Here is a 51105-nt window from a genome sequence, read left to right on the forward strand (position 1 = left end):
ATGTAGTAATAATATTTAAATATGAAAGGGGTATTTTGTTTTTTTGTGAATGGTTGATTAAGTTAGATTAGGTTGATTGAGTTGGTTATGTTGAGCTGGTTAAATTGATTAGGGAATGTATGCAGGAGACGCGATGCTTCGCGTCTTTCTGCACGAAGTTGTCTGAACCGGGATTAAACGGATTTTTGGATTTATCAGATTTTGCTTTTACCAGGAAAAATATTTAAAATCGCCGGCAATCGCTAAAATCCTCTAATCTGTTTAATCCCGGTTCAGAAAATAATGGCGTTCCCGCTGATAGAAGCGGGCCGGGCTATCCGCTCAAACTGCACAGGCCTTAGCCACGTGGGCGGTATCCGTTTCTATCCCTAACGCAAATAAATTTCATCTTGATTCCTGGCTCTTGATTCTTGGTTCTAACTCCTGACATAACTCAATCAGCACCCCATTTGCACTCTTCGGGTGCACAAAACACACCAGCTTATTATCAGCCCCTAATTTGGGCTCATCGTTCAACAATACAAATCCTTCGCCTTTAAGCCGTTCCATCTCAGCTTTTATATCATCAACCTCAAAAGCAATGTGGTGGATCCCTTCTCCTTTTTTGGCAATAAACTTAGCAATCGGGCTATCCGGGTTTGATGCCTCCAATAACTCAATTTTATTGGGGCCTGCACTTAAAAAAGCTGTTTTAACGCCTTCAGAAAGCACATCTTCTATTTTATAGATAGTAGTATTCAGCAGTTTTCCATAGATCTTTCCTGCGCTTTGGAGGCTGTTAACAGCTATGCCAATATGCTCAATCTTATTCATGTCCAAATATTGTAAATTAATGCTGCTTTAAGTAGTTTAAGCCTTGTTTTGAATGATTTTAAATAAACTTTATCTATCTTTGTATTGTTAATAATATTCGCTTATGAATCTTCCGATATACTTAGACAATAACGCTACAACTCCCATGGATCCACGGGTACTGGAAGCGATGTTGCCGTATTTTAATGAAAAATTTGGTAATGCTGCAAGCCGTAACCATCCATTTGGATGGGTAGCCGAAGAAGGTGTTGATTATGCACGCGAGCAGGTGGCCAAGTTAATTGGTGCCAGCGATAAGGAAATTATCTTTACATCAGGTGCTACAGAATCAGATAACCTTGCTATTAAGGGCGTGTTTGAGATGTATAAAGAAAAAGGTAACCACATAATAACTACAGTTACCGAGCATAAAGCTGTTCTTGATGCCTGCAAACACGTTGAAAAACTTGGCGGAAAAGTTACTTACCTGCCGGTTAAGGAAGATGGTCTGCTTGACCTTGAAGTGCTTGAAAAAGCCATGACCAGTGATACTATTTTAGTATCAGTAATGTATGGTAATAACGAAATAGGTGTTATACAACCAATTAAAGAAATTGCTGCAATTGCCCATAAATATGGTGCATTGTTTATGACAGATGCTGTACAGGCCGTTGGTAAGATCCCGGTTGATGTTAACAGGGATGGAATTGATCTTTTAGCACTTACTGCTCATAAAATATATGGTCCTAAGGGCGTTGGTGCATTGTATGTACGCCGCAAAGGCCCAAGAGTTAAAGTTACCGCTCAAATGGACGGTGGCGGCCATGAGCGCGGAATGCGTTCAGGCACATTAAATGTACCGGGCATTGTTGGCCTTGGTAAAGCTTGTGAATTGTGCGGTTTGGAAATGGAAAGCGAAGCAAAACGTTTATCAGCTTTACGCGATAAATTACAGGCTTCGTTAACTGTACTGGAAGAAAGTTATGTAAACGGCAACGTTGAACATCGCTTACCGCATGTAGCCAATATCTCATTTAAATATGTTGAAGGCGAAGGCTTAATGATGGCTATGAAGGACCTGGCTGTATCATCAGGTTCAGCTTGTACATCGGCTTCGCTGGAACCATCATACGTGTTGAAAAGCTTAGGTTTATCAGATGACCTGGCGCATTCGTCTATCCGTTTTGGTTTAGGCCGGTTTACTACTGAAGAGGAAGTAGATTATGCAATTGAAGTAACCAAAAAATCGGTCACCCATCTTCGCGAGCTTTCTCCGCTATGGGAAATGTTTAAAGAAGGTATTGACCTTAACTCAATTGAGTGGGCAGAACATTAATTGATGTGCAAATATGCGGATGTGCGAATGTGCGGATGCAAAAAATATAAAATAACGAATTGGCATTAAAATCACTAATTCAATAAATCACTAATTCAATAATTAAAGTAAAATGGCTTATTCAGATAAAGTAATCGATCACTATACCAACCCCCGCAATGTGGGCACTTTGGATAAAAGTAACCACAAAGTAGGCACAGGTTTGGTGGGCGCCCCTGAATGCGGCGACGTTATGCGCCTGCAGATCCAGGTTGATGACAATAACATGATAACTGATGCTAAATTTAAAACATTTGGATGCGGCTCAGCTATTGCATCATCGTCATTAGCTACAGAATGGCTTAAAGGCAAAAGCATTGATGATGCCATGAAGATTGACAACATGGATATTGTTGAAGAATTGGCGCTTCCACCGGTGAAAATTCACTGCTCGGTATTGGCAGAGGATGCAATAAAAGCGGCGATTAATGATTACCGTGTAAAAAATGGCATGGCGGCAATTGAAAGCCAAAAAGTACATCACTAAGAACAGAAGCAAGACAATAAGAGTCGGGATCCAAGACTAATTTTTCTTGATTCTTGCTTTCTTGATTCTTGAATCTAATTAAAACAATGATAACAATAACTGATAAAGCAAAAAGTAAAATAGATAACCTCATGACTGACTCGGGGCTTGATGCTTCGTATTTTCTGCGGGTATCTGTTCAGGGAGGTGGATGCTCAGGCTTATCATACAACCTTGATTTTGATAACGAAATAAAAAAAGGGGACCAGTTTTTTGAAGATCGCGGCATCCGCATAGCTTTGGATATGAAATCGTTCCTTTACCTTGCCGGCACAGAGCTTGATTTTTCGGACGGATTAAATGGCAAGGGCTTTAACTTCCACAACCCTAATGCAAGCCGGACTTGCGGCTGCGGGGAAAGTTTTTCGGTGTAACCCTGATATTTCTATAAAACAAAGAAGGCGCCAATTGGCGCCTTCTTTGTTTTATTACCTTCTCTTCCCCGTTGGCTGTGTCCCCACAGCCAATCACAGGACATTTATAGTACATCCATATAATGTGTTAACCAGTCGAAACGATTATCGCCCTGTTCATAAAAAGAACAGGAAGAAAAATAATAATCATTAGGGTCAATTACCAAATTCCAATGAGGCTGTAATGGGTTATAATGTGTATAGCTCAATTTCTGCTCCAATATTTTTCTATCGTACATTATAACCGGCAATGCATTCTTCCGCCAAAACTGATGATCACGACTATTACGATCAACTTTAAATTTATTTAATAATGGACTGTCTATCGTTCTAAGCTCTTTTAGAAATTCATGCCCGGTAAATTTCATAAAGCTTGCATGAGGCATTTCTTTGCCATTTTTAGCTTTACATTCCCATAGTACATGAATATGGTTTGGCATTATGACAAAGCCATAAACTATCAACTTCTCTCTTTTAACAAGATGAATAAGGCTGTCTAATACAATTTGCTTAAACCGATCTGTTTCTAAAAGAGGGATCCAGTCAAGAATTGCAACTGTATAAAAGTAGACGGTGTTTAATTCCATATATGAAGATAATAGTTTTCAGATATTTCTTCAAACCAATATATTTTCTGCCTTAGCTCCCCCCTCCCGTTGGCTGTGTCCTCACAGCCAACCACCAGGACATTCACATCATATCCATCATCATATCCATATAGTATATTAACAAGTTTACGTTTACCCGCTGGCACATTTCTATCTGTTGAATAAATCAAACTAATACATTTTCGATTAGCATGGTGATTGGCTGTGAGGACACAGCCAACGGGGAAGAGAAAACTAAAAGACCCGATAAATTGGGTCTTTTAGTGGTTTAAAACATCCCATTTCCATGCGCCATTACCTCTGGCACCTCCTGCTCCACGCTCCAGTGTTCAGTAATTTTATTTACATCAACTCTGAATATGTGTATTTGTGCAAAGGTTTTACCCGAAGTAATACATTCACAATGCGCAACAACGAAATTGCCTTCGCCGATAATCCTGTGAACTTTGATCGTACTATCCATTTTGCTTAGCAATCTGTTTGCAGTATTATGTTCTGCATAGTCGGCTGCTAAATAATTGTTAGCGGCATCTCCTTTTTCAAACACATTCTTGAAAAAATCGCTGATCAAGCTTTTACTCATATTTGCATCAGCAGTTTCATCAATTACAGTTGTTCCATTGGTCATGGTAACCCTATCTTCATCCTCATCTGTTAAAGTTTGTCCTGCATCCCAATGTTCAGCTATTTTGCCATCTGCCAGCCTGAACAGGTCAATTACAGCCACTCTTTGTCCCATAAATTTAATATCGAGGTGGGCTGCCACTAAATCGCCATCAGCTATCACCCTCATTACGGGTGATGGCCCTTGTTCCGCAGGTTTAGGTAGTGTTTTAAGAAAGGCTAACATTTCTAACAAGCCTTCCTTTCCATCTTTAACTATGGGACTATGCTGGATATAGTTCTCGCTTACATAGCTATCAACCAATGAAAGGTCAAGATCACGGATTATCTTGCGGTAACATTCTAATACTATTGTTTTATTGGATTTCTGTTCCATAAATTTTTATTCTGATAACAGAGCCATAGCAATAAACTGGCTATGACTCTATATAAATTATTAAGTGATTTTAATTAAAATTGAATTGTGGCTATTGAAAAAAATAGCAATGTAAAGCCTTGTGCTGGTTAATAAACCAGCGTTTACATAACCTGTTTAGCAGGCCGGATTCTTGGCAATCCTTATTTGATATGTAGTGAAAGCAATTATGTTGTAAATGTAAAAAATAATCGGTGTAATCACTCCAAATAAAATCAGTGCATCAATTAATAAAAATAAATTAGCTTTGTTTATATTATAAAACCCCTTTTAATTGAATGAACACGGCATCTGAACGATCAACTATTCCCAGTCTTATCCGCAACATTGTAAAAAACATTCATCCAGATACGCAAACCTTCATGACTCACAAAGTTGGTGATGTATGGGTTGAGATAAGTTACAGGCAGGCATTAGAGAAAATAGATGCCATTTCGGCCTGGTTACTTAATATCGGCATTAAAAAAGGCGACCGCTTAGCTTTAATAATTGAAAACGGTCCGGATTATATTTATTACGACCAGGCACTGCAGCAAATTGGGGCAATAAATACATCAATATACCCTACTCTTTCAGAAACAGAAATTGAATATATTTTAAATGATTCCGGCGCCAAAACTCTTTTGGTGGGCAATCCTTTTTTGTTACGTAAAATTGTTAAAATTGCCAATAATTGCCCGGCATTGATCAGGATAATTCCGGCATTTGATGATTTTGAAAAATCAATAGCAAAGTTAAGCCTTAATGCAGGTGTCGTAAGCTTTAAACAGGTAATTGACGAAGGTTTAAAAATGGACGACCAATATACTTCGGCCATAAACGGCGCACGTGAAGCTATTTTGCCATCTGATGTATCCTGTTTAATTTATACCTCGGGCACAACCGGCATACCTAAAGGGGTTATGCTTACGCATTTTAACCTTACCGAAAATGCAAGGAACAGCCTGATCCAGATTCCAATTATTGAGACTTCGGATATTTTCCTGTCCTTTTTGCCATTATCACATGTATTTGAGCGTACTGCTACCTATCATATTTGCCTTTATACTGGCAGCCGTATGGCCTTTGCACAAAGCCTTGATCTGCTTGCAAAAAACATGGCTGAAGTTAGACCAACTATAATGAATTGTGTCCCCCGGCTTTTAGAGCGCATTCATGACAAAGCCATGAAAAATGGCACAAGTGCAGGTGCCGTTAAATCAAAAATATTTTTGTGGGCGCTTAAAATTGGCAGGGAAGTACGCCTTGCAAATGAAGCCGGTAAAGACCCAGGATTTATACTTAGCCAGCAGCACAAAATTGCTGATAAACTGGTATTCAGTAAAATAAAAGAAAAAACGGGAGGACGTTTAAAAATTATGCTCTCTGGCGGGGGTGCGTTGCCTAAAAACATAGGCGAGTTTTTCGGCGACCTGGGAATAAAAGTACTGGAAGGCTTCGGGCTAACTGAAACATCGCCCGTAATGTCTGTTACCGAAACCCACCGGATAATTTATGGTACCGTTGGCCGCATAATTCCGGGAATTGAGGTTGCCATACAAAATGTGGATACCAAACAGATTTATACCATACAAACACATGATACTTTTAAAGAGAATTTCCAGTCGGAAGAGGGCGAGATAATTGTGCGTGGGCATTGTGTTATGAAAGGCTATTGGAACAAACCGGAAGAGACCGCCTCGGTAATTGATCCTGACGGATGGTTCCATACCGGAGATATTGGGCGTTATTTCAGAGGAAATCTGCAGATAACAGACAGGCTGAAAAATATGCTGGTAAATGCTTATGGTAAAAATATATACCCAACCCCGGTTGAAAATACCTATTTAAAGAGCCCAAAGATTGAACAGCTATTTTTAATTGGTGACAAGAGAGAATCCATAACTGCTATTATAGTACCCTCAAAGGAAATTTTGCAGGAAACATTTAATTTAAGCCATGAGTTTTTTGAAAAGCCGGATGTATTTATTGACGACAAAGAGATTATCGATTGGATTGGCCAGGATGTAAAAAAATATTCAAACGAGCTTGCTAAATTTGAGCGGATAAAAAACTTTAAGGTAAAACGTAACCCTTTCAGCATTGAGGATGGCGAAATAACACCTACCATGAAAGCCAAGCGCAAAGTGATTGAAAAGAAATACGCAAAAGCTATTGATGAAATGTATACATGGGAAACCGAAGCGGATTGATTTGAAAATTTGATGATGTGGGTTGATTTGAAGATGCGTTGATTTGAGAATTTGAAGATTTAAAAATCAACTTCATTTCATATTGCACAAACAGGTTCATTTTCAAATCTTAAAATTTCCAAATTTTCAAATCAATCAACATTTTCAAATCAAAACAAGTGTTTAAAGAACTGCTAACCATCAGCGAATATCCAAACCTTTCGCTGTTATCAAAATCTACCTTTGTTGAAAAAACAGGCAGATTATTGAAAATCTACGGGTTGGTTTTTCTTGTTATAATATTAGTTGTACCGTTAATTTTAGCAACAGATCAGTTTGTTACACACGTGCTTCATTTTAAAGCTATTAACCAGGTACAAAAAAATGAGATGAGTCATTTTTTTCATAAACTGGGCTATTGGAAAGCTGCACTTTATATCTGCCTCGTAGGTCCGTTGCTGGAAGAAATAGTATTCAGGTTGCCCTTATCATTAAAAAAAAAACATATTGCCATAGCATTTGCTGCTGCTGCTGCGTTTTTATTTGCCGGATTCTTATTCCGCAATATTACCAGTCAGTTAATAAATTTTGGCATCAGGCTTTCAATATCAGCTGCCATTTACTTTATCTGCATATTCCTGGTACCAAATAACCTTTCAATTATTGATCACCGTTTTCGTAAACAACTAATAATTTTATCAATGTGCCTGTTTGGGTTAATGCACATCGGCAATTACTCCCCTATCCAATGGCCATTGATCTTGCTCTATCCCATATACATAATCCCGCAACTTTGCATGGGTTGGGGTATTACGTATCTCCGCTTTAAAAATGGTTTTTGGTGGGGATTTGCCCTGCACTGTATTATCAACTCAGTTTCTGTACTCCTTTCAGCAGGGCGGGTTTAAGGCTAGTGTCGTATCAATCATGAATTGACGCTTAGACTTGAGTCGAAAGTCCTGAGTTCTAAGTCAGAAAAAGACAAAATTTGACTTAATACTGCTCCTATTTTGGCTTACCTGCTTTAATGAATATTTTGGGATGTTTGTTTCTGTTAGTTGATTCATTTGCTACAAAAATTCAAGTATATCCTTAATTGCAATCACGCTGTTAAACCTTTCATGTTCAATGGTATGTTCAATTTGCTCATGGGCCCAGGTAATATGGTAAGGAACATGTACAGCATAGCCACCAGCCTTCAGTACAGGTAATATATCGCTTTTTAAGGAGTTGCCTACCATCATTAATTCATCCGGCTGGATATCAAGGTGCCTGATCAGCTTAAGGTAATTAGCATCATCCTTTTCAGACATGATTTCGATATGATGGAAATAATGGCTCAGGTTTGATTTTTTTAGCTTCCGTTCCTGGTCAAGCAAATCGCCTTTTGTGGCAACAACCAGGCGGTATTTACTTTTTAATGTTTCCAGCACATCCTCAACCCCATCCAGCAGTTCAATTGGCTGATTAAGCATTTGCTTTCCCAACTCTAATATCGCCCCAACTACTTCTGTACTTATGGTTTTATTTGAGATCCTTAAAGCAGTTTCAATCATCGAAAGCACAAACCCCTTTATGCCGTAGCCATATAAAATAAGGTTTTCAATCTCTGTTTTCAGTAACTCCCGCTCTAACTCGCGCTGTGACGAATATCCGCCCAGTAAATTGTAAAACTGCTCTTCTGTTTGCCGGTAATAGGGTTCATTTACCCATAAGGTATCATCGGCATCAAATGCAATTACTTTTAATTTCATATTCAAAGATATATGCTCCGGTTGAAGATTTGTCAACTTTTAAAAAGTTGACAAATCTAAGCTGTACTTTTATCGCTTAAAAATGAAAAAAATAAATGGTAGTCAACCCAAAGACGAGACAGAGCGGATAATGACTAACCCGTATCTCGCTAAAAAATTAATTCAAAGCAGAAAAGATGGGGAGCAAGGAAAAGGGATAAAGATTTCGATTGAAGAGTTGGCTAAATATTTCAAAATTTGATATTAATCTTAAATCTCCTGTCTCAAATCTCACATCTCTTACCCACCCTCTCCAAAAAAACGCTATTTTTGCACCTTTATTAAAAATATGAGTACTGCCCTATCCGAACAGGAAATTTTACGCCGCGAATCATTACAGCAATTACGCGCATTAGGTATTAATCCGTATCCCGCCGAAGAATATAAAGTAACTGCCTTTGCGCAGGATATTACCGACAATTTTAATCGTTTCCCAGATCATTATAAAAAGGTTACCCTGGCCGGCCGCATTATGACGCGCCGCATTATGGGGAATGCTTCATTTGCAGAGCTGCAGGATTCAACAGGCCGGATGCAGATCTATCTAAAACGCGACGATATTTGCCCCGGTGAGGACAAAACTTTATATAATACTGTATTTAAGAAACTACTGGATATTGGCGATTATATCGGCATAAAAGGCTTTGTATTTTTAACTCAAACAGGAGAGATCTCTGTACACGTACAGGAATTGATGCTATTATCGAAAGCATTAAAACCATTACCGGTTGTAAAGCGTGATGAAGAAGGGAATATACATGATGCTTTTACTGATCCTGAATTACGTTACCGCCAGCGCTATGTTGACCTTACCGTTAACCCGGAGTACAAGCAAATTTTTATAAAGCGCTCAAAAGTGATCAGCAGCATGCGCGAGTACTTTAACAAGAAGGGCTGGATGGAAGTGGAAACCCCAATATTACAGCCTGTGCATGGTGGTGCAGCGGCACGTCCGTTTAGCACACACCACAACACGCTTGATATGCCTTTATTTTTGCGCATAGCTAATGAGCTGTATTTAAAACGACTTATTGTAGCCGGTTTTGATGGGGTTTATGAGTTTGGGAAGATGTTCCGTAATGAGGGAATGGACCGCACCCACAACCCGGAATTTACCAGCATGGAAATTTACGTGGCCTATAAAGACTATAACTGGATGATGGCCATGGTTGAAGAGTGTTTGGAAATTGTTGCCCGCACTGTGAATGGTATCCCTGTAGTACAGGTAGGCGCCAATGAGATAAATTTTGCAGGGCCGTACGAAAAACTATCCATGTACGATTCCATTCTGAAATATACCGGCATTGATGTTTCAGCTATGGATGAAGCTGCATTACGTGAAACCTGTAGAGACCTCGGTATTGAAGTTAACCCTTCAATGGGTAAAGGCAAGCTGATTGATGAGATCTTTAGCGCTAAAGTTGAAGCTAACCTCATTCAGCCAACTTATATTACCGACTACCCTATTGAGATGACGCCGCTTGCCAAAAAGCACCGTACAAAAGAGGGACTGGTTGAGCGTTTTGAGTTGTTTGTAAACGGCAAAGAAATTGCCAATGCATATTCTGAGTTAAATGACGCCATTGACCAGCGTGAACGCCTGGAAGAGCAGCTGATATTAGCCGGCCGTGGTGATGATGAGGCAATGGCTATGGATGATGACTTTTTACGCGCATTGGAATACGGTATGCCGCCAACATCAGGACTGGGAATTGGTATTGACCGTTTGGTTATGCTGATGACCAATCAAAGCGCTATACAAGAAGTATTATTCTTTCCGCAGATGCGCCCGGAGAAAAAGGCAAAAACGGTTACGGCAGATGATTTTTTACATATTGGCGTACCTGCCGAATGGGTACCTGTATTAAACAAAATGGGCATTAATACGCTTGAGGATTTAAAAGCTGCCAACCCAAACAAAGTGTTTAATGATTTGGGCGGAATGCGTAAAAAGTTAAAGCTCGATATCACCCTGCCTTCAAAAGAACTGGTAATGGCCTGGTTTGCGTAATATCCTTCAAATTAAAGAGATCGATAATTAACTCCGTGATCTTCGTGCCTTCTTTGCGCCCTCTGCGGTAATTTTTAACCACGGAGCACGCAGAGGATTTACAGAGTAACACGGAGTTTTTTTATTGTAATACTTTCCTATTCAAATTTATGCCCAAAGGTTACGCCATCCCAGGTATCTGACCTAAACGGGCTTACCGGTAATCCCTGGATACTGAAAAGATTGGCATCAATTGGCGAGTTAGTCCAGCCATAACGAACTGCAACCGGGTTGGGGACCGCACTACATGATACCTTTACTTTATTTTTATCGGTTATTACAGCCTGCGCATAATAAAATTTATGGTCTGCCCCCGCCAGCTCAAATCCTTTCACATAATTATATATGTCTTTTGCCATCAATCCACTTTCCGCATTTTTAAAGTTTATCATGGCATAGCCATTTGTAAAATCGGCAGCGGTAAATAGCGGACTTTCAAAAAAGCCCGGTAAATGGTAAACATTAGTTAATGCCGATGCTGCCAGCCTGTAACCAACATCTGCCTTATCTTTTGGATGAATATTAAATGCATCCCCGATATCGGTAGTAACGGCAAGGCCGGTATTAGGTAATTGCAGCGCCATGTTTTGGGCTTCCCTCAACTCGGCCCAGCTACTGCCAAAATTACTGCTCTGCGAAGCTCCAAATGACGATAGCTGTACAAATAAGAACGGGAGCTGCTGTTTCCATTTGTTACGCCAGTCGGTGATCAGCAATGGAAAAACAGAACGGTATTGATATGCCCTATCTGCATTTGATTCACCCTGGTACCAGATCACTCCTGCAATTGCAAAAGGGATAAGCGGATTTACCATTCCATTATAAAGCGTAAACGCATTGTTATTGGGCAAAAAGTCGAAATGATACGGCTTGCTCAAATCGGGCATTACGCGCCAGTTGCCATCGGCTAAATTAACGGTAGTATCGGCAAAACGAACATTTAAATCATTCACGCCGCTGCCATTAAGCCCTATTCCAAACCAGGAAGGATCTTTTTGCGCTGATTGTAAATTAATCACTAAGCTATTCATTCCTCCCTTCCATGTTCCGGCAGGTACGGTAAATTGAGACCCGGTTGTTGAAGTGCTCCTGTTAATGAGTTTACCATTAACATAAACAGCCAGATCCGCATCTGTTACTCCCAGCGAAATTATCGACCCCATTGAAGAATAAGAACTATCAAGGCTAATAGTACGCTGCATAAACCCTTGTCCGCGATAGGAATAAAGTTTTCCCATCCACTCCCAGGAACCCGGCGCATTGCCGTGCTGCCAGTTTTCAAAAAAATAGGCTGGCTTAGCGGCAAGTTCCTCCGAAGTATAATTTACAACAGGCTTGTTATGATAAGCCCATGATTTTAATAATTTGTCTGTTCGCTGGCTCAGTTGTTCATTGTTTTGGGGTAGTGTTGGCACGATAGCATTTAATTCGGGTGAGCCTGACATTGCTTCCCTGCTTATCCAGTCTTCTGCCTCAGTTCCTCCCCAGCTACTGTTTATTATCCCCACGGTAACATGTAAATTTTGAGCCAGTTGTTTGGCATAAAAATAACCTACTGCCGTAAAATCGCCTATGGTATTGGCCGCTGCAATTGTCCATTGGCCACCACTGGCAAGATCTTTTTCGGGGGTCAGGCTTATTTTGCTTGGAACATGAAACTGGCGGACTGCAATTTTTGCAGCAATCTTTTGCTCTGTCTTGTATCCATAAGCATTTTTCAGCTGAAACTCCATGTTTGATTGCCCTGAGCAAAGCCACACCTCGCCAAGCATAATATCTGAGTAGGTAATGGATTCTTTCCCGGAAGAAATTTTCATAACATAGGGGCCGCCTTCCTGCATTGGATGAAGAGTGGCTTTCCAGTTACCCTGCTCATCAGCCTTAACTGTTAAGAGTTGCTTATTAAAGCTAACTGATATTTTGGCTTTTTTTGCGCTTTGGCCCCACACCGGTATATCATGGTTTCTTTGCAATACCATATGGTCGCCAAATAATTTTGATGTTGTTAGCTGCGCGTGAGTTACAGAGACAGTAAAAAAAACTGAAAGAATGATGAATAAAAATTTCATAATTGGTTGATTCAGGAAAGGGACTTTGTTTTACAATTGATGGTAAATATAAAGAATTAACAAACCTGAATTTTGATGCATGCGTAACAATCTATTTGCCTAGTTGATAACAATTTGTTAACCAAATGATAAAATGAACAGTACTTTAGTGTATTTATAGATGCTTAATATTGTAAATAACACATACTAATATAGTTATGACAAATTCAATTCTGGAAATAACCGAAAAAGAATACCTGATAAAATTGAATAGAAGCAATTTTAATTTATCTTTTATCAGAAGCTTATTAAAAATGGTTGAAGTGGCTAATCCTTCGGAAGAAAGTTCATTTATCGCCGACAGGTACGTATCACCCAATCAGCACCACTCATCTGAGCCTGATTATTACAGCTCAATTGAAGAGAAATAAAAACGTCCCGATAATTCGGGACGTTTTTTAAATTATCTTAATACTGGCGATATCCGCCTCTTACTACCTGTTTATCCATCTGTGCCATCTGGCTTTTCATCATCTTTATCTGGTCGGTAAGTAATTTATTCTTATCCTCTTTTGAAGCTTCCTGCAAATACATCTGCGCTTCGCGTTTGTTGCGCTTTGCCATGGCAATCCCGGCAAGACTTAGCTTTGCCAATGCAATGTTATGCGACATTTTCATACCTAACGTAAGCGACTTCTTGAAATATTTTTCTGATTTCAAAGGTGATTTGCGCGACTCGACCAGGCCGATTAATAAATTATAATACCCCCATTGGCTTTTATTTAACTGCTTTTCGTAATCAGTTATTTTTAATAACCATTCTTCGGCCTTCTCTGATTTTTCTTTACGTAAAAACCATTGTGAGATGATCATGTTTTCATTAAAAAAGTAGCTTAACAACACAATACCACCTAAAAACAACACCAATATGCCCCAGCCCCAAAAACCAAAGGCACAAAGAGCAACGGCAGCACCTAAAACTACACAGGCAATAATTAACCTTACTATATTTGACATCTTTTTGTAAACTAAAAATTAGTATGCAAATATCCGTTTATTTGTACGCTAAATCAACATCTATATAAATATTTATGGCAGTAGAATTAGAGCCCTTGTGGCTGAAAGTTTTGGGTGATGAATTTGATAAGCCGTATATGGCAGATCTGAGGAAATTCCTGAAAGAAGAAAAGGAAGCAGGGCACAAAATATTCCCTAAAAACGGCGATATATTTAACGCATTTAACAAAACGCCGTTTGATAAACTGGAGGTAGTTATACTTGGCCAGGATCCTTATCATGGCGAAAGCCAGGCGCATGGTTTGTCATTTTCGGTACAAAAGGGCATCACTATACCTCCATCATTAAGAAACATCTACAAAGAGCTGGCGACGGATATCCCGGGTTTTACTATTCCAAACCATGGCGACCTTACAGAATGGACAACTCAGGGCGTACTATTACTAAATGCAAGCCTTACCGTTAGAGCGGGTACACCGGGCTCGCACCAAAAACGTGGCTGGGAAACGTTTACCGATACCGTAATAAAAAGGATCTCCGAAGAAAAAGAAGGAATTGTGTTTATCCTTTGGGGAAGCTTTGCACAGGCCAAAGCCGAACTGATTGATCAGAAAAAACATCACATCATTAAATCACCTCACCCGTCGCCATTTTCAGCAGACCGGGGCTTTTTTGGCTCAAAGCCATTTTCAAGAACTAATGAAATACTTATAAAAGAAGGTAAGAAGCCGATTGATTGGCAGATACACTAATTTGAAGATGTGTTGATTTGAAGATTTGAACATTACAGGAGAATAAATTCATCTTCAAATTGACACATCGTCAAATCTTCAAATCGAATTAATACTCCAGCGGCACTATCGGTTCTTTCTTACTGGTTGACATGATCATCATGGTTTGGAAAGTTTTAACCACGGTGATGCGGCTTATTTTTTCCATGATCAATTGTTCATATGATTTAATGTCACGTACATATACTTTCAATAAAAAATCACACTGCCCGGTTACGTGGTGGCACTCTGTAATTTCTTTGATGGTTTGGATCTCATCCAAAAATGTTTGGATAGTGTTTTTTTGATGAAAATCAAGAGAGATCTGGATAAAGGTTTTTATCCCAAGGCCAAGTTTTTCTTCATCAACCAAAGCATGGTAGCTCTTTATATATTCTGCATTTTCCAGCTTCCGCACCCGTTCTAAAGTTGGTGCGGGCGAAAGCCCTATTTCATTTGACAGTTGAAGGTTGGTTATCCTTCCATTTTCTTGTAATATCTTTAATATTTGCAGGTCTATTTTATCTAATTCAGCAGCCATAGTAATGCAAATATATACTTTTACTTAATCTACAAAATAAAATTTTTTAAAAAACGCCTTTAACCGAAATAAATTCTTTTTCTACAAATATTTAGGTTTGTCTAAATTTTTAATTAGATTTGTATAAATGAATACTTTAGCCGAAGAAAACTACTTAAAGTCAATCTATCACCTGTCACTTAATGCCGAAAGTGTAAGCACTAACCAGCTTGCAGCACTATTAAATACAAAGGCATCGTCGGTAACAGACATGCTGAAAAAGCTGGCTGATAAAGAGCTTATCAATTATACCCCATACCAGGGCGTTACGCTTATGGCCGCGGGCGAAAAAATTGCTGTAAATATTATCCGCAAGCACAGGCTATGGGAATTTTTTTTGGTTGAGAAATTGAATTTTAAATGGGACGAGGTACATGAGATGGCTGAAGAGATGGAACATATCTCTTCAAACGAACTGATTGACCGCCTCGATAAATTTATGAACTTCCCGAAATATGATCCTCATGGGGATCCGATACCTGACTCCAATGGTAAATTTAAAATACATGATCTGAAGCCCGTTTCAGCAATTGAACTTAATGGAAGCGGGATAATTTGCGGAGTGCGTGACCACTCTGCCGCTTTTTTACAATACCTGGAAAAGCATGGCCTTACTATAGGAAAAAAAATAATGGTTGAAGACATTATTGAGTTCGACCGATCAATGGTATTGCAGATGGAAAACAAAACCGTACAGATAAGCCGCGAGGTAGCTAATAATTTATTGATCACCTTATGAGTAACAAAAACGACCGTTCATTAGCTAATGTTCATAGTTCAATAAACACCGAAAGTAAAACCGGATGGAAAAGAGTTTTAGCTTTTTTGGGTCCGGCTTACCTGGTTAGCGTAGGTTATATGGATCCGGGCAACTGGGCGACAGATATTGCCGGCGGCAGCGCATTTGGGTACAGGCTGATATGGGTTTTGTTTGCGTCAAACCTAATAGCATTGTTGCTGCAATCACTCAGTGCGCGATTGGGAATTGTGCGCGGGCTTGACCTGGCACAAGCTTCAAAAAATGCCTACCCCCGTTTTGTAAATTTCTGTCTTTACATATTGGCCCAGATAGCAATTATAGCCTGCGACCTGGCCGAGATCATCGGTATGGCCATCGGCTTACAGCTATTGTTTCACCTGCCGCTGTTATGGGGCATATCGCTTACTATTACCGATACAGTATTGATGCTGTTCCTGATGAATAAAGGCATGCGCAAGCTTGAAGCTTTCATTATGTCGATGATATTTATTATCGGCTTATCATTTTTAATTGAGATGTTTATTGTCGGGCCCAATGTTGTCAGTGTAGCCAAAGGGTTTATTCCGGGTAATTTATCGGGCAGCGCATTATATATTGCCATAGGTATAATCGGAGCAACGGTAATGCCGCATAATTTATATCTGCATTCATCATTAGTGCAAACCAGGCAAATAACCCGTACAGATGAGGGTATCAAAGCCTCTATTAAGTTCAATCTGTTTGATACGGTTATTGCACTAAACCTGGCATTTTTTGTTAATGCTGCCATATTGATATTAGCGGCGGCGGCATTTTACAAAAACGGCTACTTCCAGGTTGCTGAAATTCAGGATGCTTATAAATTGCTGGAACATATTTTTGGTGCTACAGCCCCTACCCTTTTTGCAATAGCTTTAATAGCATCGGGCCAAAGCTCAACTATAACCGGCACACTTGCCGGGCAAATAATTATGGAGGGGCACATTAACCTGCGTATTGAACCATGGCTGCGGCGATTACTAACCCGTGTGCTGGCCATTGTACCTGCTGTTTTCACTATTATTTACTTTGGTGAAAGTGGTTTGGGCAGCCTTATCATACTAAGCCAGGTTGTATTGAGCCTGCAGTTAGGTTTTGCGGTAATCCCCCTTATCCATTTTACATCAAACAAAAAGAGAATGGGTAAATTTGCCATCAGTTTAAAAGTTAAAATATTGGCCTGGACAAGTGCTATTGTAATTGTAAGCTTAAATGCAAAATTGGTGTATCAGCAAATTGGCGACTGGATAACACAATACCCTTCGGCTACTGTATGGGTTTACGGGCTGGCAACACCCCTGATAGTTGGCGTTGGACTATTACTGGTATATGTATTTTTAAGGCCGATATTTTTTAAACACAGAGATATGCCTGCACAAGTACCCCATGGCCTAGCCACTACAATTGAAGACTTGAAACCGGTTGTTTACAACCATATAGGTATAACTATTGATTTTTCAAAAAACGACGCAGATTGTATCCGAAACGCTATAATGCAGGGCGGCAAACATGCAGCTTATACATTAATACATGTTGTTGAAACCGCAGGCGCACGTTACTACGGTACTGAAGTAATGGACCACGAAACACAAAGCGACGTTGATAACCTTAACACTTATGTTAATACGCTTGTAAAACATGGTTATAAGGCAAGAGCCCAAATTGGTTACGGAAGCGCTGCAAGCTCAATAGCTAAAATTGTAAACAGCGAGGATATCGATTTTATAGTAATGGGATCGCATGGACATAAGGCATTAAAAGATCTGATTTTTGGAACAACTGTAAATTCCGTGCGCCACAAGGTGAACGTACCTGTGCTGGTGGTTAAGCCACAAAAATAATTTGCATATTTGCAGCAAAAGAGGCAGTGATGAACCAGGATATTTATATAAAGAACAAAAAAGCTTATTTTGAGTACCACATACTTGATAAATACATTGCAGGCATAAAGTTACTGGGTACTGAAATAAAATCTATCCGCGATGGTAAAGCCAATATTAATGATGCGTTTTGCACTTTTATAAATGATCAGCTTTATGTACGGAACCTGCATATAGCTGAGTATAGTTTTGGCTCATTTTATAACCACGAAGCCAAACGCGACCGCGTTTTACTGCTCACCAAAAAAGAATTAAAAAAATTGCAAACCCGCGGCGAGGAAAAAGGATTAACTATTGTACCTCTTGCATTATTCATCAGCGAACGCGGCTTTGCCAAATTGGAAATTGGCCTTGCCCAGGGCAAAAAGACCTTTGATAAACGCGAAACCCTAAAAGAGCGTGATACAAAGGTTGAGATGGATAGAGCGATGAAAAGATAATTTTGATTTCGGATTTCGGATGTTCGATTTCGGAATTGTTTTTTTAGAAAAATTTATTTAAACCATTGTTTATCCTGCGTTTAAATCCTTTTAAATTAAATCCGAAATCGAACATCCGAAATCCGAAATTCCTTCTACCACGCTTTATCTCCAACCAACGGCACAAATCTAAAAGTATCCAGCACAATCTTTTCATAGTCATGCTCGGCAACTTTAATTATGGTAACCATTTTTTGCAATCGCTCGTCACCTACGGGGATCACCAGGATGCCTCCAATATTCAGCTGTTTTAATAACACATCCGGAACTGTTGGCGCACCGGCAGTAACTATTATTTTATCGTAAGGCGCATGTTTGGCTAAGCCTATTGAGCCATCTCCAACAAAAAAATTAGCTTTGTAACCAATATGCGGTAAAACCAGGCGGGCAAGGTTATACAATTTCTCCTGCCGTTCAATAGTATAAACTTTTGCGCCGAGTTCAAGCAAGATACATGTTTGGTATCCGCTGCCGGTACCTATCTCAAGCACCTTGTCGCCTTTATTAATATGGAGCAATTGGGTTTGGTAGGCTACCGTATAAGGCTGAGATATAGTTTGCCCTTCGCCTATTGGAAAGGCTATATCTTTATAGGCCTGGTTCCAGAAGGTTTCATCAAAAAAATAATGGCGCTTTACTTTGCCTATTGCGGCTAAAACCCGTTCGTCATCAATTCCTTTTTTCTTTAATTCTTCAACCAGTAACTTGCGCGCACCTTTTTCGCGGTAATTGTCGATATACTTATAGGCCATTGTAAGTACAAATCTAATACGAATTTGACTCGATTTATTGATTTAACAGATTTATAGGAGAAAGGATTTATAATTGATTAATTTTCAGATTGATTTTCTTTACACAATTGGGCTCTCACCCGGTTTAACTAAATAAAATCCTTAAATCGTGTTACATGTGGGTTTATGAAAAACCGGAAAATTACAGGAGTTGGCCACAAAGCACATTTTGTTTGCTTTCTGATGTAAGGCGTTAGCTTCATCAATCATTGATTCATCGCTAACAATAACCCTGGGATATAAAGTTACCTCTTTAAAATGCCCCCCGCCGTCTGAGGTTTCTATCATAATACCTTTTGCCTCATCAGTATATTCAATTACAACAATGCCCACTACCGAGCATAAATGAAGATACCATAACATGTGGCATGAGGAAAGCGATGCTACCAACAACTCTTCGGGGTTATACCTTATATTACTACCACGAAATGAGGGGTCGGATGAAGCGGGAATTGTTGGTTTTCCATCTACAGTTATTGTGTGACTTCTTTCATATGACCGATAGTCACTTGTTCCGTTGCCCAGGTTTCCTGTCCAGGCAATGTTTGTTTTGTAATGATGCTCGCTCATAAATCAGTGATTTTTTAACAAAGTTATCACTACTAAATTGAAAAAAATCAATATGGATCAACATCAGGCTGCACTATGCTCCCTTTGCTCAGCTTAGTGGTTTGAAACTGCGTAATTATATCCCTGATGATAGCTTTTACTTTATTAATGGAGATGCCGTCCTTTTCAAATTTCAACATTATAGTTTTAATATAATAGTTCCTGATCCGGCTAACCAGCGGAAATTCAGGCCCAATTACCCTGTCATCGAACTGTTTACGTAGCTCATTGGCAAGGTAAATGGATTGATTATGCACAATTTCGGGATCTTTGTGCTTAATATCCAGGTTAATGATGCGGTAAAATGGTGGATATTTAAAACTCTTACGCTCCTCCATCTCCGTAAAATACAGATCGGTATAATTATTTTCAATAACCTGTTTTATAACGCGGTGCCCAGGGTCATAAGTTTGGATCACCACCTTCCCCTGCTTGCCCCTGCGCCCTGCCCTGCCACTAACCTGGGCCAGCATCTGGTAGCTGCGCTCATTGGCACGGTAATCAGGATACTTCAGCAGGCTGTCCGCATTGATAATCCCTATAACCGTAACATCTGCAAAATCCAATCCTTTGGCAACCATTTGCGTGCCTACCAGTATATCAATTTTCTTCTCTTCAAGATTATTTAATATGGTTTGCAATGAATTGCGCGAACGGGTAGTATCCAGGTCCATACGGGCCATCCGGGCATCCGGTAAAATCATCGCTAGTTCATCTTCAACTTTTTCTGTCCCAAAGCCTTTGTATTCAAGGTGGGTTGATCCGCAAGCAGGACAAATCTGCGGGGCATCTTCTTTATACCCGCAGTAGTGGCAATGCAGCTTACCACTGCTTTTATGATAGGTTAAGCTAACATCACAATTAATACATTTGGGCGTATAGGCACATATCTTACACATCAGCAGCGGTGCATATCCGCGCCTGTTCTGAAACAAAATAACCTGTTCCTTATTTTCAAGAGCCTTATTAATATCCCCCATCAACACACTTGTAAAGTGCGATTGCATGGTTTTTCGCCTGGTTTCTTCTGCTATGCTAACCACCTCTATTTCAGGAAGCTTTACGCCGCCATATCTTTCGGTAAGCTCTGCAAAGCCATATTTATGGATCCGGGCATTGTAATAGCTTTCAAATGATGGTGTCGCTGAGCCTAACAACACCTTACCCTTGTGCATATTAGCTAAAAAAATAGCGGCATCGCGGGCATTATAGCGTGGTGCAGGGTCAAATTGCTTGTACGAAGTTTCGTGCTCTTCATCCACAATAATCAAACCCAGATCATTAAACGGCAAAAAAACAGCTGACCGTGCCCCCAGCAAAACCTTATATTCATTACTGATAACTTTTTGCCAAACCTCAACCCGCTCATTATCATTAAACCGGGAATGATAAATCCCTATGCTCGCCCCAAAATATACGCGCAGGCGCTCAATAATATGTGTGGTGAGTGCAATCTCAGGCAGCAGATACAGAACCTGCCTGCCTGAGCTGATCATCTCTTCAATCAGCCTAATATAGATCTGTGTTTTGCCGGATGATGTAACCCCATGCAAAAGCACCACATCCGTTTGCTTAAACTGCTCTTTAACTTCTCCGAGTACCGCATTTTGCTGTTCACTTAATTCAAAGTTGCTGTAAAGCTCTTCTTCTTCAAAAAACAAACGGCTTACATTTTTTTCCTCAATAACAAATACTTCCTTTTCTTCAAGCGATTTAATGCTTGCCACACCTGCTCCGCTTTCTTCAATCAGTTCATTTTTTGAAATACTTTTTTGATGGCGTGAAAGCTTTATATAGGCCAATACAGCATCTGCCTGTTTAGGGGCACGTTTTTCAAGAATGCCAAAAAGCTCCCTTAAATTATCCGGGTTTTGATAAATAGGATTCAGCGTTATAAAACTCCGGGTACGGGGTTTATAACGTTCGCTAACCTCCTCTGATATATGAATTACATTTTTTTCGAATAATGATTTTAAAATAGGCATAACCGTTTTTTGCCCCAACAGCTTCACAATATCGCTAACGGTTAGTTCGGGCTGAATATCAAGCGCTTCAACAATTAAAAATTCTTTGTCGTGCAGCAATGTGCGGTCAACCTCATAATCTTTGTTAAGCATTATCCGTGTTTCACTGGCCAGTTTTAATGCTGATGGCAATGCGGCATTCATCACCTCGCCCAAAGTACACATATAATATTCCGACATCCATTGCCAAAACTTTAACTGTTCGGCGGTAACTACAGGTCGGTCATCCAATAGTTCTATAATATATTTTGCCTGGTATTTTTCAGGCGCCAGTTTGCCTATTGATGCAATAATTGCGGTGTAAAGCTTGCTTTTGCCAAACTGCACTACTGCTCTCTTGCCCACCATTACAGCGTCGTTCATTTCATAAGGAACGCGGTAGGTATAATTTTTTGCAATTGCCAAAGGCAAAATCACTTCAACAAAAAGTGTTTCGCGGTCGGTATACTGTGCTTCGGCAAACTCTAACATTAAATTATTTATTTTTGGTAGCAGCAATACCCATAGTTATCCATCCACAAATAAACAGAAATCCGCCAAGCGGGGTTACAGGGCCAATTATCCGGATCCACGCCCATCCAAGTAGTTCGAGGGTTGCAAGCAGGTATAATGAACCGCAAAAGAATACTATCCCAATGGTAAAAAGATAATAGCAAGTGTTAACAAGTGTAGTTTGGTACCTGCTCAGGTGTGATAAAGCCAGTAAGGCAAATACATGGTAAAACTGGTACTGTACTGCGGTATTCCATACCTGCATATCTTTCACAGATAAACGTGTTTGCAAGCCATGTGCAGCAAAAGCACCTGCAATAACAGCAAGCGCACCTAAAATAGAAGCGGTAATAAATATTTTCTTCTTCATGAGTTATAAAGATGAGTTATAAGCGGCAAAGTTAAGATTTATTGAGATAGGTTGATTGGGTTGGATTAAGTTGACAGGGTTAAAAATCACTTACATGTTGCATTAGTTAAAGCAGAAAGCAGCCTGGTTGATATTAATATTTTAAACAATTATAATTTAAAAAACCGACCATGGCAACCTAATCAACGCAATCAACCTAATCTAACTTAATCAACTTAAAAACCTACATTTGCACAGCAGTCAGCAATGAAAAAGCAAATAATTATTACCCTAATTTTATTAGCAGTTACAGCGTTTGTAACGGTTGTTTATTTTAAAAACTTAAACCCGCCGGGAACACGTACCAACCAGGTAATGGATTCAATCCCTGGTAATGCATCGTTGATATTTGAATTTAATAATGATAAAGGTTTTTATGATATTTTTAAAGATAACAAACTATTTGCAGCAGTTATTGGAAAACAGAAACTGGGCCTGTTAGATACCCTAAGGCAGCAGCTACTTCAAAATCCGATATTAAGCAAATACTTTACCGGTCAAAATATATTCATTTCCTTACATCCTTCAAAAACAGATGGCATTGATCTGCTGCTCTCCATGTCGCCGGCCAATGGGTTTGAACCTGATTTGTTTGACCAGTTAAGTAAAAAAACAAACAGCGGGCTCTTGGTAACCCCTATCCGTACTGCGGGAAGATCTGGATATAACATTTATATAAGTGCACTAAAAAAACGTTTTTATATAATAAATAAAGGGAACAATGTTTTTTCAGGCAGTTTTTCAAAAGAACTGATAGATCAAAGTATATCTCATAAAAACAAGGCTGATAAAGAACCCTTTGTTTTACTTTCCGAGCAGCAAAGCAATAATTCACTGGCTAACCTTTATGTAAATTACACTGAGCTTTCTCCCTTATTTGAGCAACTGTTTAAAAATAAAAATACTGATATTTTTAAAAACTTTAAACTGTTGCCTGCGCTGGCAACATTAAGCCTGAATTACCGCAGTGATGCTATTATGTTTAACGGATCTACAACGGTGCAAAACAGTGGCCCGTTAAGCTATTTAAACCTATTTACAGGCCAGCAACCGGTTATTAATCATCTGAAAGATATTTTTCCTTCAACAACTGCATACAGTACCAATTTCTCTGTTTCAAATCCTTTGAAATTTGGCACAAACCTAACTGACTGGCAGAATAAAACAGGGCTTTCAGCCGAAAGAGATCAACTATACAGCAAGGTAAAAGCTGAAGCTGCAGTGAAAATAAAAACTGAGTTCAATAGTTTACTTGGCAATGAGTTTGCTATTGTAACAACCCGTTTTTTTGAAAAATTCGCGATAATATCTGTAAAAGACGGATCAAAGCTCAAATTAATTATAACGGCTATAAGTACTATGAACGATGAAAACATAGGGCAATTAAGTTATGATAAGTTACCGTTTTTTTTACTGGGCGATGCTTTCAGTATTTTCAGAAAACCGTATTTTATAATAATTGACAATTATTTAATACTTGCTAATAGCAATGCTGAATTAGCAAGCTATTACGATACCTATATAAACCGTAAGTTTTTAAACAAAAACGAACAATATAACCAGTTTGATAATTTACTGGCAGCACAAAGCAATGTTGCTTTCTTTTTTCATTTTAAAAATGCTCAACCTATACTCGAAAGAGATATGGATCCGGGTGTATATGACGATTTTAAATCAATTGATCCCGGGTGGAAAAATTTTTATGCTGCATCGTTTCAGTTTACCGCGGCTGACAAAAACTTTTACACCAATTTTTGCATGAAGCTGAGTACCGATACAACTGCTTACCAATTAAAATAGACCTTCATTCACACAACTATAAACACTCAATTTCGTTAAACTGGTTTATTGTTATTATTTTTCAATTAATCGATTTGGAGTTTTATCTTTAAGACGAATATAAAAATACCGTCACTGCGCGATATATGAAGAAGATTTTACTTGTTTTTTTGTTAATATCATTCTCAGTTAAAATTTTTGGTCAACAATTTTCCCAGTATAATACAGGCAGTTTGTATGACTCTTTTGAAAACCCTTCCCAAAAAGCTTTTATAACCGATTCAAGCAAGCAATTTGCCTCCAATTTCCTGGTACCCAATTTTAACGTTAACTTTTTTATTCTTGGCGATGCACAGGCAAGCCTAAAGGGGCGGGCTTTTAATAATATGTATAATAATACAGCATTACGGATAAACAAGGGCAGGGAAAATCATTTAAATGCTAATTTGAACGCGTATTCTATTATGTTCAAAATGTTTTCGAGCCTGAATGGAGATGTTGAGCTGGGTTTCGCGGTGCAAACCAAAATGGAAGGAAAAGGAACATTTACCGATGAGTCAATAGCCTTGTTAAATGGCCCGGCAAGTTTTAACGCCAATAGCTATTCTAATATTTTTAATAATAACTTCCATTTCCAATCATACCACCAAATCAGTTTCACTTATAAAGAAAAGATCAATAAGCAATTTTCTTTTGGCGCAAAGTTAAGTGCGTTATTAGGCATACAATATGAAAAGTTAAATACTACCAGCTCACAAGTAGTTTTTGATAATATTAATGATTCGGCTATCCTGGGGTTAAGCGGCGTTTATTATACAAATTACATTCCCGGGCATTTAACTTCCCGCGATTATTTGCCAACTTTCCGCAATCCGGGGGCGGCTATCTCATTAGGCGCAACCTTCCGAACGGAGGATAGCTTTTTCATACAGGGGAATATAAAGGACCTGGGCTTTATTCACTGGAGCAGCCGTTCACGTGTGGGTGCATTTAATGATATTACTACTATAAATGGTTTATCATCAAAAAGCAGAGAAGACAGTATATACAATGCAGTTAGCCACATAATTCATGGTAATTCAGTACAAACATCATTTAACACTCCGATTGATGGCAGGGCCGAGTTAAGTATCCATAAAAAATTCTGGATAGATGATAATAAAAACTTCCGGTACTCGCCAACACTTATAGCATCAAAAGAATTGTTTTATCCGGGTTTTACCGGTGCCTTGGTTAATCCTTTTCAGTATAAAAAATACATTTTAACCCTTACCACAACCTATGATGACTTGAAAATGTTTAACCTGGGTGCACAGTTTATGGTACAAACTCCAAATTTTGAATTTTATTTGGGCAGTGATAAACTATCGCAAACCGGCAGTTTATTGTCATCACAGCTAAATAAAAGTACAACCCAGACCTTTCAAAACAGTGCATTTACCGGGGCTGATATCTTTTTAGGCTTTTCACTTAAGATTGGACCGGTAATAGAGCATCCCATGAATGCAAGTGTTATCCCAACAGGCGAAAAGGGATTTTTAAGCCGTTTGTGGGGACGCATATTTAAAACAGACAACTAGATTTCGGAATTCGGATATTCGATTTCGGATTTATTAAATGCGGAGTTCGGAGTGTTGAATGCGGAATTTTTGGAATGCGGATGCAAAATAATTGCCTTTGTTATTTAAATTCTGAATAAATTTCTAATCGCTATAAATCCGAAATCGAATATCCGAATTCCGAAATCACCCCGCTTTTTTACCGGCAATAAAATCCTTAAGATAATAGGGTTCAAAGTAAGCAACGTCTTCAAATTCCCCATTATTAAATTTTTCTGCTGCCTTTTGGGTAAGGCTGGTTGCCGAGTTTTCAAAGCCCGGTAAAAAGGAAGCGTTGGGGTTTTTATTCAAAACATTAAAACACTTTTCGGCACCGTCGCCAAAAAACAAGATCTCGTTGTTTTTTAAAAGATCATCAAAACTATTTTCATCAACTATTGTCGCAGAGGTTGGTTTTATTCTTTCGCCGCTAGTGGTAAATACTGCGGTATAAACCTCCATTCGCCTGGCATCTATCATAGGGCACAAAAGCAGGTTTTCTTTTGATTTGTATTCATCCATACTGATAATCCCATAAGCCATGGCCTCTAAAGTTTCAATAGCAATAAGCGGTTTATCAAGTGCAAAACATAAACCTTTGGCTGTTGATATACCAATACGCAACCCTGTGTATGAACCTGGCCCGCAGCTAACTGCAATAGCATCAAGATCCGGATAGTTGAAACCAACTGTTGATATTATTTCTTCAATAAACCTGGTGATTACTTCGGCGTGTAAATTACGCCCGTTAACCTGTTTACAGGCCAATACAACTCCATCTTTTGCCAGGGCAACAGAACATGAGGGAGTAGCGGTTTCAATTTGTAAAATCAGGCTCATTTTTTAAGTCTTAAGTCCAAAGTCCGGAGTCTTAAGTCAGTGCATATAGCCACTTTTTGACTTATGACTCCGGACTTAAGACTCATATCATGGTACGGGATCATGCCCGTGGCCCCCCCAGGGGTTGCAGCTGGCAATACGTTTTAAAGTTAACCACCCGCCTCTAAAGGGGCCATGTTTTTTTATTGCTTCTACTCCATATTGTGAGCAGGTAGGTGTATACCTGCATGAAGCACCGGTTAACGGTGATATAAAATATTGGTATATTTTTATAAGCACAACGAAAACTGATCCAACTATAAGCTTCAATATGTTGCTGATAGCTTTCATTTTTCAATTTCTGCACAAAGCTGTGTTAAAAGCTTCAGCATTTTTTTTTCAGCAAAATCATATTCAGCAATTTCCTTACCTATAAAGCCTACTGAAAGCACAATTTTTTTGTTGCTACTGTTCAATACATCGTATAAATATTTTTGCTTATTAAGCCTGTAAGCCTCACGTATGCGTCTTTTTATTAAATTACGGTCAACAGCGTGTTTATAACGCCTCTTTGATACCGAAAATAAAATTTGAACGGGAAATTGCGCGGGCTCATTAACCAACAGCCACGAAGCTTTAAAAGGGTAACATAAAAAAGAAGAACCGTTATGAAAAAGCTTGTCAATAAGCTTCTTATTACATAACCGTTCTTCTTTTTTAAAAGTGTACATAGTTGCTGATGCTGAACCGAAATTTAAGTATACAACCGGCTCAAGCCCCTATCCGGAGAAAGCAACCAGCTTTATGCTTTATGACTGCGTTCGTCAGATACTGATAATCTTTTTCTGCCTTTAGCTCTTCTCGATGCTAATATTCTTCTGCCGTTAGCAGTTGACATGCGCTCACGGAAACCGTGTTTATTTCTTCTTTTCCTTTGTGAGGGCTGAAACGTTCTTTTCATGGCTATTTTATTCTATTCGTCGTTTTTAAAACAAGAGCGCAAATGTAGTTATTTTTTGGTATTTCTCAAATATTGTTTTGCTTTTTTGAGTTGATGAGGTTTCGAAGGGTTGATTAAGTTAGATTAGGTTGATTGAGTTAGAGCGGCGTACCAATTCTATCTTTAATGCTGGATCTGAAATCAGTTTGATATGTTCAGCGGTTTAAATATATTGCACTTTATAATCATGAAGATGCGCTTAAGTAATTTTCAAAACTCAATCTAACTTAATCAACTCAATCAACCTATAATGAAAGCTATACTCATAATACTACTTGTATTGCCTCTCTGTGTATTATCACAGGATTCCTTATCTACCCATTACAAGATCTACAGCTCATCAAAGCAAAAGATAGTAACGCTTGATGAGATAGCAAATGATATGAGAAAAGCCGATGTTTTGTTTTTTGGCGAAGACCATAATGACTCAACGGGGCATTACCTGGAATATGCTATTTTCAAAAAGCTTGCCGATAAATACCAGGGAAAGGTGGCTTTATCAATGGAAATGTTTGAAACAGACTGCCAAACCCCGCTTAATGAATATCTTGCAGGCCTTATCCGCGAAAAAAACTTTATTACCGAAGCACGTGCCTGGCACAATTATAAAGATTACCGCCCGCTGATCGAACTGGCTAAAACTAACCATATACCGGTTACAGCAGCTAATGCACCGGCACGATACACCAATATGGTTAACCGTTTAGGGCTGGGCAGTTTGCAGCAGCTTGATGAAAAGGGGAAAGCTTTATTACCTCCATTACCCATTGATACTGCCACCGGCGCTTATTATGATAAATTTGTTGCTATAATGGGCGGGCATGGCGCAATGGGTAACATGAAAATGTACCAGGCGCAAAACCTTTGGGATGCAACCATGGGCTATAATGTAGCACTATTATTTAGAAACCATCCAGGGTTTAAGATATTGCAGGTAAACGGCGGTTTTCACAGTGAAGAAAAATTGGGCACCGCCGCCCAGTTAAAAAAGTATGCGCCCAATGTGCGCATCCTGAATATTGCTGCTTATGATGATGATAGTTTTGATAACCCCGACTGGAGTAAATTTACCAGCAAAGCCGATTATATTATACTTACAGACCCTAAATTGCCTAAAACTTTTTAGTTTACTGGTTCATTGGTTCAATAGTTCATTGGTCTTGTCACTTCATGTTTAAAATGACAAGACCAATGAACTATTGAGCCAGTGAACTAATGAACAACGAATTAAGCTTTCTTAGCAAGCAAATCTCTTATCTCAGTAAGTAAAATTTCTTCTTTTGTTGGTTCCGGATCAACTGCAGGTGCAGGTTCTTCTTCTTTTTTTAATGAATTAATTGCCTTAACCATCATAAAAATACAAAATGCAACAATCAGGAATTGGATTATAGCGTTTATAAAATTACCGTAGTGTATTGCGTTTTCTAAGATCTTGTGTGCTGGATCGGCCTCTTTCAAAACAATCTTTTTATCAGCAAAATCAACTCCGCCAGTTATAAAACCAATTGGAGGCATAATAACGTCAGCTACTAACGATGTAACAATTTTACCAAAAGCGGCACCAATAATAACGCCGACAGCAAGGTCAACTACATTGCCACGCATGGCAAATTCTTTAAATTCTTTTATTATCGCCATATGCCCTGATTTTTGTTAATCTAAAAGTAACTAATAAATTTCAAAGTCATCCAAACAAATTATTTTTTTCAGTATTATATGCTTTGCCAATGCCAAGTTATTTTAGCTATTTTTTAGTTAAAGTAATTGATGTATTTTTGACGTCATCTAATTATGTTAAAACAAAATCTTCAACAGAAACTTTTACAGAAACTCTCTCCGCAGCAAATACAATTTATAAAATTGCTGCAGGTCCCCACCGTTTCATTGGATACACGCATAAAAGAGGAGCTGGAAGAAAACCCTGCGCTTGAAGATCTTAGCTTAACTAATTTAAACGAACCCGAAGAACAATACCCTGACCGCGACCCGGAAGAGGATACTTATAACGGTGATGAAGAAAAAGGTGAAGCCGATGAGTTTAACATTGAAGATTACCTGCAGGAAGATAATTTGAATGAATACGGATCAAAGTATGATCAAAACGGGGATGATGAAGATGAACGAAAGGAAATACCTATTGCTGTACAGAGCTCGTTTTTTGAAAGCCTTCAGCAACAGCTTGATCTTCTCCCGCTATCAGATAAAGATTTCAGAATAGGCAAACAGATAATTGGCAGCCTTGATGACGATGGTTATCTGCGCAGGCCTATAACATCACTTACTGACGATCTTGCATTTTCGCAAAATATTTTTGCCGAAGATGAAGAGGTCGAAGATATGCTAAAAGTTATCCAGAGTTTTGACCCTGCCGGTGTAGGCGCCCGTAGTTTGCAGGAATGTCTTTTGATTCAACTGCGCAAAAAAGACCCGAACGATCCGATCATAAAAAAGGCGATAATGGTTGTTGAGCATTACCTGGATGAGTTTACCCGCAAACATTATGATAAGCTTGAAAAATCATTAAACATGAACTCGGCTGAATTAAGGGCTGTGGTAAATGAAATTTTAAAGCTTAATCCAAAACCAGGCGACTCTAACGAGGTAAACACCAAGCAAATGCAGGTGATCCCTGATTTCCATATCTCAAATAACGATGGGTTCCTGATACTTACCTTAAATTCAAAGAACGCCCCGGAACTTAGGGTAAGCCGTTCATACCAGGAAATGTTTGAGCATTATGACAAGGCGTCGCAACGGGATAAAAAATTGAAAGAAGCTGTTCAGTTTGTAAAGCAAAAGCTCGATTCGGCAAAATGGTTTATTGATGCTATTAAACAGCGCCAGCAAACGCTCTTAAAAACCATGAACGCCATTATGCAATATCAATACGAGTTTTTTCTGACCGGCGACGATAAGAATTTAAAACCAATGATCCTTAAAGATATTGCCGACAGGATCAACATGGATATTTCAACCGTATCAAGGGTTGCCAATTCAAAATATGTACAAACAGAGTTTGGCACATTCCTGCTAAAATCCTTTTTTTCCGAAGCTATACAAACTGAAAGTGGTGAGGAGGTATCAAATAAGGAAGTTAAAAAAATATTGGAAGAACATATTGGCACCGAAGATAAACGCCATCCGTTAGCTGACGAAAAACTCACTGACATCCTTAAAGATGCCGGCTACAATATAGCCCGCCGCACAGTTGCCAAATACCGCGAACAGATGAACATTCCGGTTGCAAGGCTGAGGAAGGAACTATAGGATATAGTATGCAGTTGGCACTGGACAGTTAGCAGTTTTAACACACTTATCAACTGTCAACTGAAAACGGCCCACTGCAAACTCAAAAAAGGTGCTGCGGGCATGTAACCTTATACCTGTTATTAAGCAGTATGCCTATCACAATTTCATGGGTGCCGTTACTTACCGTGTTTAAAGCTGATGTTGTAATATCATAAGAGTACCCGATATTTATAAACGAGCTTACATTTACCCCGGCTAATACGCCAAACGAGTCGTTATGGCGATAGGAGCCGCCAAACCAAAATTTATCACTGAAAGAGAACTTGGCATTTAAATCGTAAGTGACTGGAGTAGGTTTAATCATTTTTATTAAAAATGATGGCAGCAGGGTTATCTCATCCGTTAAAAAAAGTTTCACCCCCCCGGTTACAAAATATTGAGGAACTGTTTTGCTTTGGTTGTAAGAATTATTGGTGCTAAAGTAAAGGTTTTGCGGTATTAGCTGCTGTACCGAAGCACCCACATAATAGTTTGATGAATATAACCAGGTGCCTATGCTCAAATCCGGTTTCCATTGGCTGTTATTCCCGTTACTAATGGCAGGGTCAAGTGGATTTTCAAGCGTAATTAGCGATGTATTTAGACTGATATGATTAAATCCTGCGGAAGCCCCCACAGCCAGGTTTAAATTACTTGCCAGGCCCAGGTGATAAGCATAGGATGCATTAATATTGGTTTGATTGATAGGTCCGGCCTGGTCGCTAATAACCATAAAGCCTATACCATGATGCGGCTCGGCAGCCATATAGTTTTGCGTATATAACCTGCTTGACGGATTTATGCCGCCGTTGGCTGGGAAAGCTGTAGCATCGCCCTGTAAAAAATTCTGGCCAAGCGGTGCATTTATAGTTAGATAACTGGTTACAGGCGCTCCCTGCAAACCTGTCCATTGACTACGGTAACCAGCTTTAACATCGGTATAATTTTCAATGCCCGCAACAGCCGGATTTAACAGGTAATTATTAAAAACATATTGAGTGTACTGCGGCTTTTGTTGTGCCGATATCAATTGCATGCACGAAAGAAAAACCGGCAATAAGTATAGAATTTTTTTCATTAACAGTTTATGCTCTTATACAGCAAGGTAAATTTCATGAACATTATTGGGATTATGTTACTATCAAATCATTTGATTAAATCTTGAATTTATGATCAACCCTCCCAAACAGCCATATCAATGTACGAATATACTTTTTCTCCCTATCTGTTTTATATACCCGGCCATATTATTTGATTAAGAATTAAGATATTGAATACGATTTAACATGTATGACATCAAAATTTGTTATAAAGATGTAATATAACGTGATACGCAATGCCAATAATAAAATACATGCAGGTGCCGCAGATGTGCAAAAATTGCTTGTGTGCTAAAAGAATTTATCGGGATTAGGGACAAGGTTTAAAAATCTTTCAAAATTCTCAGTATAGTGTGATTGATCCAGCTTGTAATAAAATGCTCCTTTTTTTGAAGAAAACTTATCTTTTTCGGACAATTTTACCAGCAAACCGGTTGATAATAATTTACGGCTGAAATTACGGTCATCAAACGTGGTGTTATAAACGCCTTCGTAAAGGGCCTGTAGTTGAGGGATAGTAAATTTTTCGGGCAGCAGCTGAAACAATATAGGGTGCAGGGCAGCTTTGTAACGCAACTGCCTTTTAGCCAGTTTAACCATTTCGTTATGGTCAAAGATCAGTTCGGGCATTTCGCTTAATAAAAACCATTCTGCATGATATTCATCGCTTATTTGTTGTTCATACTGGTGAATATCTATCAGCGCGAAATAGGCTATGGATAAGGTTCTTTCAACCGGGTCTCTGTCCGGCTTTCCAAACACCTGGAACTGCTCCATGTAAACATTCTTTAAACCCGTCCGCAATTCCAAAACGCGATTGGCTGCATCTTCCGGAGATTCTGAGGGTTGAATAAAACCACCCATCAGGCTCCATTTATTTTTTTCGGGCTCAATATTACGCTGGACAAGCAGCAATTTTAAATTCCATCCGTCAAATCCGAAAATTATACAATCAGTAGCAACTAAAATTCGTTTTTGACCAGTATATCTTTGCATAATCGGTTTTATAGTTTATTTACAAGTGTATAAATTTTTTTTGGGAAAATAGTCCGAAAGTCCGGAAAGTCCGAAAGTCCGAAAGAAAAAAAACTTATTACTAAGATAAAAGAAAAGTAACAGCGGATAATTTGTTTAGAAACCTAAATTACATAGTCCGAATAAAGATTAATCTTTCGGACTTTACTGACTTTCCGGACTTTCGGACTCCAATCAACTCACTCTTTTTCCCTGCAACAGCATATCCATTGCATGATCAAATGAGCCTGCACGGATCACTTCGCCTGAGTTGACAAAAAATATTTCATCGGCATTTTCAATGGTATTTAACCGGTGTGCTATAATTACGCGGGTTGTAGTTGCGGGCAGCTTGTTTAAGATTTCACTTAGCAATTTTTCTGTAATTGTATCAATGTTGGCGGTTGCTTCATCTAAAATAAGTAATTCGGGGTTGCGTAATACAGCCCGCATAAAGGCAATCAGCTGTTTTTGTCCCAGGCTGATGCTATCACCACTTGATAGGACTTTTGTATCCAGTCCGCTTTCAAATATAGCAAGTAAGCTGCCAAGGTTTGCTTCCCTGATCACCTGTTCCAGTTGCTCATTGGTGTAGTTAACATAAAGCTCATTGCCGTACAGTATATTATCACGTACCGTGCCGGTAAATAAAAATGGTTCCTGTAAAATAAAGCCTATTTTTTTTGTCCTGTCAACAGGTTCATAGCTCCTTATATCTTTACCGCTAAGTAATACCAGCCCTTCGCCAGGGTCATACAAACGGGCTATTAATGATGCGGTTGTTGTTTTGCCTCCCCCCGTTGGACCAACTAAAGCATAGGTTTTGCCCTGCTCCAATTTAAAGCTGATATTGTGCAGGATCTCTCTATCCTCATCATATCCAAAATGCACATTCCTGAATTCCAAAAGAGGAGCAGCGGGCTCAGATACATTGCTTTGTACAATCGCCAGGTCAGGTTTCAGCGACAGGATCTGTGATATCCTGTCCCACCCAGCCATAGCCACCTGAAAATTTGTCCATAATGCTGCTAATTGCCTTAATGGATTATAAAAATTGTTGGCGTATGATAAAAAGCTTACCGCCAGCAAGCCAATGCCTAACTCTCCCAATGATACCAGGTAAATACCATAAGCTAATACTATCAGCTGTGCAAAGCTCGAAAGCATTCCGTAAACCGGCACATATGAATTATTGGCTATACCTGCGCCAATGGATGTTTTATAGTTTTGCTGATTTGCCTCATCAAAACGCTTGCGAAAATAATCGCGCCGGTTAAACGCGATGATCACTTTAAAATTGTTCAGGCTTTCCTGAATCTCAGCACTCATGCCGCCAACGCTTTTAAGATTTTTGGCATTCTTTCTTTTTACCCATGCTGATGTTCCGCTGGTAAATATTAATATAATAACAGCAGGGATAAGCGTTGCCGCTCCAAGCTTTATATTTATAGTCAGTAAAAATATTCCTGCACCCAACATGGTAGCTATACTGCCAATAAACTGCATTAATGATTGCGAAAAAAACTGGTTCAGCTTATCCGTATCATTATTAACGCGCGAAATAAGATCGCCTGCCTTGTTCTGGTTAAAAAACCCTACCGGCAACAGTTGTAATTTATTAAATATAGAGTTACGGAGTGTAAAAAGCATGCGCTGTCCTACCCCGCCCATCAGCATGGTTTGCACATAGCTGGATACTAACGAAACCAGGTACATACAAAACAAAATGGCACAGTTTACCAATACACCATGATAGTTTTTGTGTGCTACAAAAATGTATTTATCGATAGTGTTGCCCACAACAAGCGGACCCATTAGGTTTATTGTTGAAGTAACCAGGATGGTAAAAAAAGCCAGCCAAAGGTTTCTTTTTTCGTGCGATATTAGCTGCAGCAGTTTATTTAGCGACGACCAGGTTGAGGTTTTTGGCGCCTTTGCCTGCAGGTCATTTAGGTTGTAGTTCATAATTGCTGGTGCTTTGTTGCGAGTTATAGATCTGTACGTATTCGGGGCTGGTTTTCATCAGGTCATCATGCTTGCCGCTGGCTATAATTTCTCCCTCCATTAATAAAATTATCTGGTCGTAATGCTCAACCGAAGCTATTTTTTGAGTTACCGACAGCAATGTTAATCCCGGATAGTTCTTTTGTACGTTGGCCAGAATCTTCTTTTCGGTATTGGCGTCAACCCGGGCAGTAAAATCATCAAGCAATAAAATTTTAGGATTTATTGCCAGCGCCCTCGCCAGCATTATGCGCTGTTTTTGTCCGCCTGATAAGCTCGAACCCCGTTCTGAAACTATGGTACTTAACTTTTCGGGCAGGCTCTCAATAAATTCCCTTAACTCGGCCGTATCAATGGCTTTTTGTAATGATTCATCGGTAACCGTATCACTAAATGCAATATTCTCGCGGATGCTCATGTTAAAAATAATACTATCCTGGAAAACAAAACCTACCTGGCTATGAAACGATTCGCTATTATAATCGTCAATGCTGTTACCATCAAATAAAATGGTTCCGCTTTTTGGTTTTATAAGGCCGGTAAGCAGGTAAAGCAGCTGGGTTTTTCCGGCGGCGGTCGGGCCAATTACGGCAATCTTTGAACCTGCCTTTATATCCATGGATATTGCTTTAAGCGCCGGCTTTTGTCCGTAGGATACTGATATATCGTTTAGCTGGATATTCCCGAGTAAAGTTTCCTCTAATACACCTTTCTCAGTTGTATCAACAGCATCTAAAACCGTACTAATCCGCTGAAAGGAGGCACTTGCCGCGACTATAATATTGCTCATAAAACCGATAACCAGGATAGGAAAGATCAGCAGCGCCAGGTAGCTGTTAAAAGCTGCAAAATCTCCGAGACTCATGGTACCGTTTATTACAAAATGTCCGCCCAATGCCAGAATACTTAGCATAGCTATATTGGCCGAAAAAGTTATAACCGGAATTAGCCCGGCAAACATCCTTAAAATAGATATGCCAAAATCTTTTGCTTTGGTGTTGGCCTGCAAAAATTTATCAAACTCCAGTTGTTGTGAGTTAATTACGCGGATCAACGCCGCCCCTAAAATACTTTCGTTTATTACTTTATTAAGCCAATCTATAACCTCGCGGCTTTTCATAAAAAGCTTACGTACCTTTTTAAGCACGTAAAAAAATGTACCGCCAATTATGGGGATAATAGCTATTACGCATATGGCCAGCTTCCAGTTAATGGTAAGCAGCAAAATGCTGGCGCCAATTATAATAAATACTGACGATACAATGGATACCAGCGCCTGAGATACAAATAGCTTTATAGAATCTACATCAGCCGTAAGATTGGTTAATAGTTTTGATGGATTTACCTCCTCAACAAAAGCATAACTTTGGCGCGAGATCTTATCTGAAAGCCTGGTGCGCAGATCGCGGGCCACCTTTTCAGAGGTATAGGTTTGGATAACACTTTGCAGAAAGGAGCAGATAAAGATAAACAGTACCGCTAAAGTAAATTCTATAATAACCGGGCCTGTGTCAAAGTGTACCCGCTGCGTCATGCTATGAATATAATCATCAATACCATGAGAGATTATCCTGGGCAGCCATAGGTTAATGCCGTTGCTAAAAAGTGCAAACATTATCAACAAAAACACCAATCCCGAATATGGTTTTAACAGGCTAAAAATGCCGGGTTGTTTCGGTTTATCTTCAGGCATATTTTTTTTATTTTTTATTTAGACATAAAGCGCGGGTAAAAATAACAATGAATTGTTATTTAATGTGATGACGATTGAGGAAAGGAAAAATTTTATTGTCTGAATCAGGTAATGCCAACTATTTCAGCGTATGTGTCAGTTGAAAAATAGCAAACAGGTGATGAGCTTCATGTAAAAGAAAAAATTCGGTCCATTCTAAGATGTTTAATTTCCCATATTTGGGATGACGGCCCATGCGGTCAAGCTTATCGGGCGATAATTTGGTTACCAGGTTATAGATAATTTCCCTGTCTGATGATATTTTCTTCAGCAGTTCATAAGTTGTAAATGCACAATAGATCTCAAAACCATCATCTTTTTCGGCGTTGTATGCTTCAAACTCCGGGTCATCCATCAACAATATCTTCCTGATCCGGTCGATAAAAACAGGCTGATACTTTGCCAGGTGGGCAATATGCTCATGAATGCTCCATTTACCTTTAATATGATGTTGTTGTATTTGCCTGTCATTAAGGTTTATAATGATAGAGGTAATAGCGCGGTGCTGATCTTTTAAACGGTGTGTTAAGGAGGATTGGATCATTTATCTATATAACGGATATTATTAAAGATAGTTGGCTGTTTATTAAAATTTACTTATCAGGCTACCCAGTGTTTTAAGGCTCTGCTCAATTTCATCATTATACGGGATCCCAAAACTGATCCGGATAAAATTTGTAAAACGGCTGTCCGTGCTAAAGATCTGCCCCGGCGAAATGCTGATTTTGTAATCTAATGCCTGTTTATACAGTTCAAAGGCGTCAATTTTTTTGTTCATCTCAACCCAAAGCACATAACCACCTTGCGGCCTGCTTACTTTAACATCACCCGGAAAATATTCGGCAATGGCCTGGGTATACCTTAAACATTGTGTATGCAGCGCTTTACGAAGGTTGCGCATGTGCAGGTCATACCTCCCTGTTTCAAAAAAGTGCCCAATTGCCGCATGTGTGGGCGATGCTGATGAAAGCGAATGCATCAGCTTTAAATTGATGATCTGTGCTTTAAATTTCCCGGGAATACACCAGCCAACCCGGTACCCCGGCGCCAATGTTTTCGATACCGACGAGCACAGCATCACCAGGCCATGTTTATCGTAGCTTTTGCAGGTACGCGGCCTTGTTTTGCCAAAATGCATCTCGCCATAAATATCATCTTCAATAAGCGGCACCTGGTTTTTAGCTAATAATTCAACCAGCTTCTTTTTATTTTCATTGGTCATGCAATAGCCTAATGGATTGCTGAATGTGGGTACAAACAAACAAGCTTTTATTGGCTGTTTGCCAATAGCCTTTGCCAAATAATCCAGGTCAAGTCCATTGACGGGATCAGTAGGGATCTCTATTATTTTTAACCCAAGGCTTTGCACAGTACTAAAGATCCCAAAATAGGTTGGGCTCTCAATCGCTACTACATCGCCTGGCTTTGTCACCGCGCGTAGGCAAAACACCAATGCCTCCATACATCCCTGCGTGGTTACTACATCATCTGGTAATATATTACCGCCCCAGCTAAAAGCCTGGCGGGCTATATGTGTTTTTAAATTTGCGTTCCCCTGTACTCCCTCATAGCCAATGCAACTATTGTTGCTTAAGCGGATAGCTTCCACAATTGATTTATTGAGCTTAGCCCGCGGCAGCAGGGATAACGCTGGTGAAGCGACCGATAATTTCACAATACTATCAGCCGAAAAATTACGATATACCATGGCTATCATCTCATCAAGGCTTACCTTTTCCGACTCATTGCCCTGCATCTCACGCCTGGATTCGTCAAAAGAGCGGGCTGGCGTGTACCGCACATAATAGCCCGATTTGGGCCTTGCTTCAATCAATCCTTTAATTTCTAATTGAACGTAAGCCTTATAGGCTGTGCTCAGGCTTATGCCCTGCTCCTGGCTTAATGCGCGAACAGAAGGTAATTTCTCTCCTGTTTTTAATGTTCGCTGATGGATCAGGCTGCCCAGCCTATCGGCAATTTGCATATACAAAAAGTCTTCGTCAGGAGCCGTTACCAGGGTCGGATTATCTATCATCTGTATTATAGCAACAATCGGGTTTTTAATATTAGGTAATTGACAGAACTTTGTCTGTCAATTAATCCACTAATCTGTTATGCACAAAAATAATAATTCTGCATCTGTTTTATTAATAAATTATAACACATTTTTGTAAGGCAAAATAATTTTATGAACGAGATAAATTCAAAACCCGAAATTGGGTTGGATCCGGCGGATTGGGATGATATCAAAACTTTAGGTCACCAGATAATTGACGATATGGTTGAATATTTAAAGGGCATTGGCGAAAAACCAGTGTGGACGCCTATTCCAGAGCAGGTAAAGGATGAGCTTAAAAAGCCCATCCCTCAAGAGCCTGCTAATATTTTTGATGTATATAAGGACTTTAAGCAAAATATTTTTCCATATCATGGCGGCAATATCCATCCAAAATATTTTGCATGGGTAGAGGGTACCGGTACGCCAATGGGCGCCTTTGCCGATTTGCTTGCAGGTGTAATGAACAGCAACGCTACCATTGGCGACCAAAGCGCGTTGTATGTAGATAAACAGGTTATTAACTGGTGTAAGCAATTAGTGGGCTATCCTGCAGATAGCAGCGGTATATTAGTAAGCGGCGGATCAATCGCTAATATTACAGCACTTATAGTTGCCCGCAATACCATTATTGCTAATGCAAAAAACGCAGGGGTTTACGCAGCACAGGGTAAATTAACTGCCTATTGCAGCAGCGAAACCCATAATTGCCTCGGTAAAGCCGCTGAAGTAATTGGTATTGGCAATGAACAGTTAAGAAAGATCCCGGTAAATGATAATTACGAAATTGACGTTGAAGCGCTGAAAGCCAAAATTAAGGAAGACAAGAATAATGGCTTTATGCCGTTCTGCATGATCGGCAATGCCGGAACAGTTAACACCGGGGCCATTGACCCATTAAACGAGCTTTTGCAAATAGCCAGGACCGAAAAGATCTGGTTCCATATTGACGGCGCGTTTGGTGCACTTGCAAAACTGGTGCCTGCATACCAGGATAAGCTAAAGGCAATTGAGGAGGCGGATAGTGTGGCTTTTGATCTGCATAAATGGATGTATATGCAATATGAAGTGGGCTGCGTATTGTTTAAAAATGCAGCAACGCACAGGGCAGCCTTTGCTACCGCTGTCAACTATCTTACCGCCCATGACAGGGGCCTTGCCGCAGGGCCCGAAACTATTTCCAATTATGGGATGGAATTATCACGTGGTTTTAAAGCTTTAAAGGTTTGGATGAGCTTAAAAGAGCATGGAATAGATAAATATGCAGCTATGATAGCACAGAACATTGACCAGGCATTTTATCTTGGCAGGCAAATACAACAGCATATTGAATTAGAACTAATGGCAGCAGTTACTATGAATATTGTGTGCTACAGGTACAATCCCGGTAATTTGGATGATGATCAGTTAAACGTTCTGAACAAAGAGTTATTAATGAGGATGCAGGAAAAAGGCGTTGCCGCCCCATCAAATACCCTGCTTAATGGAAAATATGCTATCCGCGTTGCCATTACCAATCATCGCACCCGACGGAATCATTTGGATGAGATGGTTGCCGGTACTATTGCCATAGGCAATACGCTGATGAAAGAATATGACTCAAAATTGTTCAAATTTGACTTTTTAGTAAAAAAATAAACCACAACAAAACTTTATAATGATGACGCTGAACTATGATCTGAATGCCAATTATGTTCTAGAGGATGAACGTGTATTGTTGAGGCCCCTGCTCGAAAGCGATTATGACTTCCTGTTACCTTTCGCCTTAAATGAGCCCGATACATGGAAATACTCCTATTTAAGCGCCAGGGGCGAAGATGGCATGCGCAGGTATATCAAAGACGCGCTTGAGAATAAAGCAGCCGGCAAAGAATATGCTTTTATAGTTTATGATAAACAAAGCCAAAGCTATGCAGGGAGCACACGGTTTTATGATATTCAGCAAACGTGGCAAACTGTTCAATTGGGATATACGTGGTATGGCGAAAAGTTCAGGGGCACGGGGTTAAACAAGCGTTGCAAGTTTTTACTATTGCAACTGGCTTTTGAAACTTTAAATGCTGTACGTGTTGAGTTTAGGGCCGATGCAAGGAATGACCGCAGCATTGCAGCAATGAAAAGCATAGGCTGCGTCACCGAAGGGATTTTAAGAAACAATATGCCCTTGCAGGAAGGCGGCCGCCGGGACTCGATAGTTTTAAGTATTTTAAAAGAAGAATGGGATAGCGGAGTTAAGGAAAAACTTAAAAACAAGTTGATTGGTTGAATGAGTTGATTAGGTTTAAAATCATCTTAATGTAACTTAATCAATTTATTCTAACTCATTCAACTTAATCAACTCATCAAAAATGTAACAAAGAGATATTTTCACTATCTATACCATAAAAAAGGCTTATAGTGGAAAACATCCTCAATATTTCAAATCTTACAAAAACATATCAAAGCGCAGGCAGAACGCTAACTGTGCTTGACAATATAAACTTCGCTGTTGCGGCCGGATCGACTAATGCAATTGTAGGGCCATCAGGCAGCGGTAAAACAACATTGCTGGGCCTGTGCGCCGGGCTCGACAGGGCCAGCTCAGGCATGGTGGAACTAAACGGCATTAACCTTGGCAAACTAACTGAGGATCAGCTTGCACAGGTACGCAATCAATATATAGGCTTTATATTCCAAAACTTTCAGCTGCTGCCCACATTAACCGCGTTAGAAAATGTGATGGTTCCACTGGAGCTTCGCAGGGAAAAGAATATCAGGGCGCGGTCTTTAGATCTGCTTGATAAAGTTGGCCTTGCCGATCGCGGGCACCACTACCCTACCCAATTATCAGGCGGCGAGCAGCAGAGGGTTTCTTTAGCAAGGGCTTTCTCCAATGCGCCCCGCATCTTATTTGCCGATGAGCCAACCGGAAACCTTGATGCCGAAACCAGCGAAAAGGTGGTCAAACTGATTTTTGATCTGAATAAAGAAGCCGGAACCACTTTAGTTGTGGTAACGCACGACCTTGAGCTGGCAGCAAAAACGCAACGCATCCTCCGCATAAAAGGCGGCAAACTGATAGCTGACGATTTAACCATTAATGGATAACCGGCAATGGAAAATACTCCTGGCATTAACAAAAGAAAAATAAATATTCCCTGGCTTTTTGAAATGGCTTTGCGCGATAGCAGGAAAAATCGTTCCAGGTTGCTGCTGTTCATTTCGGCTATCATATTCGGTATAGCTGCGCTGGTTGCTATTTACTCTTTCAGGTACAACCTGCAAAATGATATTAATTCGCAGGCCGCTACATTAATTGGGGCCGACCTCGTAATATCAGGCAATAAACCTGCAGATGCCGCTATAAAACCATTACTTGATTCACTGGGTGATAAAAGATCGGAAGAGCGAAGCTTTGTATCCATGATCTATTTTCCAAGAACGCAGGGAACAAGATTAGTACAGGTGCGGGCATTGCAGGGTGGCTTCCCATACTACGGCAGCCTTGAAACAGAACCATTACAGGCAGGAACATCATTTAAAAACGGTAAAACAGCTTTGGTTGATAAAACCCTGATGATGCAATACAATGTGCATGTAAATGACTCAATAAAGGTTGGGGAGGTTACCTTTTTAATAGCCGGTATACTTGACAGAGCACCGGGGCAAACCGGTGTTTCAGCGGGCGTTGCCCCTATAGTTTATATCCCAATGCAGTATTTGGGGCAAACCGGCCTGTCAAAAAAAGGCAGCCGGATCAATTATAGCTTTTACTACAAATATGATAAGCCTGTAAATATAAGCAAGCTGGTGAAAACTATTGACCTTAGGGTGGATAAAGCAAATATGAACATCGAAACCATTGAGACCCGGAAAGAAAATACCGGCCGTTCCTTTGGCGATCTGACCCGCTTTTTATCATTGGTTGGCTTTATTGCCCTGCTGCTTGGTTGTGTTGGAGTAGCAAGCGCCATACATATTTATATCCGCGAAAAAATTGCGTCCATTGCCATTATGCGCTGCCTTGGGGTAAAAGCCTCGGAAGCATTTTTGATCTATCTCATCCAGATCATTGGCATAGGCATAATAGGCTCTGTCATCGGCGCCTTGCTGGGCACATCAATTCAGCACATTTTACCTATGGTGATGAAGGATTTTTTGCCCATCACTATCTCAACCGATATTTCATGGCTGGCCATTGGTCAGGGCATTTTATTGGGCATTATTATTTCGGTATTGTTTGCTTTACTGCCACTCATCTCCATCCGCAATATATCACCACTTAATACCCTCCGCATTGACTATGACAATGTGAACCTGGTGCGCGATCCTTTAAGATGGCTGGTTTATCTTTTGATCATCCTTTTTATCATAACATTTACTTTTTTGCAATTGGGTAGCTGGCTCGCAAGTATATTTTTTACCATCGGCATCCTAATAGCTTTCCTGATCCTGACTTTCACCGCATGGCTTTTAATGAAGCTGATGCGACTATTTATAAAAAGCTCGTGGGGTTATTTATTCAGGCAGGGCTTTGCCAATCTTTACAGGCCAAATAATCAAACCATTATATTAATCGTCTCGATTGGGCTTAGTACCGCTTTTATTTGTACGCTTTTCTTTATCCAAAGTATCCTTATGGGGCAGGTTAGCCTGTCATCAAGCGGCAATCAATCAAATATGATCTTGTTTGATATTCAAACCAGTCAGCAAAAAGGCATAGCTCAATTAACCAGGCAGCAAGGCCTGCCTGTTTTACAGCAAGTACCAATTGTATCTATCAGGATAGAGAAAATAAACGGCAAAACCGAAGCTGATGTAAAGAAGGACACTACGCTAAAAATTTCAAGCCGTGCCTTTACTTATGAATACCGGGTTACTTACCGTGATACACTTAGCGCTACCGAAAAAATAATAAAAGGGGATTGGATCGGCAAAGCGGATGCCGGCAAAGAGATCCCGGTTTCCATTGAAGATAATTTTTCAAAGCGTAACCATGTTAACGTTGGCGATCACCTGGTGTTCAACGTGCAGGGAGTAAGCATGCCTGCCGTTGTGAGCAGCGTAAGGCAAGTGAATTGGAGTAAGATCCAAACTAATTTCCAGATAGTTTTCCCAAAAGGTGTTTTAGAAGATGCCCCGCAATTTCATGTGCTGCTTACCCACGTGCCTTCTGCAAAAGTATCGGCACAATATCAAAGGGCGGTTGTTCGCCAGTTTCCAAATATCTCTATTATCGATTTGGGTTTGGTTTTAAATGTGATAGATGGCCTTTTGGATAAGATAGGCTACGTTATCCGTTTTATGAGCGCTTTCAGTATTATTACGGGTATAGTGGTTTTAATTGCTTCGGTAAGGATCAGCAAATATCAACGTATCCAGGAAAGTGTATTGCTGCGTACCCTTGGTGCAAGCCGTAAACAAATATTTACCATCACTGCTTTAGAATACTTATTTTTAGGCGCCTTATCGGCACTAACTGGTATAGTTATTGCTATTTCAGGGAGTTGGCTTTTAGCCAAATACAGTTTCGAAATTCCATTTACTATTAATTTGATCCCGGCGGTAATATTGTTTTTTATAATATCGTTACTTACAGTAATCATCGGCCTTTTAAACAGCCGCGGTGTGTTGAATAGACCACCATTGGAGATATTGAGAAGTAATTGATTTAAGTCCGGAGTCTTAAGTCGATAGTCCTTCGTCAGCCATCCGCCCGTTCAAGTGTCCACACTTGAATGCAAACAATTTAAGCGTCTACGCTTAAATTAACTAAGTGGAAAAGACGTAAGCGTGGACGCTTACAACAATAATCATTCAAGCGTGGACGCTTGAACGGGCGATTTTTTTTAGCTCAGAGCCTTAAGTCTCTAGCCCTTAGTCAGGCTATCGGTTTTGACTTAAGACTCTGGACTACAGACTTTTGACTCTGTACTTTAGACTAAAAATAAATGCGTAAACTAAATATCATATGCTTAATTATAATCGCACTGTTTTTTGCAGCCTGCGGTGATAAAAAAGCGCCATCTGAAGAAGCGTCAGTTACAACTAACCGGCCTGATTCTTTGTCAACAGCAAAAATCGTTTTATTTTTTGGCGATAGTCTTACTGCGGGCTATGGTTTGGATGATCCGTCACAGGCATTTCCGGGTGTCGTGCAAAATAAAATAGATGAGGCAAAGCTGCACTTTAAAGTTGTTAATGCAGGGGTAAGCGGCGAAACTTCCGCCGGCGGCAAAGCCCGGATAGCCTGGATCCTAAGGCAAAAGGTAGACGTATTTGTGCTGGAGCTTGGCGCTAATGACGGGCTGCGCGGCATCCCTGTAAGTGAAACCATGCAAAACCTGCAGGCAATTGTTGATGCAGTAAAAGCTAAGTATCCCGATGCTAAATTGGTATTACTGGGCATGCAGGTACCACCAAATATGGGGAGTAAATATGCCTATAGCTTTAAAGCTATTTTCCCCGGACTGGCAGCAAAAAACGACATGACCTTTATGCCCTTTCTTTTAAAGGATGTTGGCGGCGTGCCCTCTTTAAACCAAAAGGATGGCATCCACCCAACTGCCGAAGGCGCCAAAATTGTGGGTAATAATGTTTGGCAGGTATTGGAGAGCGTATTGCTTGGCAAAGGCTAATTTCAATACACAAATTGGTTTAAATCGGTTTAATCGGTACAAAGCGTTATAAAATTATCCGGGCCACTTTTCTTTAAACGATATTATATAACGCGTTTTCAAAAAAAATGCCGGTAATTTTTAATTAGAATTCGTCTATATAAGCAACAATTTCCTATTGATAGTAAAGGATGATTACCTTCGCAAAAAATTAAAATAAATGGAAAAAACCAAACTTACTATCAACAGTAATGGGTCTGTAAAAATAGATGGCGACTTTGAAATAGTTGACATGCAAGGCAATGCTTATGGCTTGCAGGGCAGAAATATTGTTTCTATTTGCCGTTGCGGTCTTTCGGCCAATAAGCCTTTTTGCGATGGCTCACACAAAGGCAACTTCGACCACAATGCAATAGCATTTGATCTGCCGCCAAAAAAAGTATAAATGACATAAGATTTACGAAGTTTTTAGGAACTTCGTAAAACTGAAATTTGTTATACTATAAAATCTTATCCATGGCTTCGGTAAAAGTTAATAACGTTACAATTTCCTATAAGGTAACCGGCAAAGGCGCACCTATCCTGCTGGTACATGGCCACCCATTTGATCACACCATGTGGGATCCGCAAACGGAGGCTCTTTCAAAACTATACCGGGTTATTACGCCAGATATAAGAGGCTATGGCAAAAGCAGCTTGCCTAAATCGGCTCCTACAAGGTTTGAGGATTATGCAACCGATCTGCTTACACTAATGGATGCTTTGGCCATTGACAGTTTCCATTTGGCCGGGTTATCGCAGGGCGGTCAAATTATTATGGAAATTTTCAGGCAGGCACCGTCAAGGATAAAAAGCCTGATATTTGCCGATACATTTGCCAGTTTAGACACCCCGGAAGTTAAGCAGGGCCGTTATGATACCGCTGATCGCCTGGAAAAAGAGGGAATGGATACCTACTCGGATGAGGTTATCTATAAAATGATAAAGCCTGAACACGTTACTTCACAACCAGCGGTAGCCGCTCATATAATAAAAATGATGAAGGCAACTTCACCAAAAGGCGCAGCGACAGCATTACGGGCCAGGGCCGAAAGGATTGATTATTTAAAGGATGTTTTGCCAACCATTAACATCCCCACCCTTGTAATTGTTGGCAGGCAGGATGAATTTACCCCTGTTGCCAAAGCTGAGGAATTACAGCAAAGCCTGCAAAACTGCAAATTAGTGGTTATTGAGGATGCCGGCCATATGCCAAATTTGGAGCATCCCGAAGAATTTAATAAAGCAGTGCTTGATTTTTTGGATGGGATAAGTAATTCCAACTCTTTTTAAATTTTATAAATCTCAGTGCCCTCCGTACTTTCTCTATGGTTAATTTTAACCGCAAAGGTCGCAAAGAGATTCGCAATGAAACACAGAGAAATAAGTTATTCTATTGATACCATCGCCTTAATCACACCGGTTTCTGGCTTCAACCAGCTTTCAAAATCCCTTTTTAGCTCATCAAAACCAACCCGATGGGTTATATAGTTTTTGGGATCTATTAAACCATTTTTCATGCAGGCAATAACATGCTCAAAATCATGCCGGGTGGCATTTCTGCTGCTCATTAACGTTGCCTCCCGCTTATGAAATTCAGGGTGACTAAAACTAATCTCACCCTTTTGCAAACCTATCAACGCAAACCTTGCCCCATGGGCCATATATTGAAAGGCATTATTAATAGCCTTCTGATTTCCGGTTGCATCAATAACTACCGTTGGCATATTTCCGGCAGTTATTGTCTTTAACTGATTCGACACATCACTATCCTTAGCATTTATTGTATAGTTTACTTTCAGGTGCTGCCTGCAAAAATCAAGGCGGCCTTCATTTACATCCATAGCTATTACCTGCGCACCGGCAATCCGGGCAAATTCCATCACGCCTAAACCTATTGGCCCTGCTCCTATCACCAAAACAAATTCTCCGTTTTTTATACCTGCACGGCCAACGCCATGAGCGCCAATTGCCAATGGTTCAACCAGGGCCAACTCATCATAGCTTAATCCTTCCCCATGCACAAGAGATGAGGAAGGCACAGAAATATATTCCACCATGCCACCATCAATATGTACCCCACAAACTTTAATATTCACGCAACAATTGGGTTTGCCGCTACGGCACGCTATGCATGTTCCGCAATTAAAATAAGGCATAAAGGTTATCGGTTCGCCTTGTGCAAAGCCAGGTGCATCATCAAATTCTATTAACTCTCCGGCAAGCTCATGTCCTAATATCCGTGGATATTCAAAATAGGGCTGTGTACCTTCAAAAGCATGCAGGTCTGTGCCACAAATACCAATCCGCTTTACTTTTATAATGGCATGCCCCTTTTGCAAAACAGGTTTTTCACCAGTTTTATATTCCAGCAGGCCAGGGGTGGTGCAGATCAATGTTTTCATTTCTATAACTCAACACGTTTCATAGTTGGCGAAAGCAAGTGCATTATTACCCACGCTAATAAATAAGCAAAACCGCAAATAGTGAAGATAATATTATAACCAACAACCAGGTGACCTGCTTCCTTATAGGTCTCCAAAATGTAGCCGATCAAAGTAGGAAAGAAGATCCCACCAACTGCACCAGCCATACTACCGATGCCTACAACAGAGCTGATTGCCTTTTTGGGGAACATATCTGACGCTGTTGTAAAAATGGTTGCGCTCCATGCCTGGTGTGCAGCAGCAGCCAATGCTATTAAGCCCACAGCCTCCCAAATGCCGGTTGCAAAACGAGCGGTTATAATCGGTACAACGCAAATTGCAAATATCAGCATAGAAACTTTACGCGCTTTAAATATTGGCCATCCTTTTTTAATCAGCCACGAGGAAAGGTAACCACCGCCAATACTACCAATAGTTGTAGCCGAATAAACAATTACCAAAGGCAGGCTTGGCTTTTTCAGGTCAAGATTAAAAGTACTTGCAAAATAGGAAGGCAGCCAGAATAAAAAGAAATACCAGATAGGATCGGTTAGTAACTTACCGGCTACAAATGTCCACGTTTGTCTCTTGCTTAATAGCGCTGCCCATTTAACTTTTTCCTGGGGTCCATCAACAACTTCTTCTGCATCGCTGTGAATAAATTCATACTCGGCAGCGGTTAACTTTTTGTGCTTTGAAGGAATTTCATAAAATATCAGCCAAAAAATAAGCCATATAAACCCGATCGCTCCTGTAATTATAAATGCCATTTGCCAGCCGTAAATACCCAGGATCCATGGAACCAGCACCGGGGCAGTAACCGCACCAATATTCGCCCCTGAATTGAAGATGCCTGTAGCAAATGCACGCTCTCTTTTAGGAAACCACTCTGCAACAGCTTTAATGGCAGCCGGGAAATTACCCGATTCACCAATACCCAATCCCATTCTAACCACTATAAAACCTGTAGTGCTTTTGACAATAGCATGCAGCATTGCGGCCAGGCTCCATAAAATTATGGAAATGATGTATCCTAATTTTGTACCTATCTTGTCAATAAAATTTCCAAATATCAATAGCCCGGCAGCATAAGCGGCAGTAAAAGCGGTTACAATATGTCCATAGTCAATTTCCGTCCAGTTAAACTGTGTTTCTAAGGTTGGTTTTAGCAGGCCGATGATCTGCCTGTCGAGATAGTTGATAGTTGTAGCAAAAAACAAAAGGGCCACTACTACCCACCTGTAGTTTCCTACCTTATTTTCTTTCATAATTATTGGTTTCAGGTTTATTACATTGCCGCTTTAACAAGTTCTATCGCTTTAATGGTATCGGTGTATAATTGGTCGTAAAGTTTTTTGTCCATAACATCTTTGCTTATCAGCTTGCTGCCCATGCCCACCGCACATACCCCGGCGTGAAACCACGAGCTGATATTTTTTGAATTAAGCTCCACTCCACCTGTAGGCATAAAAAGCTGCCCCGGAAACAAATCTTTGATGGAACTTATAAAGGCCGGACCTAATATATTAGCTGGAAAGATCTTTATCAGCTCCGCCCCGTTTCTTTGAGCCGCATAGATCTCTGTTGGCGTCATACAACCCGGAATCCATAATAACTTATATTTATGGGCTACTTTTGCAACCTCGGGGTTTATAATTGGCGATACAATAAAGTCGGCCCCAACATCAATAAAAGCCTCAGCATCCGACACATTTTTTATAGTGCCTATACCTAATAAAAGCTCGGGCATTTCCTTATGTGCCGCTTTCTTTAAGGCCTTAAAGTTATCCAAAGCCTGTTTTCCCCGGTTGGTATATTCAATTACCCTGATGCCGGCTTTGTAAAGCGTACGGGTTATTTGCAGACTCACTTCGGCATCTTCATAAAAAAACAAGGGTAACATGCCCTGTGTTAATATGCTGTTCAATACGGCTTTTTTGATTTTCATTTTGGTAATTCGTTTTTAATGGCAATGAAGCTATCATGAGCGGTTATTTATTTTTTTAGCTCATGACGGATTCATTTCATCGCATTTTTAATATCGGTTATAGTTCTGTCTGTAGCATCGCTTTTAACAAATAATTGCTCAAATGCCGCAGCAGTGGCAAATTCAAGCGTTTCAACTGGTTCAATATCATTATAAAACCCATAAATAATACCGGCCATAAAACAATCGCCGCTGCCAACTTTGTCTGTTACCTGCGTGGTTTCATATTCTTTTGAGTTATAAAATTGCCCATCTGTATAAAGGGTTGTATAATAATCTATATCAGCTGATGCATCAAACCGAAAGGTATTTGCCACGGCTTTACATTTTGGGTATTGCTGCATAATGCCTTCTGAAGTTTTTAATGCCTCCTTTAAGTAAATACTTTTTTGCCCCGATTCATGAATATTGGGGATAACCTCAATTCCTAACATAGTTTCGGCGGCCCAAACATTACCCATTACCAAATCGCAATATTTCACCAGTCCGGGCATTACTTCCAATGGTGTTTTTCCATATTTCCATAGTTTGGAGCGGTAATTCAAATCTACGGAAATAGTTATCCCTTTTTTTGAAGCAGCTTGTAAAACCTCCGTACAAACATCAGCCACATTTTTACTAATGGCAGGGCATATCGCGCTGAAATGAAACCAGCTTACATCTTTCAGTATCTCATCCCAATCTATCATTCCTCGTTTAAGCCGGGAAAATGCGGAGCCGGCACGGTCATATATTAAAGCATCATGTTTCAGGTCCTGGCCTTTTGTTAAATAGTAAAGACCCAGCCTGCCCTCGCCATAATAAACCGGCGAAGTATCAACCTGCTTATTTTGAAGAAACGATATGATCTGTGCAGACAGTCCGTTATCCGGCAACGCTGTAAAGTATTTGGATGGCAATCCCCATAAGGCCAATGCAGTTGCCACATTCAGCTCGGCACCACCAACATAAAAAGGCAATTGATTATTATTGAGCCATTCGCCACCAGCATCAGGGGTTATCCTCAGCAATAATTCGCCGAAG

The 51105-nt window shown here is 39.9% G+C and carries 49 protein-coding genes; 23 read left to right on the top strand and 26 right to left on the bottom strand.

The window, feature by feature from the left end; all coding sequences use genetic code 11:
• Nucleotides 1-384: 384 nt before the first annotated feature.
• Nucleotides 385-813: a methylmalonyl-CoA epimerase gene (mce, locus tag JWQ54_RS27700; RefSeq protein ID WP_299591133.1), complete on the bottom strand. Its 429-nt coding sequence runs from the start codon at nucleotides 811-813 to the stop codon at nucleotides 385-387.
• Between the two features lie 103 nt (nucleotides 814-916).
• Between mce and JWQ54_RS27705 the strand changes: the two genes are divergently transcribed.
• From JWQ54_RS27705 to JWQ54_RS27715, 3 genes are all read left to right on the top strand, one after another.
• Complete coding sequence (locus tag JWQ54_RS27705) at nucleotides 917-2128, top strand: IscS subfamily cysteine desulfurase (RefSeq protein ID WP_299591134.1); 1212 nt, start codon at nucleotides 917-919, stop codon at nucleotides 2126-2128.
• Nucleotides 2129-2240: 112 nt separating this feature from the next.
• Nucleotides 2241-2654: a Fe-S cluster assembly scaffold IscU gene (gene iscU, locus JWQ54_RS27710; protein WP_299591135.1), complete on the top strand. Its 414-nt coding sequence runs from the start codon at nucleotides 2241-2243 to the stop codon at nucleotides 2652-2654.
• A gap of 86 nt (nucleotides 2655-2740) precedes the next feature.
• The gene (locus JWQ54_RS27715; protein WP_299591136.1) at nucleotides 2741-3067 is read left to right on the top strand and encodes an iron-sulfur cluster assembly accessory protein; all 327 of its coding nucleotides are present in this window, start codon (nucleotides 2741-2743) and stop codon (nucleotides 3065-3067) included.
• 104 nt (nucleotides 3068-3171) lie between these two features.
• On the opposite strand, the gene JWQ54_RS27720 is transcribed toward JWQ54_RS27715, so the two are convergent.
• Both JWQ54_RS27720 and JWQ54_RS27725 read right to left on the bottom strand, forming a co-directional pair.
• Nucleotides 3172-3693, bottom strand: coding sequence for a transposase (locus tag JWQ54_RS27720; RefSeq protein ID WP_299591137.1), 522 nt, complete (start codon nucleotides 3691-3693; stop codon nucleotides 3172-3174).
• 289 nt (nucleotides 3694-3982) lie between these two features.
• A complete protein-coding gene (locus JWQ54_RS27725) occupies nucleotides 3983-4714 on the bottom strand; it encodes a nuclear transport factor 2 family protein (RefSeq protein ID WP_299591138.1) in 732 nt (243 codons plus the stop codon).
• A 317-nt stretch (nucleotides 4715-5031) separates the two neighbouring features.
• On the opposite strand from JWQ54_RS27725, the gene JWQ54_RS27730 reads away from it, so the two are divergent.
• A complete protein-coding gene (locus tag JWQ54_RS27730) occupies nucleotides 5032-6945 on the top strand; it encodes a long-chain fatty acid--CoA ligase (protein WP_299591139.1) in 1914 nt (637 codons plus the stop codon).
• Between the two features lie 158 nt (nucleotides 6946-7103).
• The gene (locus tag JWQ54_RS27735; protein WP_299591140.1) at nucleotides 7104-7832 is read left to right on the top strand and encodes a CPBP family glutamic-type intramembrane protease; all 729 of its coding nucleotides are present in this window, start codon (nucleotides 7104-7106) and stop codon (nucleotides 7830-7832) included.
• Nucleotides 7833-7994: 162 nt separating this feature from the next.
• Here JWQ54_RS27735 and JWQ54_RS27740 read toward each other — a convergent pair whose 3' ends face one another.
• Nucleotides 7995-8678 carry an HAD family hydrolase gene (locus tag JWQ54_RS27740; protein ID WP_299591141.1) on the bottom strand — a complete coding sequence of 228 codons (684 nt, stop codon included), beginning with the start codon at nucleotides 8676-8678 and terminating at the stop codon, nucleotides 7995-7997.
• A gap of 82 nt (nucleotides 8679-8760) precedes the next feature.
• Here JWQ54_RS27740 and JWQ54_RS27745 point away from each other — a divergent pair, with 82 nt between their 5' ends.
• Both JWQ54_RS27745 and lysS read left to right on the top strand, forming a co-directional pair.
• The gene (locus tag JWQ54_RS27745; RefSeq protein ID WP_299591142.1) at nucleotides 8761-8919 is read left to right on the top strand and encodes a hypothetical protein; all 159 of its coding nucleotides are present in this window, start codon (nucleotides 8761-8763) and stop codon (nucleotides 8917-8919) included.
• 87 nt (nucleotides 8920-9006) lie between these two features.
• A complete protein-coding gene (gene lysS, locus JWQ54_RS27750) occupies nucleotides 9007-10728 on the top strand; it encodes a lysine--tRNA ligase (RefSeq protein ID WP_299591143.1) in 1722 nt (573 codons plus the stop codon).
• Nucleotides 10729-10865: 137 nt separating this feature from the next.
• On the opposite strand, the gene JWQ54_RS27755 is transcribed toward lysS, so the two are convergent.
• Nucleotides 10866-12836, bottom strand: a complete 1971-nt coding sequence (locus tag JWQ54_RS27755) for a sialate O-acetylesterase (protein ID WP_299591144.1) — start codon at nucleotides 12834-12836, stop codon at nucleotides 10866-10868.
• Nucleotides 12837-13033: 197 nt separating this feature from the next.
• On the opposite strand from JWQ54_RS27755, the gene JWQ54_RS27760 reads away from it, so the two are divergent.
• The gene (locus tag JWQ54_RS27760; protein WP_143167029.1) at nucleotides 13034-13246 is read left to right on the top strand and encodes a hypothetical protein; all 213 of its coding nucleotides are present in this window, start codon (nucleotides 13034-13036) and stop codon (nucleotides 13244-13246) included.
• A 37-nt stretch (nucleotides 13247-13283) separates the two neighbouring features.
• Here JWQ54_RS27760 and JWQ54_RS27765 read toward each other — a convergent pair whose 3' ends face one another.
• Nucleotides 13284-13832 carry a DUF2892 domain-containing protein gene (locus tag JWQ54_RS27765; protein WP_299591145.1) on the bottom strand — a complete coding sequence of 183 codons (549 nt, stop codon included), beginning with the start codon at nucleotides 13830-13832 and terminating at the stop codon, nucleotides 13284-13286.
• Nucleotides 13833-13906: 74 nt separating this feature from the next.
• On the opposite strand from JWQ54_RS27765, the gene ung reads away from it, so the two are divergent.
• A complete protein-coding gene (gene ung / locus JWQ54_RS27770) occupies nucleotides 13907-14584 on the top strand; it encodes a uracil-DNA glycosylase (RefSeq protein ID WP_299591146.1) in 678 nt (225 codons plus the stop codon).
• A gap of 88 nt (nucleotides 14585-14672) precedes the next feature.
• On the opposite strand, the gene JWQ54_RS27775 is transcribed toward ung, so the two are convergent.
• The gene (locus tag JWQ54_RS27775) at nucleotides 14673-15143 is read right to left on the bottom strand and encodes an Lrp/AsnC family transcriptional regulator (RefSeq protein ID WP_091144699.1); all 471 of its coding nucleotides are present in this window, start codon (nucleotides 15141-15143) and stop codon (nucleotides 14673-14675) included.
• Between the two features lie 127 nt (nucleotides 15144-15270).
• Between JWQ54_RS27775 and JWQ54_RS27780 the strand changes: the two genes are divergently transcribed.
• From JWQ54_RS27780 to smpB, 3 genes are read left to right on the top strand one after another with little or no spacing between them, the layout of a single operon-like run.
• Nucleotides 15271-15921, top strand: coding sequence for a metal-dependent transcriptional regulator (locus tag JWQ54_RS27780; protein WP_299591147.1), 651 nt, complete (start codon nucleotides 15271-15273; stop codon nucleotides 15919-15921).
• On the top strand, nucleotides 15918-17801 hold the full coding sequence (locus tag JWQ54_RS27785; RefSeq protein WP_299591148.1) for an Nramp family divalent metal transporter: 1884 nt from the start codon (nucleotides 15918-15920) through the stop codon (nucleotides 17799-17801). The genes JWQ54_RS27780 and JWQ54_RS27785 overlap by 4 nt, the downstream gene beginning before the upstream one ends.
• Before the next feature lie 29 nt (nucleotides 17802-17830).
• Nucleotides 17831-18280 (top strand): SsrA-binding protein SmpB, encoded by a 450-nt coding sequence (gene smpB, locus JWQ54_RS27790; RefSeq protein WP_094571524.1) that lies wholly within the window; start codon nucleotides 17831-17833, stop codon nucleotides 18278-18280.
• A gap of 134 nt (nucleotides 18281-18414) precedes the next feature.
• On the opposite strand, the gene JWQ54_RS27795 is transcribed toward smpB, so the two are convergent.
• From JWQ54_RS27795 to JWQ54_RS27810, 4 genes are all read right to left on the bottom strand, one after another.
• Nucleotides 18415-19071: a protein-L-isoaspartate(D-aspartate) O-methyltransferase gene (locus tag JWQ54_RS27795; RefSeq protein WP_299591149.1), complete on the bottom strand. Its 657-nt coding sequence runs from the start codon at nucleotides 19069-19071 to the stop codon at nucleotides 18415-18417.
• A gap of 141 nt (nucleotides 19072-19212) precedes the next feature.
• Nucleotides 19213-19680: an OsmC family protein gene (locus JWQ54_RS27800; protein ID WP_299591150.1), complete on the bottom strand. Its 468-nt coding sequence runs from the start codon at nucleotides 19678-19680 to the stop codon at nucleotides 19213-19215.
• A 47-nt stretch (nucleotides 19681-19727) separates the two neighbouring features.
• Nucleotides 19728-22214 carry a primosomal protein N' gene (gene priA / locus JWQ54_RS27805; protein WP_299591151.1) on the bottom strand — a complete coding sequence of 829 codons (2487 nt, stop codon included), beginning with the start codon at nucleotides 22212-22214 and terminating at the stop codon, nucleotides 19728-19730.
• A gap of 4 nt (nucleotides 22215-22218) precedes the next feature.
• Complete coding sequence (locus JWQ54_RS27810; protein WP_299591152.1) at nucleotides 22219-22605, bottom strand: DUF423 domain-containing protein; 387 nt, start codon at nucleotides 22603-22605, stop codon at nucleotides 22219-22221.
• 246 nt (nucleotides 22606-22851) lie between these two features.
• Here JWQ54_RS27810 and JWQ54_RS27815 point away from each other — a divergent pair, with 246 nt between their 5' ends.
• Nucleotides 22852-24444, top strand: a complete 1593-nt coding sequence (locus JWQ54_RS27815) for a hypothetical protein (RefSeq protein WP_299591153.1) — start codon at nucleotides 22852-22854, stop codon at nucleotides 24442-24444.
• A 125-nt stretch (nucleotides 24445-24569) separates the two neighbouring features.
• The gene (locus JWQ54_RS27820) at nucleotides 24570-26003 is read left to right on the top strand and encodes a DUF5723 family protein (RefSeq protein ID WP_299591154.1); all 1434 of its coding nucleotides are present in this window, start codon (nucleotides 24570-24572) and stop codon (nucleotides 26001-26003) included.
• A 165-nt stretch (nucleotides 26004-26168) separates the two neighbouring features.
• Here JWQ54_RS27820 and tsaB read toward each other — a convergent pair whose 3' ends face one another.
• The 4 genes from tsaB to rpmH all read right to left on the bottom strand — a co-directional run bounded on the left by tsaB (nucleotide 26169) and on the right by rpmH (nucleotide 27801).
• Entirely contained in the window at nucleotides 26169-26861 is a 693-nt protein-coding gene (tsaB, locus tag JWQ54_RS27825; protein WP_299591155.1) for a tRNA (adenosine(37)-N6)-threonylcarbamoyltransferase complex dimerization subunit type 1 TsaB, read from the bottom strand.
• An 87-nt stretch (nucleotides 26862-26948) separates the two neighbouring features.
• Entirely contained in the window at nucleotides 26949-27191 is a 243-nt protein-coding gene (gene yidD, locus JWQ54_RS27830) for a membrane protein insertion efficiency factor YidD (protein ID WP_299591156.1), read from the bottom strand.
• Nucleotides 27188-27571 (bottom strand): ribonuclease P protein component, encoded by a 384-nt coding sequence (gene rnpA, locus JWQ54_RS27835; protein WP_299591157.1) that lies wholly within the window; start codon nucleotides 27569-27571, stop codon nucleotides 27188-27190. The genes yidD and rnpA overlap by 4 nt, the downstream gene beginning before the upstream one ends.
• A gap of 71 nt (nucleotides 27572-27642) precedes the next feature.
• Entirely contained in the window at nucleotides 27643-27801 is a 159-nt protein-coding gene (gene rpmH / locus JWQ54_RS27840; RefSeq protein WP_094570576.1) for a 50S ribosomal protein L34, read from the bottom strand.
• 289 nt (nucleotides 27802-28090) lie between these two features.
• Between rpmH and JWQ54_RS27845 the strand changes: the two genes are divergently transcribed.
• The gene (locus JWQ54_RS27845; protein WP_299591158.1) at nucleotides 28091-28966 is read left to right on the top strand and encodes a ChaN family lipoprotein; all 876 of its coding nucleotides are present in this window, start codon (nucleotides 28091-28093) and stop codon (nucleotides 28964-28966) included.
• A gap of 101 nt (nucleotides 28967-29067) precedes the next feature.
• Here the strand turns inward: JWQ54_RS27845 and mscL are convergent, their stop codons facing one another.
• Nucleotides 29068-29478 (bottom strand): large-conductance mechanosensitive channel protein MscL, encoded by a 411-nt coding sequence (gene mscL / locus JWQ54_RS27850; RefSeq protein ID WP_299591159.1) that lies wholly within the window; start codon nucleotides 29476-29478, stop codon nucleotides 29068-29070.
• 153 nt (nucleotides 29479-29631) lie between these two features.
• On the opposite strand from mscL, the gene rpoN reads away from it, so the two are divergent.
• The gene (gene rpoN / locus JWQ54_RS27855) at nucleotides 29632-31107 is read left to right on the top strand and encodes an RNA polymerase factor sigma-54 (RefSeq protein ID WP_299591160.1); all 1476 of its coding nucleotides are present in this window, start codon (nucleotides 29632-29634) and stop codon (nucleotides 31105-31107) included.
• A gap of 82 nt (nucleotides 31108-31189) precedes the next feature.
• Here rpoN and JWQ54_RS27860 read toward each other — a convergent pair whose 3' ends face one another.
• The 6 genes from JWQ54_RS27860 to JWQ54_RS27885 form a co-directional block, all read right to left on the bottom strand.
• Nucleotides 31190-32206 carry a type IX secretion system membrane protein PorP/SprF gene (locus tag JWQ54_RS27860; protein WP_299591162.1) on the bottom strand — a complete coding sequence of 339 codons (1017 nt, stop codon included), beginning with the start codon at nucleotides 32204-32206 and terminating at the stop codon, nucleotides 31190-31192.
• A 313-nt stretch (nucleotides 32207-32519) separates the two neighbouring features.
• Nucleotides 32520-33224 (bottom strand): NUDIX domain-containing protein, encoded by a 705-nt coding sequence (locus JWQ54_RS27865; protein ID WP_299591164.1) that lies wholly within the window; start codon nucleotides 33222-33224, stop codon nucleotides 32520-32522.
• Nucleotides 33225-33437: 213 nt separating this feature from the next.
• The gene (locus tag JWQ54_RS27870; protein WP_299591166.1) at nucleotides 33438-35207 is read right to left on the bottom strand and encodes an ABC transporter ATP-binding protein; all 1770 of its coding nucleotides are present in this window, start codon (nucleotides 35205-35207) and stop codon (nucleotides 33438-33440) included.
• Entirely contained in the window at nucleotides 35188-36939 is a 1752-nt protein-coding gene (locus tag JWQ54_RS27875; protein WP_299591168.1) for an ABC transporter ATP-binding protein, read from the bottom strand. The genes JWQ54_RS27870 and JWQ54_RS27875 overlap by 20 nt, the downstream gene beginning before the upstream one ends.
• 118 nt (nucleotides 36940-37057) lie before the next feature.
• Nucleotides 37058-37522, bottom strand: coding sequence for a DinB family protein (locus JWQ54_RS27880; protein WP_299591170.1), 465 nt, complete (start codon nucleotides 37520-37522; stop codon nucleotides 37058-37060).
• Between the two features lie 42 nt (nucleotides 37523-37564).
• On the bottom strand, nucleotides 37565-39013 hold the full coding sequence (locus JWQ54_RS27885; protein ID WP_299591172.1) for a PLP-dependent aminotransferase family protein: 1449 nt from the start codon (nucleotides 39011-39013) through the stop codon (nucleotides 37565-37567).
• Between the two features lie 153 nt (nucleotides 39014-39166).
• Between JWQ54_RS27885 and JWQ54_RS27890 the strand changes: the two genes are divergently transcribed.
• From JWQ54_RS27890 to JWQ54_RS27920, 7 genes are all read left to right on the top strand, one after another.
• A complete protein-coding gene (locus JWQ54_RS27890) occupies nucleotides 39167-40672 on the top strand; it encodes an aminotransferase class V-fold PLP-dependent enzyme (protein ID WP_299591174.1) in 1506 nt (501 codons plus the stop codon).
• Nucleotides 40673-40691: 19 nt separating this feature from the next.
• Nucleotides 40692-41300, top strand: a complete 609-nt coding sequence (locus JWQ54_RS27895; RefSeq protein WP_299591176.1) for a GNAT family protein — start codon at nucleotides 40692-40694, stop codon at nucleotides 41298-41300.
• A gap of 128 nt (nucleotides 41301-41428) precedes the next feature.
• The gene (locus tag JWQ54_RS27900; protein WP_367187149.1) at nucleotides 41429-42121 is read left to right on the top strand and encodes an ABC transporter ATP-binding protein; all 693 of its coding nucleotides are present in this window, start codon (nucleotides 41429-41431) and stop codon (nucleotides 42119-42121) included.
• Nucleotides 42122-42127: 6 nt separating this feature from the next.
• Entirely contained in the window at nucleotides 42128-44683 is a 2556-nt protein-coding gene (locus JWQ54_RS27905; RefSeq protein WP_299591180.1) for an FtsX-like permease family protein, read from the top strand.
• 281 nt (nucleotides 44684-44964) lie between these two features.
• Entirely contained in the window at nucleotides 44965-45651 is a 687-nt protein-coding gene (locus JWQ54_RS27910) for an arylesterase (protein WP_299591182.1), read from the top strand.
• 199 nt (nucleotides 45652-45850) lie between these two features.
• The gene (locus JWQ54_RS27915) at nucleotides 45851-46075 is read left to right on the top strand and encodes a CDGSH iron-sulfur domain-containing protein (protein ID WP_299591184.1); all 225 of its coding nucleotides are present in this window, start codon (nucleotides 45851-45853) and stop codon (nucleotides 46073-46075) included.
• A gap of 71 nt (nucleotides 46076-46146) precedes the next feature.
• Nucleotides 46147-46962: an alpha/beta fold hydrolase gene (locus JWQ54_RS27920; RefSeq protein WP_299591186.1), complete on the top strand. Its 816-nt coding sequence runs from the start codon at nucleotides 46147-46149 to the stop codon at nucleotides 46960-46962.
• Between the two features lie 95 nt (nucleotides 46963-47057).
• Here the strand turns inward: JWQ54_RS27920 and JWQ54_RS27925 are convergent, their stop codons facing one another.
• The 4 genes from JWQ54_RS27925 to JWQ54_RS27940 form a co-directional block, all read right to left on the bottom strand.
• A complete protein-coding gene (locus JWQ54_RS27925; RefSeq protein WP_299591188.1) occupies nucleotides 47058-48074 on the bottom strand; it encodes a zinc-binding alcohol dehydrogenase family protein in 1017 nt (338 codons plus the stop codon).
• A gap of 2 nt (nucleotides 48075-48076) precedes the next feature.
• Entirely contained in the window at nucleotides 48077-49363 is a 1287-nt protein-coding gene (locus tag JWQ54_RS27930) for an MFS transporter (protein WP_299591190.1), read from the bottom strand.
• Between the two features lie 20 nt (nucleotides 49364-49383).
• The gene (locus JWQ54_RS27935) at nucleotides 49384-50043 is read right to left on the bottom strand and encodes a bifunctional 4-hydroxy-2-oxoglutarate aldolase/2-dehydro-3-deoxy-phosphogluconate aldolase (RefSeq protein ID WP_299591192.1); all 660 of its coding nucleotides are present in this window, start codon (nucleotides 50041-50043) and stop codon (nucleotides 49384-49386) included.
• 71 nt (nucleotides 50044-50114) lie between these two features.
• Nucleotides 50115-51105 (bottom strand): sugar kinase (locus JWQ54_RS27940; protein ID WP_299591194.1); only part of this gene is annotated, 991 nt, incomplete at its 5' end.

It is taken from the genome of Mucilaginibacter sp., assembly GCF_028288225.1.
GTDB lineage: Bacteria > Bacteroidota > Bacteroidia > Sphingobacteriales > Sphingobacteriaceae > Mucilaginibacter.

Bases quoted from the DNA above. Each gene is read 5' to 3' on its own strand.
- rpmH (WP_094570576.1), bottom strand. From the start codon at position 27,801: ATGAAAAGAACGTTTCAGCCCTCACAAAGGAAAAGAAGAAATAAACAC.
- JWQ54_RS27780 (WP_299591147.1), top strand. From the start codon at position 15,271: ATGAATACTTTAGCCGAAGAAAACTACTTAAAGTCAATCTATCACCTG.
- JWQ54_RS27720 (WP_299591137.1), bottom strand. From the start codon at position 3,693: ATGGAATTAAACACCGTCTACTTTTATACAGTTGCAATTCTTGACTGG.
- JWQ54_RS27875 (WP_299591168.1), bottom strand. From the start codon at position 36,939: ATGCCTGAAGATAAACCGAAACAACCCGGCATTTTTAGCCTGTTAAAA.
- JWQ54_RS27880 (WP_299591170.1), bottom strand. From the start codon at position 37,522: ATGATCCAATCCTCCTTAACACACCGTTTAAAAGATCAGCACCGCGCT.
- JWQ54_RS27810 (WP_299591152.1), bottom strand. From the start codon at position 22,605: ATGAAGAAGAAAATATTTATTACCGCTTCTATTTTAGGTGCGCTTGCT.
- JWQ54_RS27930 (WP_299591190.1), bottom strand. From the start codon at position 49,363: ATGAAAGAAAATAAGGTAGGAAACTACAGGTGGGTAGTAGTGGCCCTT.
- JWQ54_RS27935 (WP_299591192.1), bottom strand. From the start codon at position 50,043: ATGAAAATCAAAAAAGCCGTATTGAACAGCATATTAACACAGGGCATG.
- JWQ54_RS27800 (WP_299591150.1), bottom strand. From the start codon at position 19,680: ATGAGCGAGCATCATTACAAAACAAACATTGCCTGGACAGGAAACCTG.
- mce (WP_299591133.1), bottom strand. From the start codon at position 813: ATGAATAAGATTGAGCATATTGGCATAGCTGTTAACAGCCTCCAAAGC.
- JWQ54_RS27705 (WP_299591134.1), top strand. From the start codon at position 917: ATGAATCTTCCGATATACTTAGACAATAACGCTACAACTCCCATGGAT.
- smpB (WP_094571524.1), top strand. From the start codon at position 17,831: ATGAACCAGGATATTTATATAAAGAACAAAAAAGCTTATTTTGAGTAC.
- JWQ54_RS27820 (WP_299591154.1), top strand. From the start codon at position 24,570: ATGAAGAAGATTTTACTTGTTTTTTTGTTAATATCATTCTCAGTTAAA.
- mscL (WP_299591159.1), bottom strand. From the start codon at position 29,478: ATGGCGATAATAAAAGAATTTAAAGAATTTGCCATGCGTGGCAATGTA.
- ung (WP_299591146.1), top strand. From the start codon at position 13,907: ATGGCAGTAGAATTAGAGCCCTTGTGGCTGAAAGTTTTGGGTGATGAA.
- JWQ54_RS27860 (WP_299591162.1), bottom strand. From the start codon at position 32,206: ATGAAAAAAATTCTATACTTATTGCCGGTTTTTCTTTCGTGCATGCAA.
- JWQ54_RS27755 (WP_299591144.1), bottom strand. From the start codon at position 12,836: ATGAAATTTTTATTCATCATTCTTTCAGTTTTTTTTACTGTCTCTGTA.
- JWQ54_RS27890 (WP_299591174.1), top strand. From the start codon at position 39,167: ATGAACGAGATAAATTCAAAACCCGAAATTGGGTTGGATCCGGCGGAT.
- JWQ54_RS27895 (WP_299591176.1), top strand. From the start codon at position 40,692: ATGATGACGCTGAACTATGATCTGAATGCCAATTATGTTCTAGAGGAT.
- JWQ54_RS27885 (WP_299591172.1), bottom strand. From the start codon at position 39,013: ATGATAGATAATCCGACCCTGGTAACGGCTCCTGACGAAGACTTTTTG.
- JWQ54_RS27910 (WP_299591182.1), top strand. From the start codon at position 44,965: ATGCGTAAACTAAATATCATATGCTTAATTATAATCGCACTGTTTTTT.
- JWQ54_RS27920 (WP_299591186.1), top strand. From the start codon at position 46,147: ATGGCTTCGGTAAAAGTTAATAACGTTACAATTTCCTATAAGGTAACC.
- JWQ54_RS27775 (WP_091144699.1), bottom strand. From the start codon at position 15,143: ATGGCTGCTGAATTAGATAAAATAGACCTGCAAATATTAAAGATATTA.
- priA (WP_299591151.1), bottom strand. From the start codon at position 22,214: ATGTTAGAGTTTGCCGAAGCACAGTATACCGACCGCGAAACACTTTTT.
- JWQ54_RS27815 (WP_299591153.1), top strand. From the start codon at position 22,852: ATGAAAAAGCAAATAATTATTACCCTAATTTTATTAGCAGTTACAGCG.
- JWQ54_RS27725 (WP_299591138.1), bottom strand. From the start codon at position 4,714: ATGGAACAGAAATCCAATAAAACAATAGTATTAGAATGTTACCGCAAG.
- JWQ54_RS27745 (WP_299591142.1), top strand. From the start codon at position 8,761: ATGAAAAAAATAAATGGTAGTCAACCCAAAGACGAGACAGAGCGGATA.
- rnpA (WP_299591157.1), bottom strand. From the start codon at position 27,571: ATGTACACTTTTAAAAAAGAAGAACGGTTATGTAATAAGAAGCTTATT.
- JWQ54_RS27730 (WP_299591139.1), top strand. From the start codon at position 5,032: ATGAACACGGCATCTGAACGATCAACTATTCCCAGTCTTATCCGCAAC.
- tsaB (WP_299591155.1), bottom strand. From the start codon at position 26,861: ATGAGCCTGATTTTACAAATTGAAACCGCTACTCCCTCATGTTCTGTT.
- JWQ54_RS27925 (WP_299591188.1), bottom strand. From the start codon at position 48,074: ATGAAAACATTGATCTGCACCACCCCTGGCCTGCTGGAATATAAAACT.
- JWQ54_RS27785 (WP_299591148.1), top strand. From the start codon at position 15,918: ATGAGTAACAAAAACGACCGTTCATTAGCTAATGTTCATAGTTCAATA.
- JWQ54_RS27760 (WP_143167029.1), top strand. From the start codon at position 13,034: ATGACAAATTCAATTCTGGAAATAACCGAAAAAGAATACCTGATAAAA.
- JWQ54_RS27865 (WP_299591164.1), bottom strand. From the start codon at position 33,224: ATGCAAAGATATACTGGTCAAAAACGAATTTTAGTTGCTACTGATTGT.
- JWQ54_RS27740 (WP_299591141.1), bottom strand. From the start codon at position 8,678: ATGAAATTAAAAGTAATTGCATTTGATGCCGATGATACCTTATGGGTA.
- JWQ54_RS27915 (WP_299591184.1), top strand. From the start codon at position 45,851: ATGGAAAAAACCAAACTTACTATCAACAGTAATGGGTCTGTAAAAATA.
- yidD (WP_299591156.1), bottom strand. From the start codon at position 27,191: ATGAAAGCTATCAGCAACATATTGAAGCTTATAGTTGGATCAGTTTTC.
- lysS (WP_299591143.1), top strand. From the start codon at position 9,007: ATGAGTACTGCCCTATCCGAACAGGAAATTTTACGCCGCGAATCATTA.
- rpoN (WP_299591160.1), top strand. From the start codon at position 29,632: ATGTTAAAACAAAATCTTCAACAGAAACTTTTACAGAAACTCTCTCCG.
- JWQ54_RS27715 (WP_299591136.1), top strand. From the start codon at position 2,741: ATGATAACAATAACTGATAAAGCAAAAAGTAAAATAGATAACCTCATG.
- JWQ54_RS27795 (WP_299591149.1), bottom strand. From the start codon at position 19,071: ATGGCCTATAAGTATATCGACAATTACCGCGAAAAAGGTGCGCGCAAG.
- iscU (WP_299591135.1), top strand. From the start codon at position 2,241: ATGGCTTATTCAGATAAAGTAATCGATCACTATACCAACCCCCGCAAT.
- JWQ54_RS27845 (WP_299591158.1), top strand. From the start codon at position 28,091: ATGAAAGCTATACTCATAATACTACTTGTATTGCCTCTCTGTGTATTA.
- JWQ54_RS27765 (WP_299591145.1), bottom strand. From the start codon at position 13,832: ATGTCAAATATAGTAAGGTTAATTATTGCCTGTGTAGTTTTAGGTGCT.
- JWQ54_RS27905 (WP_299591180.1), top strand. From the start codon at position 42,128: ATGGAAAATACTCCTGGCATTAACAAAAGAAAAATAAATATTCCCTGG.
- JWQ54_RS27870 (WP_299591166.1), bottom strand. From the start codon at position 35,207: ATGAACTACAACCTAAATGACCTGCAGGCAAAGGCGCCAAAAACCTCA.